This window comes from Streptomyces sp. NPDC091209, from assembly GCF_044757755.1.
Lineage (GTDB): Bacteria > Actinomycetota > Actinomycetes > Streptomycetales > Streptomycetaceae > Streptomyces.
In genome coordinates, this window is sequence record NZ_JBIVVR010000009.1 from 174,432 (window position 1) to 231,304 (window position 56,873).

General features: G+C 71.6%; 50 protein-coding genes (2 of these 50 cut by a window edge). 19 read left to right on the top strand and 31 right to left on the bottom strand.

Annotation, left to right across the window (positions count from 1 at the left end; all coding sequences use genetic code 11):
• The 3 genes from ACIQRL_RS26300 to ACIQRL_RS26310 all read left to right on the top strand — a co-directional run.
• Nucleotides 1–264, top strand: the 3' end of a protein-coding gene (locus tag ACIQRL_RS26300; protein WP_401335883.1) for a TetR/AcrR family transcriptional regulator. The gene continues 480 nt to the left of window position 1, outside the view; only the last 264 of its 744 coding nucleotides appear in the window; the start codon falls outside the window, past its left edge; it ends in the stop codon at nt 262–264.
• A 110-nt stretch (nt 265–374) separates the two neighbouring features.
• Nucleotides 375–1,526, top strand: a complete 1,152-nt coding sequence (locus tag ACIQRL_RS26305; protein WP_401335886.1) for an FAD-dependent oxidoreductase — start codon at nt 375–377, stop codon at nt 1,524–1,526.
• Between the two features lie 242 nt (nt 1,527–1,768).
• Nucleotides 1,769–4,198, top strand: coding sequence for a GH92 family glycosyl hydrolase (locus ACIQRL_RS26310; RefSeq protein ID WP_401335889.1), 2,430 nt, complete (start codon nt 1,769–1,771; stop codon nt 4,196–4,198).
• A gap of 49 nt (nt 4,199–4,247) precedes the next feature.
• On the opposite strand, the gene ACIQRL_RS26315 is transcribed toward ACIQRL_RS26310, so the two are convergent.
• On the bottom strand, nt 4,248–5,276 hold the full coding sequence (locus ACIQRL_RS26315) for a hypothetical protein (RefSeq protein WP_401335892.1): 1,029 nt from the start codon (nt 5,274–5,276) through the stop codon (nt 4,248–4,250).
• A 252-nt stretch (nt 5,277–5,528) separates the two neighbouring features.
• On the opposite strand from ACIQRL_RS26315, the gene tgmA reads away from it, so the two are divergent.
• Together tgmA and tgmB are read left to right on the top strand one after the other, a co-directional pair.
• Nucleotides 5,529–5,720: a putative ATP-grasp-modified RiPP gene (gene tgmA / locus ACIQRL_RS26320; RefSeq protein WP_382779907.1), complete on the top strand. Its 192-nt coding sequence runs from the start codon at nt 5,529–5,531 to the stop codon at nt 5,718–5,720.
• Nucleotides 5,721–5,734: 14 nt separating this feature from the next.
• A complete protein-coding gene (gene tgmB / locus ACIQRL_RS26325; RefSeq protein WP_401335895.1) occupies nt 5,735–6,688 on the top strand; it encodes an ATP-grasp ribosomal peptide maturase in 954 nt (317 codons plus the stop codon).
• Between the two features lie 23 nt (nt 6,689–6,711).
• On the opposite strand, the gene ACIQRL_RS26330 is transcribed toward tgmB, so the two are convergent.
• On the bottom strand, nt 6,712–8,355 hold the full coding sequence (locus ACIQRL_RS26330) for a serine/threonine protein kinase (RefSeq protein WP_401335896.1): 1,644 nt from the start codon (nt 8,353–8,355) through the stop codon (nt 6,712–6,714).
• Nucleotides 8,356–8,744: 389 nt separating this feature from the next.
• Between ACIQRL_RS26330 and ACIQRL_RS26335 the strand changes: the two genes are divergently transcribed.
• A complete protein-coding gene (locus ACIQRL_RS26335; protein WP_401335899.1) occupies nt 8,745–10,238 on the top strand; it encodes a serine hydrolase domain-containing protein in 1,494 nt (497 codons plus the stop codon).
• Between the two features lie 122 nt (nt 10,239–10,360).
• Nucleotides 10,361–10,816 carry a hypothetical protein gene (locus ACIQRL_RS26340; RefSeq protein WP_401336466.1) on the top strand — a complete coding sequence of 152 codons (456 nt, stop codon included), beginning with the start codon at nt 10,361–10,363 and terminating at the stop codon, nt 10,814–10,816.
• A gap of 3 nt (nt 10,817–10,819) precedes the next feature.
• Here ACIQRL_RS26340 and ACIQRL_RS26345 read toward each other — a convergent pair whose 3' ends face one another.
• Both ACIQRL_RS26345 and ACIQRL_RS26350 read right to left on the bottom strand, forming a co-directional pair.
• A complete protein-coding gene (locus ACIQRL_RS26345) occupies nt 10,820–11,059 on the bottom strand; it encodes a hypothetical protein (protein WP_401335901.1) in 240 nt (79 codons plus the stop codon).
• Between the two features lie 228 nt (nt 11,060–11,287).
• Complete coding sequence (locus tag ACIQRL_RS26350; protein ID WP_401335904.1) at nt 11,288–11,503, bottom strand: hypothetical protein; 216 nt, start codon at nt 11,501–11,503, stop codon at nt 11,288–11,290.
• Nucleotides 11,504–11,658: 155 nt separating this feature from the next.
• Between ACIQRL_RS26350 and ACIQRL_RS26355 the strand changes: the two genes are divergently transcribed.
• Complete coding sequence (locus tag ACIQRL_RS26355) at nt 11,659–12,150, top strand: VOC family protein (RefSeq protein WP_401335907.1); 492 nt, start codon at nt 11,659–11,661, stop codon at nt 12,148–12,150.
• A gap of 28 nt (nt 12,151–12,178) precedes the next feature.
• On the opposite strand, the gene ACIQRL_RS26360 is transcribed toward ACIQRL_RS26355, so the two are convergent.
• From ACIQRL_RS26360 to ACIQRL_RS26400, 9 genes are all read right to left on the bottom strand, one after another.
• Nucleotides 12,179–12,529 (bottom strand): UBP-type zinc finger domain-containing protein, encoded by a 351-nt coding sequence (locus ACIQRL_RS26360; protein WP_401335910.1) that lies wholly within the window; start codon nt 12,527–12,529, stop codon nt 12,179–12,181.
• On the bottom strand, nt 12,526–13,968 hold the full coding sequence (locus ACIQRL_RS26365) for an ATP-binding protein (protein ID WP_401335913.1): 1,443 nt from the start codon (nt 13,966–13,968) through the stop codon (nt 12,526–12,528). The genes ACIQRL_RS26360 and ACIQRL_RS26365 overlap by 4 nt, the downstream gene beginning before the upstream one ends.
• The gene (locus ACIQRL_RS26370; RefSeq protein ID WP_401335915.1) at nt 13,965–15,641 is read right to left on the bottom strand and encodes an FAD-dependent oxidoreductase; all 1,677 of its coding nucleotides are present in this window, start codon (nt 15,639–15,641) and stop codon (nt 13,965–13,967) included. The genes ACIQRL_RS26365 and ACIQRL_RS26370 overlap by 4 nt, the downstream gene beginning before the upstream one ends.
• A 96-nt stretch (nt 15,642–15,737) precedes the next feature.
• Nucleotides 15,738–17,051: a DUF4032 domain-containing protein gene (locus ACIQRL_RS26375; protein WP_401335917.1), complete on the bottom strand. Its 1,314-nt coding sequence runs from the start codon at nt 17,049–17,051 to the stop codon at nt 15,738–15,740.
• 52 nt (nt 17,052–17,103) lie between these two features.
• The gene (locus ACIQRL_RS26380; protein WP_401335920.1) at nt 17,104–17,928 is read right to left on the bottom strand and encodes an amidohydrolase family protein; all 825 of its coding nucleotides are present in this window, start codon (nt 17,926–17,928) and stop codon (nt 17,104–17,106) included.
• Nucleotides 17,929–18,002: 74 nt separating this feature from the next.
• Nucleotides 18,003–18,848, bottom strand: coding sequence for an N-formylglutamate amidohydrolase (locus tag ACIQRL_RS26385; RefSeq protein ID WP_401335923.1), 846 nt, complete (start codon nt 18,846–18,848; stop codon nt 18,003–18,005).
• A gap of 67 nt (nt 18,849–18,915) precedes the next feature.
• Nucleotides 18,916–19,368 (bottom strand): Crp/Fnr family transcriptional regulator, encoded by a 453-nt coding sequence (locus ACIQRL_RS26390; RefSeq protein WP_401335926.1) that lies wholly within the window; start codon nt 19,366–19,368, stop codon nt 18,916–18,918.
• Nucleotides 19,369–19,529: 161 nt separating this feature from the next.
• Nucleotides 19,530–20,333 (bottom strand): VOC family protein, encoded by an 804-nt coding sequence (locus ACIQRL_RS26395; protein WP_401335929.1) that lies wholly within the window; start codon nt 20,331–20,333, stop codon nt 19,530–19,532.
• Between the two features lie 219 nt (nt 20,334–20,552).
• Nucleotides 20,553–20,768, bottom strand: coding sequence for a DUF4177 domain-containing protein (locus tag ACIQRL_RS26400; RefSeq protein ID WP_151467464.1), 216 nt, complete (start codon nt 20,766–20,768; stop codon nt 20,553–20,555).
• 217 nt (nt 20,769–20,985) lie between these two features.
• Between ACIQRL_RS26400 and ACIQRL_RS26405 the strand changes: the two genes are divergently transcribed.
• From ACIQRL_RS26405 to ACIQRL_RS26420, 4 genes are all read left to right on the top strand, one after another.
• Nucleotides 20,986–21,627, top strand: a complete 642-nt coding sequence (locus ACIQRL_RS26405; protein ID WP_401335932.1) for a DUF6629 family protein — start codon at nt 20,986–20,988, stop codon at nt 21,625–21,627.
• Nucleotides 21,628–21,720: 93 nt separating this feature from the next.
• Nucleotides 21,721–22,473 (top strand): L,D-transpeptidase family protein, encoded by a 753-nt coding sequence (locus ACIQRL_RS26410; protein WP_401335934.1) that lies wholly within the window; start codon nt 21,721–21,723, stop codon nt 22,471–22,473.
• A gap of 162 nt (nt 22,474–22,635) precedes the next feature.
• Nucleotides 22,636–23,334: a response regulator transcription factor gene (locus tag ACIQRL_RS26415; protein WP_401335936.1), complete on the top strand. Its 699-nt coding sequence runs from the start codon at nt 22,636–22,638 to the stop codon at nt 23,332–23,334.
• The gene (locus tag ACIQRL_RS26420) at nt 23,331–25,199 is read left to right on the top strand and encodes a sensor histidine kinase (protein ID WP_401335938.1); all 1,869 of its coding nucleotides are present in this window, start codon (nt 23,331–23,333) and stop codon (nt 25,197–25,199) included. The genes ACIQRL_RS26415 and ACIQRL_RS26420 overlap by 4 nt, the downstream gene beginning before the upstream one ends.
• A 192-nt stretch (nt 25,200–25,391) precedes the next feature.
• Here the strand turns inward: ACIQRL_RS26420 and ACIQRL_RS26425 are convergent, their stop codons facing one another.
• Entirely contained in the window at nt 25,392–27,293 is a 1,902-nt protein-coding gene (locus tag ACIQRL_RS26425; protein ID WP_401335941.1) for an AMP-dependent synthetase/ligase, read from the bottom strand.
• Between the two features lie 401 nt (nt 27,294–27,694).
• Here ACIQRL_RS26425 and sthA point away from each other — a divergent pair, with 401 nt between their 5' ends.
• Nucleotides 27,695–29,098, top strand: coding sequence for a Si-specific NAD(P)(+) transhydrogenase (gene sthA / locus ACIQRL_RS26430; protein ID WP_401335943.1), 1,404 nt, complete (start codon nt 27,695–27,697; stop codon nt 29,096–29,098).
• Between the two features lie 190 nt (nt 29,099–29,288).
• Here the strand turns inward: sthA and ACIQRL_RS26435 are convergent, their stop codons facing one another.
• Nucleotides 29,289–30,308: an LLM class flavin-dependent oxidoreductase gene (locus tag ACIQRL_RS26435; protein ID WP_401335946.1), complete on the bottom strand. Its 1,020-nt coding sequence runs from the start codon at nt 30,306–30,308 to the stop codon at nt 29,289–29,291.
• Nucleotides 30,309–30,761: 453 nt separating this feature from the next.
• On the opposite strand from ACIQRL_RS26435, the gene ACIQRL_RS26440 reads away from it, so the two are divergent.
• From ACIQRL_RS26440 to ACIQRL_RS26450, 3 genes are all read left to right on the top strand, one after another.
• On the top strand, nt 30,762–31,706 hold the full coding sequence (locus ACIQRL_RS26440; protein WP_401335948.1) for an NADP-dependent oxidoreductase: 945 nt from the start codon (nt 30,762–30,764) through the stop codon (nt 31,704–31,706).
• A gap of 140 nt (nt 31,707–31,846) precedes the next feature.
• Nucleotides 31,847–32,704, top strand: coding sequence for an AAA family ATPase (locus ACIQRL_RS26445; RefSeq protein WP_401336469.1), 858 nt, complete (start codon nt 31,847–31,849; stop codon nt 32,702–32,704).
• Nucleotides 32,701–34,071 (top strand): VWA domain-containing protein, encoded by a 1,371-nt coding sequence (locus ACIQRL_RS26450; protein ID WP_401335951.1) that lies wholly within the window; start codon nt 32,701–32,703, stop codon nt 34,069–34,071. The genes ACIQRL_RS26445 and ACIQRL_RS26450 overlap by 4 nt, the downstream gene beginning before the upstream one ends.
• 30 nt (nt 34,072–34,101) lie before the next feature.
• Here ACIQRL_RS26450 and ACIQRL_RS26455 read toward each other — a convergent pair whose 3' ends face one another.
• The 10 genes from ACIQRL_RS26455 to ACIQRL_RS26500 form a co-directional block, all read right to left on the bottom strand.
• A complete protein-coding gene (locus ACIQRL_RS26455; protein ID WP_401335954.1) occupies nt 34,102–35,073 on the bottom strand; it encodes an alpha/beta hydrolase in 972 nt (323 codons plus the stop codon).
• A gap of 182 nt (nt 35,074–35,255) precedes the next feature.
• The gene (locus ACIQRL_RS26460; protein ID WP_401335957.1) at nt 35,256–37,118 is read right to left on the bottom strand and encodes a M1 family aminopeptidase; all 1,863 of its coding nucleotides are present in this window, start codon (nt 37,116–37,118) and stop codon (nt 35,256–35,258) included.
• Between the two features lie 285 nt (nt 37,119–37,403).
• A complete protein-coding gene (locus ACIQRL_RS26465) occupies nt 37,404–38,066 on the bottom strand; it encodes a spherulation-specific family 4 protein (RefSeq protein ID WP_401335959.1) in 663 nt (220 codons plus the stop codon).
• A complete protein-coding gene (locus ACIQRL_RS26470; protein WP_401335960.1) occupies nt 38,063–38,992 on the bottom strand; it encodes an NAD-dependent epimerase/dehydratase family protein in 930 nt (309 codons plus the stop codon). The genes ACIQRL_RS26465 and ACIQRL_RS26470 overlap by 4 nt, the downstream gene beginning before the upstream one ends.
• A 7-nt stretch (nt 38,993–38,999) precedes the next feature.
• Nucleotides 39,000–39,713, bottom strand: coding sequence for a sugar phosphate nucleotidyltransferase (locus ACIQRL_RS26475; protein ID WP_401335963.1), 714 nt, complete (start codon nt 39,711–39,713; stop codon nt 39,000–39,002).
• 34 nt (nt 39,714–39,747) lie between these two features.
• Complete coding sequence (locus ACIQRL_RS26480; protein WP_401335966.1) at nt 39,748–40,749, bottom strand: SDR family NAD(P)-dependent oxidoreductase; 1,002 nt, start codon at nt 40,747–40,749, stop codon at nt 39,748–39,750.
• Between the two features lie 98 nt (nt 40,750–40,847).
• Nucleotides 40,848–42,224, bottom strand: coding sequence for a hypothetical protein (locus ACIQRL_RS26485; protein WP_401335968.1), 1,377 nt, complete (start codon nt 42,222–42,224; stop codon nt 40,848–40,850).
• A complete protein-coding gene (pelF, locus tag ACIQRL_RS26490) occupies nt 42,221–43,759 on the bottom strand; it encodes a GT4 family glycosyltransferase PelF (protein ID WP_401335970.1) in 1,539 nt (512 codons plus the stop codon). Before pelF ends, ACIQRL_RS26485 begins: the two co-directional genes overlap by 4 nt.
• 85 nt (nt 43,760–43,844) lie before the next feature.
• Nucleotides 43,845–45,977 carry a hypothetical protein gene (locus tag ACIQRL_RS26495; RefSeq protein WP_401335973.1) on the bottom strand — a complete coding sequence of 711 codons (2,133 nt, stop codon included), beginning with the start codon at nt 45,975–45,977 and terminating at the stop codon, nt 43,845–43,847.
• Nucleotides 45,978–46,473: 496 nt separating this feature from the next.
• Nucleotides 46,474–47,001, bottom strand: a complete 528-nt coding sequence (locus ACIQRL_RS26500; protein WP_401335976.1) for a hypothetical protein — start codon at nt 46,999–47,001, stop codon at nt 46,474–46,476.
• Between the two features lie 771 nt (nt 47,002–47,772).
• Here ACIQRL_RS26500 and ACIQRL_RS26505 point away from each other — a divergent pair.
• Together ACIQRL_RS26505 and ACIQRL_RS26510 are read left to right on the top strand one after the other, a co-directional pair.
• Nucleotides 47,773–48,120 (top strand): PRC-barrel domain containing protein, encoded by a 348-nt coding sequence (locus ACIQRL_RS26505; RefSeq protein WP_401335977.1) that lies wholly within the window; start codon nt 47,773–47,775, stop codon nt 48,118–48,120.
• Between the two features lie 513 nt (nt 48,121–48,633).
• Nucleotides 48,634–49,875: an NAD(P)/FAD-dependent oxidoreductase gene (locus ACIQRL_RS26510; protein ID WP_401335980.1), complete on the top strand. Its 1,242-nt coding sequence runs from the start codon at nt 48,634–48,636 to the stop codon at nt 49,873–49,875.
• Nucleotides 49,876–49,993: 118 nt separating this feature from the next.
• Here the strand turns inward: ACIQRL_RS26510 and ACIQRL_RS26515 are convergent, their stop codons facing one another.
• Both ACIQRL_RS26515 and ACIQRL_RS26520 read right to left on the bottom strand, forming a co-directional pair.
• Complete coding sequence (locus ACIQRL_RS26515; RefSeq protein WP_401335983.1) at nt 49,994–52,372, bottom strand: SpoIIE family protein phosphatase; 2,379 nt, start codon at nt 52,370–52,372, stop codon at nt 49,994–49,996.
• Between the two features lie 252 nt (nt 52,373–52,624).
• Nucleotides 52,625–53,311, bottom strand: coding sequence for a TetR/AcrR family transcriptional regulator (locus tag ACIQRL_RS26520; protein ID WP_401335986.1), 687 nt, complete (start codon nt 53,309–53,311; stop codon nt 52,625–52,627).
• A 91-nt stretch (nt 53,312–53,402) separates the two neighbouring features.
• Between ACIQRL_RS26520 and ACIQRL_RS26525 the strand changes: the two genes are divergently transcribed.
• Nucleotides 53,403–54,092 (top strand): class I SAM-dependent methyltransferase, encoded by a 690-nt coding sequence (locus ACIQRL_RS26525; protein ID WP_401335988.1) that lies wholly within the window; start codon nt 53,403–53,405, stop codon nt 54,090–54,092.
• 88 nt (nt 54,093–54,180) lie between these two features.
• Here ACIQRL_RS26525 and ACIQRL_RS26530 read toward each other — a convergent pair whose 3' ends face one another.
• The 4 genes in view from ACIQRL_RS26530 to ACIQRL_RS26545 are tightly spaced (at most 48 nt apart) and all read right to left on the bottom strand, a layout consistent with a single transcriptional unit that may run on beyond the window.
• Nucleotides 54,181–54,375, bottom strand: a complete 195-nt coding sequence (locus ACIQRL_RS26530) for a hypothetical protein (RefSeq protein ID WP_401335991.1) — start codon at nt 54,373–54,375, stop codon at nt 54,181–54,183.
• Nucleotides 54,375–54,806 carry a hypothetical protein gene (locus ACIQRL_RS26535; RefSeq protein WP_401335993.1) on the bottom strand — a complete coding sequence of 144 codons (432 nt, stop codon included), beginning with the start codon at nt 54,804–54,806 and terminating at the stop codon, nt 54,375–54,377. The genes ACIQRL_RS26530 and ACIQRL_RS26535 overlap by 1 nt, the downstream gene beginning before the upstream one ends.
• 48 nt (nt 54,807–54,854) lie before the next feature.
• The gene (locus tag ACIQRL_RS26540) at nt 54,855–56,345 is read right to left on the bottom strand and encodes a sensor histidine kinase (RefSeq protein WP_401335996.1); all 1,491 of its coding nucleotides are present in this window, start codon (nt 56,343–56,345) and stop codon (nt 54,855–54,857) included.
• Nucleotides 56,342–56,873: the 3' portion of a response regulator transcription factor gene (locus tag ACIQRL_RS26545; protein WP_401335998.1), read on the bottom strand. It continues 173 nt past the right edge of the window; only the last 532 of its 705 coding nucleotides appear in the window; its start codon lies beyond the right edge, outside the window — the gene reads right to left on this strand; the stop codon is at nt 56,342–56,344. The genes ACIQRL_RS26540 and ACIQRL_RS26545 overlap by 4 nt, the downstream gene beginning before the upstream one ends.

Genomic DNA, 56,873 nt, shown 5'->3' on the forward strand with positions numbered 1-56,873 from the left:
GCGGCGGAGCACGCCGCGGGGGAGAAGGGTCCGGCCGATACCGAGGGTGAGTGGGCGGCCCTCGCCGCGGCCGTGCGCGGTGCCTCTCACGAGCGGCACCCGCACATCGCCGCGCTGGGCGCCGACCTGCTCTCCGGGCCGGGCGTGGCCCGTCTGAACTGGGGCTTCCACGTCCTCATCAACGGCGTCCTGCTCACGCCACGGCCGGACACGCCCGAGGGGCCCACGGCGCCCGACGCGCCGACCCCGCCCGACACGCCGTGAATCTCAACGGCGCCCAGCCATCACCACCACCACCACCACGAGCCGCCACCGAGAGCCGACGCCGCTTACCCCCCGTACAAGCCGTACGCCCTGAACAAGGAGAACCAGCCATGACCAACACCCACCACTCCATCGCGGTGATCGGCGCCGGTCTCGGCGGCCTCACGCTCGCCCGCGTCCTGCACCTGAACGGCATCGAGGCCGCCGTGTACGACCTCGACGCCTCGCCCACCGCCCGCCCCCAGGGCGGCATGCTCGACATGCACGAGGAGTCGGGCCAGGCCGCGCTGCGCGCCGCCGGGCTGTACGACGAGTTCCGCGCGGCCATCCACGCCGGCGGCGAGGCCATGCGTGTCCTCGACCAGCACGCCACCGTCCGGATGGAGGACGCGGGCGAGAACGCGGCACGCCCGGAGGTCTCCAGGGCCGCCCTGCGCGACATCCTGCTCGGCTCGCTGCCCGAGGGCACCGTCCGCTGGGGCGCCAAGGTCACCGGGACACGGACGGCCCGGGACGGACGCCACGAGGTGACCCTCGCCGACGGGAGCGTCTTCACCGCCGACGTGCTGATCGGCGCCGACGGCGCCTGGTCGAAGGTACGGCCACTGGTCACGGACGCCACCCCGGCCTACGCCGGCATCTCCTTCGTCGAGATGCATCTCCTCGACGCCGACACCCGTCACCCGAAGGGCGCGGCCGTCGTCGGAGGCGGCATCCTGTTCGCGCTCGCCGAGGAGAAGGGCCTGCTCGGCCACCGTGACCCGGACGGCTCCCTGCATGTCTACGCGGCCCTGCGCACGCCCGCCGACTGGGCGGTCTCCGGCGCCGTCGACTTCACCGACACCGAGGCGGCCCGGCGGAGCCTCCTGGAGCACTTCGAGGGCTGGGACGAGAGCCTGCGCTCCCTCATCGCGGAGGCGGACGGCGAACTCGTGGCCCGGCCGATCCACGCCCTGCCGCCCGGCCTGCGCTGGGAGCGCGTCCCCGGCGTCACGCTGCTCGGTGACGCCGCGCATGTGATGTCCCCGTTCGCCGGCGAGGGCGCCAACCTCGCGATGCTCGACGGCGCCGAACTCGCCGCCGCCCTCGTCGCCCACCCCGGCGACACCGAGAAGGCCCTCACCGTCTACGAGGAGGCGCTCTTCCCGCGCTCCGAGGCCGCGGCGACCGAGTCCGCCGCGAACCTCTCGATCTGCTTCAGCCCGGACGCACCGCAGACCCTCGTCGACCTGATGAACCAGTACCGGGACGACACCAACTGACGTACAGAACGGCAGGTATGACGACTGATCAGTGAATTCCGGTTCGCGTCGGCGGGCATCTCGCCGCCCTCGCGGCCGGACGGGCCCACCCTTCACCACGCCGTCACCCTCCGGACGCGCACGTCACTTCCGGCACTCCCGGGCGCCCTCTATTCTCGCGCCCGGGCCGGGGTCCGGGGCAGTCGCCGGACATCCGGTCCGACCTGTCCTCGCACCCTGTCCGTCGGAAGGTGACACCTCCCATGCGCCCCTCATGGCCGCGCACAGCAAGACGGTTCGGCAGCAGGTCCGCCGCCGTGCTCGTGACCACCGCCCTCGCCCTGGCGACCCCGTTCCCCGCCGACGCGGGCGTCCCCGCCGTGGAGCGGCCGGCGTCCCTGGTGGACCCGCTGATCGGATCGGCGAACAGCGGCACGACCTACCCCGGAGCCACGCTCCCGCAGGGGATGATCGGCTGGTCCCCGACCAGCACGACCGGCGACCAGACCAGCACCGGGGCCGCCAACGGCTACCAGTACAACGTCACCCGCATCCGCGGTCTGAGCCTCACCCATGTCAACGGGGCCGGATGCAACCCCGGTGCCGCGGGCGACGTCCCGATCATGCCGTACGTCGGTGACGTCACGTCCTCGCCCTCGGCCGACACCAAGGACGCGGTGTACGCGTCCAACTTCTCGCACACCGCCGAGAAGGCCGTACCCGGGCGTTACTCGCTCGGCCTCGCGTCGGGCGCGTCGGCCGACCTCGCGGTGAGCAGGCGGGCGGGCGTCGCCGACTTCACCTTCCCGGCGGACCGACCCGCCAACCTGCTCTTCCGGGTCTCCAACTCCCTCAACGGCAGCGAGGACGCGCAGGTCGACATCGACACCGCGCACCGCAAGGTGACCGGCTCTGTGCTGACCGGCGCGTTCTGCGGACGCCGCGCCAACGGCGGCACGAACAACCGCAAGAGCTACTACCGGCTGTACTTCAGCGCGTCCTTCGACCGGGACTTCTCCTCCGTCGGCACCTGGAAGGACGGCACGCTGTCCGCGGGGTCCACCACCGCCTCGGGCGGGGAGGGCTACGCCACCGGCGCGGACCGTGCGGGCCGCGGCTCCGGCGGCTATGTCGGCTTCGACACCAGTGCTGACAACGATGTCCACATGCGGATCGGCATCTCGTACGTCAGTCTCGGCGGCGCCGAGGCCAACCTGCGCCGCGAGATCGCACCGGACGCGAGCGTCAAGGACGTGGCCGACGCGGGCACCCGCGCCTGGAACCGCGAGCTGAGCACCGTCCGGGTCGACGGCGGCACCACCGACCGGCGCACCACCTTCTACACCGCGCTCTACCACGCGCTCATGCAGCCCAACCTGATCAGCGACGCCGACGGCCGCTACTACGGCATGGACGGCGCCGTGCACCGTCTCGCCCGCGGCCAGCGCGCGCAGTACAGCAACTTCTCGGGCTGGGACCAGTACCGGGCCCAGATACAGCTCCTCGCCCTGCTGAAGCCACGGGTCGCGGGAGACTTCGCCCAGTCCCTCTACAACTTCGCGCAGCAGAACGACGGGGTCTGGGACCGCTGGGTGCACATCAGCGGGGCCACCCACGTCATGACGGGCGACCCCTCGGCGGCGACCGTCGCCACCTTCTACGCGATGGGCGTGCGCAACTTCGACTACGAGGGAGCGTTCGACTCGCTCGTACGGCAGGCCACCGTGCCGCGCCCCGAAGGACTCCTGGACGCCGGCTGCCCCGGTCAGTGCGTGGGCCAACGGCCCAACCTGGCGCAGTATCTGACGTCGCACTACGCGGCGCAGGACGTGTGCCACTGCTGGGGCGGGGCCGCCGAGACGCTGGAGGACGCGGTCGCCGACTCGGCGCTCGCCAAGTGGGCGCGGCTGCTCGGCCGCGACCAGGAAGCGGCCGTCTTCGCCGAGCGGGGCGCCTACTGGCGCAATGTGTTCAACCCCGCCGCCACGGCCGACGCCGGATACATCCAGGCCCGCAAGCTGGACGGGTCCTGGGTGACGCCGTTCGGCCCCGGCAGCGACCTCGGCTTCGCGCAGGGCACCAGCGCCACGTACACCTGGATGGTCCCGCAGGACGTCCAGGGGCTGGCCGCCGCCATGGGCGGCCGGGAGACGGCGGCGGCACGGCTGGACGGCTTCTTCCACAAGGCCGACGGCTCCTGGTCCGTGCGCGGCGGGGACGCCCTGCGCTACGACCCCACCAACGAGCCCGGCATCCACGCGCCCTGGCTCTACAACGGGCTCGGTCAGCCCTGGAAGACCCAGGCGACCGTCCGGCAGATCCTCGACACCGACTACGGCACCGGCCCCTCGGGCCTGCCGGGCAACGACGACCTCGGGACCATGTCCGCCTGGTACGTCTTCTCCGCGCTCGGTCTGTACCCGCAGACCCCGGGCAGCGCGACGATGCTCCTGGGCGCCCCGGTCTTCCCGCGCGCGCTGGTCCTGCGGCCGGGCGGCAAGAGCATCGTCATCAGCGCGCCCGACGCGGATGCCACCCACCTCTACATCGACTCCGTACGGGTCGACGGACGCCCCACGCAGCGCTCCTGGACCGGCGCCGGTCTCACGACCGGGGGCGGCACGGTGAGATTCCGGCTCGGCGAGCAGCCCGACACCACATGGGCCACCGCCCCCGAAGACCTGCCGCAGTGACCGCCGGGCCGCGCGGGAACACCCGTTCCCGCGCGGCCCAGCGGCCCGCTCACTCCCGTCCTGCCGCCCCGCGCAGTGCCGCGATGGCGGTGCCGATGGCCTGCTGGAGCTCCTCCAGACGCTGCACCATGTCGTCCTCGTAGATGTCGTCGGCGTCGTCGAACGTCAGCTCCTCGAAAACCTTGGTGGCCTTCTGCAGGCTGCTGTAGAACTTCGTCCGGCGTTCCTGGACGCGCAGTTCGGGGTCGGCCTCCACCGTCTCGACGACGAGGTTCTTCATCGTGTCGTACGCCTCCGTGGCCCACTCTCCCGCGTCCTCGCCCTCGTCGAGCTCGTCGAGGAGGGACAGATGCCGCTCGGCCTCGGAGCGCAGCTCGGCCGGTGCGTCCAGGGTCTGCCCGGCCGGTGTCCTGATCTGGCCCTTCTCCGCGATCTGGCGCACATAGCCGATGCGGTCGGCCGCCCGGTTCTCGGTGGCGACCGCCTTCTTCAGTTCGTCCGTGCGGGAGATGTCGCGGGCCAGCTCGGTCTGGAGCGCCGGGTCCTCCTTCACCCGGTCGAGCAGCGCGGCCCGCGCGGCCTTCGCCGTGGAGGGGTCGGCGAGGATCGCCGCCCGCAGCGCCGTCGGGTTCTCGGCCACCTCCAGGGCCTTGGTGGGACGGATGCCCTCGGCCTCCGCGGCCTCGGCGATGGCCGTGCCGCGCTCGGAGGCGGCGCTCGAACGGGAGGCGTAGTACGTGGACCAGGCGTCCGCGTCCGGCAGTTCGGCGTCCGCGCCGGGCAGCAGGGTCTCGAAGTGGGGGACCAGGCCGTCGTCGGCGGCCCGGTCCCAGGCCTTGTAGTAGCGCATGACGCGCTCGGGCGAGCAGCCGGCCAGTGCCGCGAACTCCTTCGCGGACACCTTCCGTGTCTCGTCGGCGGACTGCCCGCCGGGACGGACGCTGCGCGCCACCTTCAGCGCGAAGGCCCAGCCACCGTTGCGCGCGTAGGCGCCGAAGTCATGCGCGTCGCGCTCGATGGGGTCCGGAACGTCGTTCTGCTCGGCGGCGTCTTTGGACGTGGTGATGGCTGCGGTCACCGGGAACTCTCCTGGGGTGGTGGGGCGTTGATGTCACACAGGATGAAGCTATGGCCTAAGGTCTGCGTGGAATCAAGGTGACACTCGGAGACCGCGGCCAAGCGGACACCCCAGTAAATCCGAAATGTGCAAGCTCAGAAACGACGCGATGTGATGACCTTCACCCCGATGTGGCAGAAAGTGATGAATTCCTTACGGCTGTGTCACGTACGGGTGTGTATTGGCCATCGCGCGACCGCGGGAGGATCTTTCGTGCGACCGTTCACTCTCAACTACGCCCGGCCCTCAGGGCAGTCGGCCGCAATACCCCCGTACCACTTCGACGTGTCCCTGCAACTGAACGTGCTGCCCGACGGCAGACCGGCCGTCAGCGATCACGCGTTGCTGATGGCGACCGGCACCACGACGTCGACGGCCGGTTCCCAGACGCACTTCGACGACTGACGGATGCCGCGCGCATGACGGTTCTCATACTCACGGCCGAACAGGACGTCACCGCCGACATGGTGGTGGCGAAACTGCACGATCGGGGCGTGCCCATGGTGCGCCTCGATCCCGCCGACCTGCCCGGCAAGGCGGTGCTGTCAGCCGACTACGCCCACGGTGACTTCGACGGCTATCTGTCGGTCAACGGCCATGTGCTCAGCATGGGTGGCCTGCGCTCCGTGTGGGTGCGCAGGCCCGGCGAGCCGGCGGCCCATGCCGCCGAACCCTCGGCATGGCTCACCGCCGAGACCAGGCAGGCCCTCTTCGGCATGCTCTACTCGGCTTCGACCCGCTGGATGAACCACCCGCGCCGCGCCGAGCAGGCCCGGCACAAGCCCTGGCAGCTCAGGGTGGCCCACAGCAGCGGATTCGCGGTGCCGCCCACCGTCATCACGACGGCTCCCCGGGTGGCCCAGGAGTTCGTCCAGGAGTACGGGGACGTGGTGGTGAAATCGGCCTCGGGGCCGCCGCCCGGCGAGACTCCGGCGGCCCTGCCCACCACACTGGTCGGACCCGGCACGGACTTCTCCGGTGTGGCGGCCGGCCCCGCCCTGCTCCAGCGCTACATTCCCAAACGCGCCGACATCCGGCTCACGGGGATCGGCACGCGGCTGTTCGCCGCCCGCAAGGCCGCCGAGCCCGGCCAGGTCGACGGCCGGTTCGGCGAGACGGGGAACGGCTGGGAACCCACACCCGTGCCCCATCGCATCGCCCGCTCGGTCCACGACTACCTCGCCTTCACCGGACTCGCCTACGCGGCCTTCGACTTCGCCGAGGACGCGGAGGGCATCTGGTGGTTCCTCGAGTGCAATCAGGGAGGCCAGTTCGGCTTCGTGGAACTGGAGACCGGGCAGCCCATCGCCGACGAGGTCGCCGTGTGGCTGGCGCAGCGACGGTCCGGTCTCCGTATCCCGGAAGGACATTGACATGAGCGATCGGTGACGGTCGATCACTTCGAGGTCGGGCGGAAGGAGTTGAGGAACGTCTTCAGCGCCTTCCGGTTCGCGGTGGTGTCCCAGTCGGCCGCCGGAGTCGTCCAGCGGAGCGAGAATCCCCGGTGGTCGCCGATGAGGAAGCCCCGGCCGAAGGTGCGCACCCGCACTCCCGCGGACACGGAGTACCACTCCATGTCCGCGCCCTTCAGGCCGCGATAGGTCACCGGCTGGATGTCGCCCACCCGTTGGTAGTCGGTGGAGACCGCGCGCAGGGACGGCTCCAGGGCACTCCAGACGGCCACGGGGTCCGGACCGAGCTGGGTGCTGTACGTGACGGCCAGGGTGCGCGGATCACCGCTCGCGCCGAAGGTCACCCGGTAGGCGAGGTCGTCGGAGGACTGTGTCTCCACGGGTTTCCAGCCCTGTGGGAGCGCGACGGCGAACCCCTGGGGTGCCCGGTAGAGGGAGAAGCCGGCCGGTACCGTCGCGCTCCCGGACGGGGAGGGGGAGGGGGAGGGGGAGGAGGACGGCTTGGAGGACGCCGTCGGTGTCGGGCCGGGCTGGGCTCCGGCGGCGGTGGGGTCCGCCGACGGCGTGCTGGCGGCCGCCCGTGACGGTGCGGAGCCGGACGCGGAGGCATTGCCCCCGCCCGGCAGTCCGCCCATCGAGGCGAACACTCCTACGGCGACGACGGTGACCGCGAGCGCCCCGCCCAGCAGAACAGGCCGGCTGACCGGCCGGCCTTCCCGGGTGCGCCCCGGGCGTCCCTCGTCCACGCCCGCGTCGCGGACGTCCCCGGCGGGGTCGAGGAGATCGGGCAGCGGTTCCAGGGGCGTGGTCTCTTCGAGGTTCTGCCGGAGGATGCGCGTCAGCGCCTCGCGCACGACGGCTTCGGGCACCCGCTCCACGGGGTCCCAGCGCAGCAGGCCCAGAATGGCGGGCGCGAGGGGGCCCGCGTTCCGCGGTGCCCTGACCGGCAGCCGGTCCACCGCCTTGAGCGTGGCCTCCGGCTCCCCGCGGTCCCGTACGGCCGGTCGGCCCTCGACCAGCGCGTACATCATCGCGCCCAGCGCCCAGAGGTCCGCCGCGGGTGCGCCGCCCTCACGACGGGCCTGTTCCGGGGAGGCGTACGAGGGAGCGGTGACGCGCGTAGCGTCGCCGGCCGCCGCCAGTCCGAACCCGGTCACCGTGACGGTGCCCTGCTCGTCGGCCCACACCTGGCTCGGGCCGAGTTCGCCGTGGGGTAGTCCCTCGCGGTGGGCGGCCGTGAGGACGTCGAGGACACCGAGCCCGAGGCCGGCCGCCCGCACCGGGTCGACGGGACCGAGCAGGAGGAGTTCGGTCAGCGGGACGCCCGGCGGCCGCTCCGTGACGGTCCACACGAAGTCGCTCCCCTCGACCACGTCGAGGACCGCGGCCACCTGGCCGGGACAGGCCGGACCCAGGATCTCGGCCGCGCGCAGGATCCGGTCGGCGGCGGGCTCCCGAGGCTTCTCGCCCCGGTGCTCGGCGACGCGCGACCGGGTCAGTACGACGGGCCGTCCGAAGGCCGTGTCCTCGCCGTGCCAGACGGTCCGGCCCTCTTCGCGCAGGGCGACCTCGAGCAGCCGGTATCTCTCGGCGATCAACTCGCCCGCGGAGTCTTGCGCCTTGGCCATCGTCATCCTTCGTCGCGTACCGGTCACTCACCTTTCCCAGAAGTACGCGGGACGTGACGAAGAGTGTTCAACGGAAGACGGATGGAGATACCTGTTTTTACTCGGCGGCCACGCCGTCGCGCACCCGTACGAACACTTCAGGCCCGCGTTCCCCGTCGATTCACCGTCCGGTCCCCTGGCCGCCATAGCAGTCCGCGAAGTCCCGTGACCCGACAACTCGACGTCTGGAGAGGGAAGTTGACGCCATATCAGGAGGGGACGCGGGCTGCGTCGCCGCCGGGAGATGGACACGGGTGGGTCTCCCGGGAAAGATGCCAGATGCACACAATGCCCGCTGCCGATCGTGTCCCGTCGCCGCGTACCGCCCGAGCCACCCGGAGGCCGCCCGTATGAGTGCCCGACCGCTGCCCGTCAGCCCGCCCGCCGAGCAGGGGGTCGACGCCTCGGGCATCGCCGCCTTCCTCGACGCCGTCGAGGCCGACCCGGACATCGAACCGCACAGCCTGATGATCCTGCGCCACGGGCACCTCGTCGCCTCCGGCTGGTGGGCGCCGTACACACCCGAGCGCCTCCAGCTCCTCTACTCGCTCAGCAAGAGCTTCACCTCCACGGCGGCCGGATTCGCCGTGGCCGAGGGCCTGTTGGACCTGGACCGCCCGGTGATCTCGTACTTCCCCGAGTTCGAGGCCGACATCACCGACCCGCGCAGCCGCACCATGCTCGTCCGGCATGTCGCGGCCATGGCCAGCGGCCACCTCGCCGAGACCTACCCCGACGCGCTCCGGCTCGACCCCGAGGAGGCGGTACGCGGCTTCCTGCTGATCCCGCCGGACCGCGAACCCGGCACCGTGTTCGCGTACAACCAGTCCGCCACGTACACACTCGCCACGATCATCCAGCGGGTCACCGGTCTGTCGCTCACGGCGTATCTGCGGCCCCGGCTGTTCGACCCCCTGGGCATCGGGGAGACCGCCTGGACGCGGAACCGGACCGGCCGGGAGATCGGCTTCAGCGGCCTGCACGCCGCGACCGACGCGATCGCGCGGCTCGGCCAGCTGTATCTGCGCGAAGGCGTCTGGGAGGGGCGGCGGCTGCTGCCGGCCGCCTGGATCGCGGAGGCGACCCGCGCGCACGTCGCGAACGCGGACGGCACCCCCGAAGGAGCCCGGTCGGACTGGCAGCAGGGCTACGGGTTCCAGTTCTGGCGAGGACGGCACGGATACCGCGGCGACGGGGCGTTCGGACAGTTCTGCGTCGTGCTGCCCGAACACGACGCGGTGATCGCGACGACCGCGGCGACCGACCGGATGCAGGAACTGCTGGACCTGATGTGGCGGCACCTGCTGCCCGCGTTCGGCACCGCACCGCTCCCGCCCGGAGGCGACGGCGACGACGCGCTGCGCCGACGGCTCGCCCGGCTCGCGCTGCCGCCGGTGGCGGCCGGGTCCGAGCCCCTGGAGTCCGCGGACGCGTGGTCGGACGCGGAGTTCGTCCCCGCCGGAGGCGTCTGCGCGGACCAGCGGACGCTGACCGGGGTCGTCGTCACCGAGGGCGACAAAGGACCGTGCGTCACGCTGGTCGAGGGCGACCGGCGGATCGAGCTGCGGCTCGACGGAACCGGCTGGACCGTCGCCCCCGGCCGGACGCCCACGGCGGTGAGCGGTGGCTGGACCGGCCCGGGAACCCTGCGCGTCGACGTGCTCTTCCTGGAGACCCCGCACCGGCTGACCGTGACCTGCTCCCTGCCCGACCGCACCTTCACGGCCCGCTGGCACACCACCCCGCTCCACGCCCGCTCCCTCGAATCCCTTCACGCACCGTCACAGCCGTCGCAAACCGGCCATCGGAAAACGCCACACCGCGCCACCCCTTCCGCCACGTAGAGATATCTACCAACATGCGTATGTCGAGGTCCTGACGGGCAACCGAGGGCTTTCGGCCGGTGCCGCCTTCCGCGCCTGCCGAGCGGAGGGGACTATCTCCGGGGTGATCCGTGACGAACGTGATGTGGACGCAGAGCGTGGAGTGGCTCGCGGCGGCCGCCATGAATCCGAGAGCGTGCAAACGGGAGTGGGACCAGGGGAGCGGGAGTGTCCTGCTGGAAGCCGGGCGGTACTGGGACGTGCTGAGCGTGCCCGAACAACTCGGCCTGCTCGCCCTGGACATCCTGTGGTCCGACCCGGTCCAGGTACCGGGCCCCACGCTGGTGGACTGCGCGGCCCGCCGCGTCGGCTTCTTCCTGCCGCCCGACCCCGCCAGCCGCTGGGAGGGATCGGGGCTCCGCCACCTCGGCAAGGGCTCGTGGATCGCCGTACCACCGCCGTACCGCTCCGCGGGACCGCTGGAGTGGATCATCCCGCCGGACGGGACCGGTGCCCTGCACCCCGCCCTCTCCCTGGAAGTCGCGCTGCGCCAGGCCAACGGCACGCTCGCCGTCCTGGCACCGCTCGCCGAGGAATAGACGTCACAGGCCGGACACGCCCCGCGGCACGGGAACCGCGGGAACGGATCCGTCGGCGCCCTTCTCCGGAACGGGTGCCGCGAAGGTGGCCCACAGCACCTCGCGGGGTTCCGGGACCAGCCGGCCCTCAGCCCGCCACTCCGCGACGAGCTGGGCGTAGATCGGCGGGTGGCCGCCCTGATGACCGGGAGGGCCAGGACGGCCGGACGGCCCGGCGGAGGCCCGGCCCGTGCCCGTACCCATGACCGTCCCGGCGCTCGCACGGCTACCCGCACCCGCGCGAGCGGGAACGTGTCGCAACGCTTCGTGAGTGCTGTCCATGCCCGAGCAACGTGTGCGCACGCGCTCGTGGAACGCGCCTCGCCGATGACCCACCGGGTCGGGTGAGCGCGCCCCCCGTTCGGAGCAACGCCAGGACCGGTGCCGCGGAGGAACCGCGCCGCGCTGTCCGCCGCGGAGGAACCCCGCCCGCTATCCGGCCCCGTAGAAGTGCGCCTGGCCTCCGCGCCACTTCACCCATGCCGGATCGTCCAGGAGATCCTCCGCGTCCGGCAGACCGGCCCGGCCGAGGAACTCCATCAGATCCTCGTCCGAGAACGCCACGCCGAGGTTCTCACCCCGCGCGGTCACCTCGCGGCCACTGGTATCCAGGGCCGGATGCACAACCAAAGGAGCCCGTCCGGACATGTCTCCAGGATCGTCCTTCGCGCCGCGCCGCGCATCCGGACAGGCGGACGCGGGCGGTCGCGAAGCCGTCGTACGGCCTGAAGTGGTTGTATTCGGTGAAGTGGTCGTCTTGAGTACCAACGGCGTTTGCCGCATCTCTGGGTGAGGAGCTTTCGATGGGTGCGTTGGACCTGACAGCGATCGAAGCGGAGCGTCAGCGGATCCGGGACGCCCATCTGATGCCGGAGAGGCCGGCGAGCACGGCCCGCGGCGTGCACCACGTGGCGCTGCTCTCCTCGGACGTGGAGCGGACCGTACGGTTCTACCAGGGCGTCCTCGGTTTCCCCCTCACCGAGATGATCGAGAACCGGGACTACAAGGGCTCGACCCACTTCTTCTTCGACCTCGGCAACGGCAATCTGCTCGCCTTCTTCGACTTCCCCGGCCTCGACCTCGGCCCCTACGCGGAGGTCCTCGGCGGACTGCACCACCTCGCCATCTCCGTCGACCCCGTCACCTGGCGCGGCCTGCGCGAGCGACTGGACACCGCCGAGGTCACGTACATGGAGGAGAGCGGCACCTCGCTCTACCTCCGCGACCCCGACGGCGCCCGGATCGAACTGCTCGCCGATCCGCTCGGCGAGATGTACGGCAACACGGTCCTCTGAGCCCGGGCCCCGGGCCGGAGTCCGGGCCTCAGCGCAGCGTCTCGGCCCAGTTCGCCGGAACGCGCCCGGCGGGACCGGGTGTGGGCTGGTCGAGCGGATGGCTCACCGGGGGAGCGAGCTCGGGACCGGACTCGTACAGCTCCGAGGTGTCGTAGTCCCAGAACCAGTTCTCGCCCGGTTCGAAGCTCTGGATGATCGGGTGCCCCGTGCCCCGCGCGTGGGCGGTGGCGTGCTTGGCCGGGGAGTCGTCGCAGCAGCCGACGTGCCCGCACTGGGCGCAGCGCCGCAGATGGAACCACCATCCGCCGGCCGCGTCGCACTCCGTGCAGCCGGTGCCGCTCGGCGGGACGGAGGGGTCGATTCCGTTCGGTGTGGTCATGACGACTCCTCGGAGGTGTCCGCGACGGTCAGGGGCAGGCGCACCTGGAAGCGGGTGTCGCCGGGAACGGACTGCACCAGCAGACTTCCGTGGTGCTTGTTGACGACGATCCGCCAGGAGATGTCCAGGCCGAGCCCGGTGCCCTCGCCCACCGGTTTCGTGGTGAAGAACGGGTCGAAGATGCGGTCGCGGATCTCGGCGGGCACCCCGGAACCGGTGTCGTGGAACTCGACGAGCACCTGGTCGCCGTCGAGCGCGGTCCGCACCGTCAGCTTCCCCTCGCCGTCCATCGCCGAGACGGCGTTGTCGATGAGGTTCGTCCATACCTGGTTCAACTCGCCCGGATAGGCCGGGATCCGCGGCACCGACCGGTCGTACTCCTTGACGACCTTGATGCCGGAGCCCATCTTGCCGGCGAGCATCATCAGGGTGCTGTCGAGCAGTTCGTGCACGTCGGCGACCTGGTAGGGCGCGCGGTCCATCTGTGAGTACTGCTTGGCCGCGTCCACCAGGTGCGAGATCCGGGTGGTGGAGTCCTCGATCTCGTTCATGAGCAGTTCGGTCTCGACCGTGTAGTTCAGCCAGCGGACCGCGCCTTCGAGGGTCGGTCCGTCCACGGCCGCCGCGACCCGGTCCAGCCAGTCGGTGTCGAGCCCCGCCTGGACGAACGTGGGCGCGAGCTGCCAGCCGCCCGAGATGTCGTGGTCGTCGAGCCAGTCGGCGAGCGCGTCCTCCCGGTCGGAGGCCTCCAGCGGGCTCAGCGGGGTGGCCTTGGCGACCTGCTCGGCGGTCCGCTCCTGGATCTCGACCAAGGTCTCCAGAGTGTCGCGCGCGTACGGTCCCGACGCGATCACCCCCAGTTTCTGCCGCATGTGGGCCACCCGGTCGCGCAGCGCGGAGGTCGCCCGCACGGCCGCCGCGGCCGGGTTGTTGAGCTCGTGGGTGAGACCGGCGGACAGCGAGCCGAGTGCCAGGAGCCGTTCGCGCTGCCCGATGGTCCGCTGGGTGTTCTGGCTGCCGAAGAACATGCCCTCCAGCAGATGGACGGCCATCGGGAACCAGTCCCGCAGGATGGCGGAGAACGTCGCCGCGGGCAGGACGAAGAACCGTGAGGGCTCGGTGACCCGCATGGAACCCTTGTACTGGACGTCCTCCGGGCCGCTGAGATACGCCTGCATCGCACCCGCGTACACCCCGCGCTTCGAGGTGCGGCTGATCTCGACGTCGTCCGCGCCGACCCGGCGCGACATCACCACCGTGCCTTCGAGGAGTACGTAGAAGCAGGTGGCCGGATCACCCTCGGTGTACACGGGTCCGGGGTCGAACTGCTCGGTCCGGCCCTCCCGGCACAGCCGGTCGAGCTGGTCGTCGTCGAGCTTCTCGAACAGGAAGAGCGTGCTGAGTTCCGCCGCGTCGCACGGCACCGGCCGCCCGCTCACGACTGCTCCAGATAACGGTGGACGAGCATGACGGCCATGGCTCCCTCTCCGACCGCGGACGCGACCCGCTTCGCCGACTCGGCGCGCGCGTCCCCGGCCACGAACACACCGGGCACATTGGTTTCCAGGTGGTACGGGGGCCGGTCCAGCTCCCAGCCGCGGGGCGGCTGCCCGTCGACTGTCATGTCCGGGCCCGCGACGATGAATCCGCGGCCGTCCCGCAGCACCGTGCCCTCCAGCCAGTCGGTGAGCGGGGCCGCGCCGATGAACAGGAACATCCACTGCGCGTCGACGAGTTCGGTGTGGCCGCTCTCCACGTCGCGCAGGGTGAGCTGCTCCAGATGGCCGTCGCCGTGCGCGGACTCGACGACCGTGCCGGTGCGCACCGAGATGTTGGACGCCTCGCCGATCTGCTCGATCAGATAGTGGGACATCGAGGCGGACAGCGAGGGGCCGCGCACCAGGAGGGTGACGGACTTGGCGCCCCGGGCCAGATACATCGCCGCCTGGCCGGCCGAGTTCGCCCCGCCCACGATGTACACGTCGTGGCCCTGGCAGGCGGCCGCCTCGGTCAGCGCCGAGCCGTAGAAGACGCCGCAGCCCGTCAGCTCGGCCAGGCCGGGCGCCTGGAGCTGCCGGTACGACACCCCGGTCGCGAGGATCACCGCGTGCGCGGAGATCGCGGAGCCGTCGGAGAAGCGGATCGTGCGCGAGGCCCCGGTGACCTCCAGTCCGGTCACCTCACGCGCGGTGAGGATCTCGGCGCCGAACTTGGCCGCCTGCCGTCGCGCCCGGTCGGTGAGCTGCCCGCCGGAGACGCCGTCGGGGAAGCCGAGGTAGTTCTCGATCCGTGAGCTCTGGCCCGCCTGGCCGCCGGTCGCGGACCGTTCGACGAGCACCGTGCGCAGTCCCTCGGACGCGCCGTACACGGCGGCACCGAGCCCGGCGGGCCCGCCGCCGATCACGACGAGGTCGTAGAACTCCGAGGTGGGTGTCGTGGCGAGCCCGACGTGTGCCGCGATCTCGTGGTCGTCGGGCTCGACGAGCGGTGTGCCGTCCGGGGTGACCACCAGCGGCAGCCGCTCCCCGTCCTGCCCCGCGGCGCTCAGCAGCCGCTGTCCCTCGGGGGTGTCGGACGAGTACCACCGGTAGGGCACCTGGTTGCGGGCCAGGAACTCCCGGACGCCCGACGAACGCGCCGACCACCGGTGGCCGACCACCTTGCAGGCGCCCACGGGCCGGTAGTCGCTGGCCCGCCACGCGGCCAGGAGATCGTCGACGACCGGATAGAGCTTCTCCTCCGGCGGGTCCCAGGGCTTGAGCAGGTAGTGGTCGAGGTCGATGACGTTGATCGCGTCGATCGCGGCGTTGGTGTCCGCGTACGCGGTCAGCAGCACCCTGCGGGCACCCGGATACACATCGAGGGCCTGTTCCAGGAACTCGATGCCGTTCATCTGCGGCATCCGGTAGTCGGCGAGGATCACGGCCACCTGGTCACCGCGCAGTTTCAGCTCGCGCAGGGCGTCCAGGGCGGCGTCCCCGGATTCGGCGCGCACGATCCGGTGCGCCTCGCCGTAGCGGCGCCTGAGGTCCCGCGCGACGGCGCGCGACACCCCGGGGTCGTCGTCGACGGTCAGAATGACGGTCCGCGCCGGACTGGCGGCCTGGGTCATACCTCTCCCACCCCGAGACGGTCAGTTGCGTTCCGGCCGAGCGGCCACCACGAGGCACCGCAGGGCAGGTACAGAGCCAATCGTATGTACGATCGGTCACCTTTGCTCGGGAACGGGGTACGCGCGGGGCGGCTCCGGCGCGTCAGCCGGGACCGGCAGGGGGCCGCGCACCTCGGGCAGGATGTTCGTGACGTAGTCCTCGACCGCCGCGTCCATGCCGATGTCGTGCTGGGCGCGCTCGGACAGGAACCAGCGGTGTTCGAGGAGCTCGTGGTACAGCTCGGCCGGATCCATGGAGCCGCGCAGATCCTGCGGCACCGCACGGACCGTCGGCCGGAACACGTCCCGCACCCAGCGGTGGGCGAGCACCTCCGGACGGGCGGCACGCGGGTGCCCGCCGCCCGGACCGGGCCGGGAGCCCGGCCGGGGGCCGCTGGGCGCGTAGTCCTCCTGGGTGGCCATCCAGCTCTCCAGGTCGTTCAGGAGCCGGCGGGCCTGGTTCTCCTCGGTGTCGAGGCCGGTGAGCCGCAGCAACTGGCGCTGGTGATGGCCCGCGTCGACGACCTTGGGCACGAAGGTGACGGTGTCGCCGTTGGAGGAGCTCGCGATCTGCATCTCGGCGACGTCGAAACCGAGGTCGTTGAGGCGGCGTATGCGGCGGTCGATGTAGTGGTACTTGCCGGCCGGGTAGACGGAGGTGCGGGTCAGCTCCTCCCACAGGCTCCGGTAGCGTGCGCAGATCTCCTGGCCGAACTCGATCGGGTCCACCGAGGGGTGCAGGGCGCCGGCCGCCTCCAGGTCCAGCAGTTCCCCGCTGATGTTCACCCGGGCGAGATCGAGGTCGTAGTCCCGCTGGCCGGTGCTGAGCCGCGGGTGCAGATCACCGGTCTCGGCGTCCACCAGATACGCGGCGTACGCTCCCGCGTCGCGCCGGAACAGCGTGTTGGACAGCGAGCAGTCGCCCCAGGCGAAGCCGGCCAGGTGCAGCCGCACGAGCAGGACGGCCAGCGCGTCCATCAGCCGGTGCATGGTGGCCGGCCGCATGGTCGTCTCGAACATCGACCGGTACGGCAGTGAGCCGCCCAGATGCCGGGTGATCAGCACGGACTCCAGCGGCTCTCCCGCCGCGTCCGTGCGGCCGGTGACCACGGCGAGCGGGTCGACCGCGGGGATGCCGAGCCGGTCCAGGCCGAGCAGCAGCTCGTACTCGCGCACCGCGGGCCGCTCGGCGAGTTCCTTGACGGCCACCACCTCGTCACCGGCGCGCGCGTAACGCACCACGTGCCGGGAGATGCCGCGCGGAAGCGGCACCAGAAGGTGCTCCGGCCACTCCTCCAGGGGCTGCTGCCACGGCAGTTCGAGCAGGAGCGCGGGATGCTCCGGGTTGGTGGCGCTGATCCGCAAAGCCATGGCCGGGCCGCCCTCCTCACCTCAACGTACGACGCTGTTCCGGCTCCAGCATCTACGAATGATCGGGGAGACGGAAGACGCGCCGGGCGTTGCCCGAGAGGAACAGCTCGGTGGTCTCCTCGTCCAGGCCCAGTTCACCGAGGTGTTCCAGTGCCCGACTCGGCGTGATCATGGGGTAGTTGGAGCCGAAGAGGACCTTGTGCCGTCCCCGGCCGCGCAGATACTCGACCAGCTCCGGGGGGTAGCGGCGGGCGGTGTAGGCGCTGGTGTCGATGTACACGTTCGCGTGCTTGTCGGCGACGGCGATCATCTCGGTGGTCCACGGGTAGCCGATGTGCCCGCAGACGATGGTCAGTTCGGGGAAGTCGAGCGCGACCTGGTCGATGTACGGGATGGGCCGGCCGGTCTCGGAGGGGCGCAGCGGGCCGGTGTGACCGACCTGGGTGCAGAAGGGGACGCCGAGTTCGGCGCAGGCGGTGTACAGGGGGTAGTAGAGCCGGTCGGTGGGCGGCAGTTGCCACAGCCACGGAATGATCCTCAAGGCCACGAAGCCCAACTCCTCGACGGCCCGCCGCAGTTCCCGCACCGCGGCGACGGGGCGGGTGAGGTCGGCGCCCGCGACCCCGTGCAGCCGGCCGTCCGACCGCGCCACGAATCCGGCGACCTCGTCGTTGGTGATCAGGGCGCCCTCGGGCCCGTACCAGGCGGAGGACAGACCGGTGTCCACGTGGGCCGCCGCCAGCGCGGCCACCGTGACCTCGACCGGCATCTCCTCCTCCAGCACCTTCATGCCGGTCCAGCGGCGCAGTGACTCGAACATCTCGTGGTTGGAGTGACGGAGAGTGGGGTGCTGCATCCACGCGTCGACGACCGCCATGGTCCTGTGCCCTTCCCGAAACGGTGGCTGAGCGCTTGCTTACCATCGACCCTAGGAGGTCCCGCGCTCCCTGGCTAGCCGCCCACGGTGTCGGCGCTCCGGGTCCACCCGCCCACGGCGTCCACCAGCGTCGTCAGGGCCGCGACCAGACGCGGGAAACCGGGGCCCACCGGCCCTCCCGGCTCCTTCATGTACGTGTCCCGCCGCACCTCCACCATCAGCGCGGCGACCCGCGGTTCCCGCTCGTAGTGCCGCAACGGGACGTACGCGCCCGAGAACGGGCTGTCGATCCCCACACCGCCGAGCCCCGCGAACGCCTTCTCCGCGAGCGCGACCAGTTCCGGCGGTGTGTGGAAGGAGTCGGTCCCCAGGCAGACCGGCGGCCGCGGCCCGTCACCGTGCAGCTCGTAGGGCAGCCGGGCCGCCGGATACGAGTGGACGTCGATGATCACGGCCCGCCCGGTGGCGGCCAGCCGGTCGGCGACCGCGTCCGTCATGGCCCGCGCGTAGGAGTGGAAGTAGGCGTCGAGCAGCGGCCGCGGATCGACGCCCGCGGGCCGGAGCGGCGCCCGGTGCGTCGTCCGCGTGTAGACCGCGCCCATCCCGACCGAGAGCATCTCCTCCCGCTCGTCCGGGAAGCGCTCGGGATCGACGACGAGCCGGGACAGCCGGTTGACGAACCGCCACGGCGTCAGCCCGGCCGCCTCGGCCGCCTCGGCCGCCAGTTCGGCGGTGTGCGCGTCGGTGATGTGGTCCAACTCGCTCTCCAGAGCCTCGTCGCCGAGGACGATGCCGGCCCGGACGGGCGCCGGAATCTCCCGGGAGGAGTGCGGCACGTGCAGGATCACGGGGGAGTGGACCGCGCCGGGCAGGAGCGCGAAGGAGCCCGGGGCGTCCCGGGGATCGAGGATGTCGTTCATGGAGATCACTGTCGCAGCCGGGTCCGACACCGGGCCGGACCTGATGCCCGACGCCGGCCGCGTGCCCTCAGCCGGCGCCCCCGCGCCGTGCGTAGTGCTCGATGAGCGCCGCCCGGGTCGTTTCGAGACGGTGGGCCAGGATCGCGCCGATCGTCCGGGTCAGCGACAGCTCCAGCGTCGGATCCCGGTCGAACAGCGTCCGTACCTCGGCGGCGTCGAACTCGTAGGCGCGCACCGGGCTGAAGGCCTCGGCGCCGAAGTCCCAGGTATGCGGGCGGAACAGCCACGACCAGCCCAGCAGGTCGCCGGGCCCGAGCTGCGCGACGGTGATCCTTCGTTCGGCGATGACCCGCTGGTACAGGGAGACCGTTCCGGAGCGGACCACCCAGAAGCGGTCGGCGGTGCCCCCCTCCTCGAAGATCGGCCCGTCCGCGGGAAAGGAGACCTCGCGGGCCACGCTCATCAGCCGTTCGCGGTGTTCCGGGGAGAGAGCGTGCAGGAGCCGGAGAGCAGTGGGCATCGCGGACCTCCATCGGGTCGCCGCACGGCCACGGGGGCGGCGGCGCCTGTCGTGCCGGTGGTATCCCGTCATCCTCCATTGGAGCCCGAACGGAGTAATCCGTCGCGTCGTGGGCCGCGCGACTTCACCTCGGGGCGGTCGTGAGCGACTCGTCCGCGGTGTCATCCGGCGGCCCGGGAGGTCACCGTGAAGCGAGCCCCTTCGGGGTCGGTGAGGACGGCTTCCATCGAGCCGACACCCTGCTGATGGGCGGTGCCGCCGTTGACGCGCGCCGCGCGGACGCAGGCCTCCACGTCGTCGACCGCGAAGTGGATCTGCCAGTGCGGTCTGAGGGTGGGGTCGGGGGCGGACCCCACCGCGCCGGAGTAGATCCGGGCCACCACGTCGCCGAGGCTGCGCAGGACGACCTCGTTCTCCTCGTAGCCCACCTCGCAGGCGCCGGGGACCCCGGACGCCCAGCCCAGCACCTCCCCGTAGAAGATGGCGGCGTCGAAGGCGTCGCGGGTGTGCAGGCGGATGAAGGCCGGGGCCGCGCTGCGCCAGCGTTCCCACCCGGACACCAGGGCGCCCTCCCAGATGCCGAAGACCGCGCCGTCCCGGTCGGCCAGCAGCGCGCCCCGTCCCGGTGGCAGTGAGATCGGCCCGACCGCGGTCGTACCGCCGCGTTCCTGGCTCCGGGAGACCGTCTCGTCCGCGGAGGCCACGGCGAAGAACGGGGTCCAGGCGACCGCCATCCTCGCCACGAAGTCGACCTTGGAGATTCCGGCGACCGGAATCCCGGCGACCCGGGCGATCCGGTACTGGTCGCCCATCCGGGTGCCCGAGGCCCATTTCCAGCCGAGCACCGCCGTGTAGAAGCGCTCGGCGGCCGGCAGATCGCGGGTGGTGAGGCTGACCCAGCACGGCGCGCCGAACACCGACTGGGTGGTGACGACACCGGTGGGGAGTGTTCCGTCGCTCTTCATCGCCGTCCGTCCTGACCTCACTGGGCCGTCCGTCCCGACCGCACTGGCCGGCAGCGGTCGCGCGGGGTGCGGGGCCCTCGTGGGGTCCCCGGACGTGAGTTCAGCAGTGGGAGGCCTTCCGTGCCGGAAGGCCTCCGACGGCTTCAGTAGCACCTGCGGATCCGCTGTCCCATCAGCAACAGCATCTCCCGCCTCGGCGCCGCTCGCACGACACGAGCGTCAGGCGCGCGGACGCTCCAGGGTGAGCAGCAGCCCCTCCACGGCGCCGGGGCCTATGCGGCCCTTGACGTCCGCGGCCGTGATCGCCTTGAGCGCCCAGCCGTCCTCGGCATGCTTGTTCAGGACCTTTTCCAGCTTGTCGCTGTCCAGCGCGTCGCCGATCAGCGACTCTCGGAACGTGACGACCTTGTATTCGAAGGTGTACGGGGTGCTCATGGTTGCGGAGCTCTCCTGCGTGTTGGATGGCATGACAGGGGCCCACCCAATCACTCTTCGCGGGCGCGGCACAGGGGCGAACCGGACCGTACGGATACCTTTGTTGAAACTTCATGAAGTGCCTGGCCGTAGAAGGGCACCGACCGGCCGGCCGTACGGCGTCGTAGCGTGTACTCCGGACGACGGGATCTTGTGACGGCGGATTCGGGGTGGCGCGATGTGCTGGAGTGCGACGGCCGATCTGGTGGCCGGTGCCGGTGTCGCCGCGGTCGGGGTGGCCTGTGTCGTTCGGACGCGGCGGACGCGTGATCTCCCGCTGGCCGCGCTGCCGTTGCTGCTCGGCGCCCACCAGATCGTCGAATCCCGGGTATGGGACGCCGGTGGCGGTACGGGTCCCGCCACCGTGGCCTGGGCCGTGATCGCCCTTCCGCTGCTGGCGGTGTGGGTGCCGGCGGGTGTGCTGTGCGCGGCACCGCGCCCTGCCCGGCGCCGGCTTCTGGTTCCGCTCGCCGCCGGAGTCGCGACCGCGACGGCGCTCGCCCACGCCATGGCCGTCCATCCCGTGCGGGCCGAGATCCGCGGCCACACCATGGGCTACGCCGTCGACCTGCCCCAGGACGAACTGGTCATCGCCGGCTATCTCTTCGCCACCGTCGGCGCGCTGCTGATGTCCGGCGACCGGGGGTTGCTGCTGCTCGGGGTGCTGGTCGGGGCGGGCGCGGCGATCTGCTGGTCGCTGTGGGAGCTGGAGTTCGTCTCGACGTGGTGCGCGTTCGCGGCGGTCGTGTCGGTGTGCCTGCTGGGCTGGGTCAACTCGCGGGAGGCGGTGGCCTCGCGGGAACGGGTCGATCACGTGTGATGTGACGGCACCGGTGATCCGGCGCGACCCGGGTAGTCGGCGAAGCATGGACGACCTGACGAGTTCCTCAAATGTGTCGGTCAGGGTCGACGCATGATCAACCCAGCACACCGTGTTCCGGTGGCGATCGTCGCCGCCTCGTTCCTGCTCGCCGGCTGCGGAGGCGGCCCGGCCGAGAGGCTCGGTCCCGGCGGCTCACCGGCGCGTCCCGGCGCGGCGAGACCTGTTCCCGCCCCGACCTCCTCGCGCGCGGTGACGCCGAGGCGACTGCCGGGCATCGGGCCCGGCACCTTGGCCTCCATCCCGTCGCGGACCCGTCAGGCCGTCGTGGTGACCGGCCGGGGAAGGAACTCCCCGCTGTCCACCGTGGTGCTCTACGAGCGTACGGAGGCGGGCTGGCGGGCGGGCCCGAGCAGGCCCGCGCACAACGCCCTCAAGGGCTGGACCGACCACCACCACGCCGGTGATCTGCGTTCCCCCATAGGCGTGTTCACGCTGACGGACGCCGGCGGGCTGCGGCCCGACCCCGGCACCCGTCTCCCGTACGACCGCTCGGGCGCCTTCACCTCACCCGGCACGGGCTTCGAGGGCGAGCCGCTGGCCGGCTCCTTCGACTACGTGGTCGCCATCAACTACAACCGCAGCCCCGGCACCACACCCCTGGACTGGACCCGGCCGCTGGGCGCGGCCCGCGGCGGAGGCATCTGGCTGCACGTGGACCACGGCGGTCCCACGCACGGCTGCGTCGGGCTGCGCGAGAACGACCTCAAAGAGCTGATGCGCGCTCTGGACCCCGCCCTCCATCCCGTGGTGGTCATGGGCGACGCGGCCTCCCTGGCACGCTGACACCCCTTCCGGGAGGCTCGCCGGCACGGTGCACCTTCCGGAAGGCCGCACCGGTATCCGGACCCACCCGCAGTGTCCCCGGAAGATGTGAGGAAGGTGTCAGGGTGTGGGAAGCCCCTCTCACCGGCCGATTCGTGCCCCGCACCCCCTACCATCGGCCGCGTGTGCGCATATGTGCTGGTCGCGGAGGACGATGAGAAGCAGGCGGAGCTGATACGCCGCTCACTGCTGGGCGAGGGTCATACGGCGACCGTCGTCCACGACGGCCGGGCCGCCCTCGACGAGGTCCGGCGGCACCCGCCCGACCTCGTCGTCCTGGATCTCATGCTCCCGGTGGTCGACGGCTTCGGGGTGTGCCGGGCGCTGCGCGAGAACGACGACATTCCCGTCCTGATGCTGACCGCCCGCTCCACCGAGGACGACGTACTGCTCGGCCTGGAACTCGGCGCGGACGACTACATGACCAAGCCGTACAGTCCACGCGAGCTGATGGCCCGTATCCGTACGGTGCTCCGACGCGGCGGACGGTCCGCCGGAGAGCTCCGCGGCGATCCCGTCGTCAGGGCCGCCGGGATCGCGGTCGACCCGGAACGGCACACGGTCCTGTGCGACGGCTCGCCGGTGGACTGCACTCCGGGCGAGTACGAGATCCTGCTCGCCATGGCGGGCGAGCCCGAACGGGTCTTCTCCCGGCGGCAGTTGCTGCACCGCACCCGCGGCATCGACCGGGCCTCCACCGAACGGGCCATCGATGTGCACATCATGAACCTGCGCAAGAAGATCGAGGCCGATCCGCGCCACCCGACGCGCCTGCTGACCGTGTTCGGCGTCGGGTACAAACTCGCGGGCGACCGGGCGTGAGCCGCGCCGTGCCGCTGCGCAGGAGCCTGCTGGTGCGGCTGTTGGTGACCTCCGTGCTCATCGCGCTGTGCTCCGTGGCCGCGACCGCCTGGCTCGCGGTGCAGACCACCACCCGGGCCATCCAGGAGGAGCAGGGCCAGGTGCTCGCCGAGGACATGGACATCCTCAGCCGGCTCAGCGGATACGCGGCCACCCATTCCGACTGGTCCGGTGTCGCCGGGACGCTGCGCACGATCTCGCGGAGGACGGGCCGTCGCATCGCCCTGACCACCGGCGACCGCACCCCCTTCGCCGACTCCGCGGCACGCGGCACCTCCCTGCCGCCCCGGGCCGCCGCCACCATCGACCCGCTGCGCACCGACACCTACACGGAGCCCGGGGCGCAGAGGTCCGGCGTCGACCCCCGCGCGGTGGGGCCGTACCGGCTGCCGGCGACCGAGCGCCTGCTGGTGGCCAAGCTGGCCACGGTGCGCCAACTGTGCTTCGCGCGCAACGGTGTTCGGACCCGCACGGACCGGATGCCGAGCGGTCGTACCGTCCTGACGGACGAGGACGGGAGCGCCGACTCCGGCTATGTGCCGACCGAGTGCGCCGACGGGCTGCTCAACACCCCCACCCCGACCGAGCGGAAGGCCCTGGACGCTCTGTCCGCGCTCACCCGGACGTGTCTGGACCGGCACCAGGTGCTCCTCGGCCGGCCCGTGGCACTGTCGCTGGCGGCCACCGGCGGAGCCACCCCCGCCCCCTACCTGTTCGAGAAGAGGGGGGTCGACCGGAACGGTGCCCTCGCCCGGACGGCGAACGCCTGCGTCGACGAGGCCCGGCGTCGTCAACTCGCGCCCTACGTGGCCCCGGTGGCCCAGCTCTTCCTCGGCACGGGGGACAGGCCCGTCCCCCGCTTCGACATGTCCACGGCCAACAAGGCCAAGGTGTTCGGTGTCGCCGGACTCGTCCTCGCCCTCACCGTGGCCGTGACCGCGCTGGTCGCCACCCGGCTCGTACGCCCCCTGCGCGCGCTGACCCAGGCCGCGAGGCAACCGCCGGAACGGCATGTACGGGTGCCCGTCACCACCCAGGACGAGACCGGCATCCTGGCGCTCGCCTTCAACGAACTGACCGAGCGCCGCGAGCGGATGGAGGCGCAGCGCAAGGCGATGGTCAGCGACATCGCGCACGAACTGCGCACCCCACTCACCAATATCCGCGGATGGCTGGAGGTGGCCCGCGACGGCCTCGTCGAACCCGACCCGGAACTGCTGTCCTCCTTGCACGAGGAGGCCGTGGTCCTGCAGCGCGTCATCGACGACCTCCAGGACCTCGCGGCCGCCGACGCGGGCACCCTGCGACTGCACCGCGAGGAGGTGCGCGCCGACGAACTCCTCGAACAGGTCGCCGCGGCCCACCGGGTCGGAGCGGAGGCCGCCGGTGTCCGCCTGGTGACCGAGGTGGCCGGCACCCCCTGGCTGGACGCGGATCCCGTACGGATGCGGCAGGCGCTCGGCAACCTGGTGTCCAACGCGACCCGCCACACCCCGGCCGGCGGCACGGTCACCCTCCGCGCGCACGATGACGACCTTCACGTCGTGTTCCAGGTGGCCGACACCGGCGGCGGCATCGCTCCCGGAGATCTGGCGAGCGTCTTCGACCGGTTCTGGCGTGCGGAGAAGTCCCGCAGCCGGCGCACCGGCGGCAGCGGCCTGGGCCTCGCCATCGTCCGCCAACTCGTCGCCGCCCACGACGGAACCGTCTCCGTCACCAGCGAAGTCGGCACCGGCACCGTCTTCACCCTGCGGCTGCCCCGCGCCCGGACGCCCGCTTCGCCCGCCTCCGGGTCCGGAGAGCGAGAAGCCCCTTGTTCCCGGTGATCGTGGTGGTGTCGGTACCAGGACCCGTGGTCATGCTCCTGGGAGGGGGCTGGTCCATCCGGTCGGTTCGGCGCAGGGTGGGCGCATGAACAGCATCGAGCACCCGGAGACCAGGAGCCGCGTCACACCGCTGAGGTCACTCCTGGGAGGCACCTACGTTCCGCGACGCACGGTCGGCCGCCCGGATTCCGGTCACCGGAACACGTTGTCCGAGTCGTCCAGGATCGACGGCTCGCCGATCGCCGCCTCCCGCGGAACCCTCGACGTGGTCTGATACATCGCCTCGATCTCGGCCGCGTACCGCTGGGCGATCGCGTCCCGGCGCAGTTTCAGCGAGGGCGTCAGCAGCCCGTTGGACAGGTCGAACGGCTCCGGGAGGACACGGAAGACCCGGATGGACTCGGAGCGGGAGACGGTGGTGTTGGCCGCCGCGACCGCGCGCCTGACCTCCTCGCGCAGCTCGTTCTCCTCGCGCGCGTCCCGGGCGGGTGTCTCCCCCTTGGCCCGGGAGGCACGCCAGTGCGTCACGAACTCGGGGTCCAGGGTGATGAGGGCGCCCACGCAGGGCCGGTTGTCGCCCACGACGGCCGCCTGGTGGATGAGCGGGTGGACCCGCAGCCGTTCCTCCAGAGCGGCGGGGGCCACGCTCTTGCCCCCGCTGGTGATGATGATGTCCTTCTTGCGCCCGGTGATGGTCAGATACCCGTCGGCGTCGACCTGACCGATGTCCCCCGTCGCCAGCCAGCCGTTCCGGAACGAGGCCCGCGTCGCCGCCGCGTCGTTGATGTAGCCCTGGAACACGGAGGGCCCCCACACGTGGATCTCCCCGTCGCCGGACAGCTGGATCTCCGTGCCGGGCAGCGGCCGTCCGACGGTGCCGAACTTCTCCCGCCCGACCGGCTGGGCGGTGATGCCTCCGCCGGTCTCGGTGAGCCCGTATCCGTCGTGGATGGAGATGCCGATTCCCGCGAAGAACAGGGCGAGTTCACGGTTCAGCGGGGAGCCGCCCGAGACCGCGCCGCACACCCGCCCGCCCAGCGCGCCGCGCAGCCGCTTGTACACCGTCTTCTCGTAGAGGGAGTGCTGGAGCCGCAGATCGAAACCCGGTCCCGTTCCCGTGCCCAGCCGCTGCTGCTCCTCGGCCAGGGCGAAGTCCCGCGCCGTGCGCACCGCGCGTTCGAACAGCACGCTGCGGCCGGCCCGTTGCGAGGCCTTCACGAAGTTCTTGTAGATCCTCTCGAACACGGACGGGACGGCGTACAGATAGGTCGGCCGGAACGAGAGCATCGCCTCGGAGAGCGTCTCCTCCCTCAGATCGGGCTCGTGCCCCATCAGGATGCCGCCGCGCAGACAGAGCCCCTGGACCATCAGGCCGTAGACGTGGGAGAAGGGCAGGAAGGCCAGGACGGCAGGCTGCACACCCGGCGGAGCCGCCGTCTGTCTCCAGCCTTCGAGCAGCGTGTCGCAGGGGCTCGCCAGGCTGCGGTGCGTCAGGGCGCAGCCTTTGGGCTGCCCCGTCGTGCCGGAGGTGTACGCGACGACCGCGGTGGAGTCGGCCAGCACGATGCGGCGCAGCGAGTCGACCGCGGTCACCGGTATCGCCCGGCCCCGCTCCACCAACTGCGCGATCGCCCCGTTGTCCAACTGCCAGACATGGCGCAGGTACGGGAGCGCGGCGCACGCCGAGCCCACCGTCATGACGCCCTGCTCGTCCTCGACCACCACGCCCACGCAGTGCGCGTCCGCCAGGATCCACGCGACCTGTTCGTGCGACGACGTCGGGTAGATCGGCACGATCTCCACGCCGACCGACCACAGGGCGTAGCTGAGCACCGTCCACTCGTAGCGGGTGCGCGCCATGATGGCCACACGGTCGCCCGGCCGGACGCCGGATCTGACGAGTCCCCGCGCCACGTCGACCACCTGGCCCCACAGCTCGGCCGCCGTCACCTGCGTCCAGGAACCCGAGCGACCCTCGGCGCGGCGCGCGAGCTGCGGCAGATCAGGGGTGCTGAGCGCCGTTTCGCGGAGGCTGTCGGCGAGTCCCCCCTGGGTGAGTGCGGTTGGCGGTGGAGGAAGGTGGGACTGGTGCATTCGCCGCTCCGGAATTCTCCTCGACGTGACCTCACCCCCGGAGGCGCCGATGTCAAGGATTCCCGAATGTAGCCCACACGGGCGACACCTGCGCCCCCATTCCGGCATGCGTTCGCCCGACGCTGAGTTTCCGTTCCCCGGACCTTCCCTTTTGACCCTTCGGAACGTCAACAGCACTCCGCCCGGCCGCCGTTGACGGCCGACGGTGCCTCCCGGACGCCGCCGCACGGAGGGGGACGGGGCGGCGGGGGCGCACGGCACGGGACAGAAGGGCAGCCGTACGGACGTGGGTGCCCGGGGTTGACGGCGGGGAGCACCGGCCCTCGCTTCATCCGTCACTCCGGTGACTGATCACCCGTTCACCCTTTCGGGAAGCGGTCCCGGGCTGACAGACTCCGCAGGTGCGCGACTTCGACATGCTCGTCATAGGATCCGGCCCGGGTGGACAGAAGGCCGCCATCGCGGCCGCCAAGCTCGGCCGTCGGGTCGCCGTCATCGACCGCCCCGACATGGTCGGCGGGGTCTCCATCCACACGGGAACCATCCCCTCCAAGACGCTGCGTGAGGCGGTGCTGTATCTCAGCGGCCTCAGTCAGCGGGATCTGTACGGCCAGAGCTACCGGCTGAAGGAGGACATCACCGTCGCCGATCTGATCGCTCGCACCGAGCACGTGGTCAGTCGCGAGGTCGACGTCATCCGCAACCAGCTCTCGCGCAACCAGGTGTCCCTGTTCGCCGGCACCGGCCGCTTCGTGGACGACCACACCGTCGCCCTGGTCGAGGTGAACGGCAACGAGAAGCTGTTGAGCGCCGACCACATCGTCATCGCCACGGGCACGCGTCCGGCGCGGCCCGAAACCGTCGAGTTCGACGGGCGGACGATCATGGACTCGGACAACGTCCTGAACCTGGAGCAGGTGCCGCGCTCCATGGTCATCGTCGGCGCCGGTGTGATCGGCATGGAGTACGCCTCCATGTTCGCCGCCCTCGGCTCCAAGATCACGGTGGTCGAGAAGCGCTCCGCGATGCTCGACTTCTGCGACGTCGAGGTGATCGAGGCGCTGAAGTACCACCTGCGGGACCTCGCCGTCACCTTCCGGTTCGGCGAGACCGTCGCCGCCGTCGAGCGCCACGCCCGGGGCACGCTCACGGTCCTGGAGAGCGGCAAGAAGATCCCCGCCGACGCCGTCATGTACTCGGCGGGCCGACAGGGTCTCACCGATGAACTCGACCTGGACAAGGCGGGGTTGTCCGCCGACCCGCGCGGCCGGATCACCGTCGACGAGCACTTCCGCACCGAGGTGCCGCACATCTACGCCGTCGGTGACGTCATCGGCTTCCCGGCGCTCGCGGCCACCTCGATGGAACAGGGCCGGACGGCGGCGTACCACGCCTGCGGAGAGCCGGTGAACCGGATGCTCGACCTGCAGCCGATCGGCATCTACACCATCCCGGAGATCAGCTTCATCGGCCGGACGGAGGACCAACTCACCGAGGACTGCGTGCCGTTCGAGGTGGGCATATCCCGCTACCGGGAACTGGCCCGGGGGCAGATCATCGGCGACTCGCACGGCATGCTGAAACTGCTGGTCTCGCCCGACGACCGTAAACTCCTCGGCGTCCACTGCTTCGGCACCGGCGCGACCGAGCTCATCCACATCGGCCAGGCCGTCATGGGCTGCGGCGGAACGGTCGACTATCTCGTCGACGCCGTCTTCAACTACCCGACGCTCGCCGAGTCCTACAAGGTCGCCGCCCTGGACGCGACCAACAAGATCCGGCAGATCGACCGCCTCAGGGACTGACCGCCGCGAGACGCTCCCGGGGGGCGGGGGCGGGGGCGACGCGTCGGGCGTCGACCCGACCCCGCCGTCGACCCGACCCCGCCGTCGACCCGACCCCGCCGTCGACCCGACCCCGCCGTCGACCCGACCCCGCCGTCGACCCGACCCCGCCGGGGGCGATCACACCACCCGGCGGGCTCTCCGGCTCCGTTCAGAGGGCCGGCCGCCAACCCAGCGCCGGGCCGAGCCCGGTGGCGATGTCGGTGAGGATCTGGACGTAGTCCTCGTTGCCGAAGGTGAACGGAAGGGCGAACGCCACCTCGTCGATCTCCCTGAACGCGGCCTGGGCGTAGAGCTGTTCGGCGATGTGCTCGGAGCTGCCGACGAGGTCGGGCGCGAACATCAGACGCGCGGGCCCCTGCGGCGTCCTCGTGCGCGGCAGCCTCCCCTGGGCGTACTCCTCGTATTTCGCGCGCTGTGCGGGTGAGGCGCTGTCGGTGGGGATCACGACGAGCCCCTGCGAGACGCGGGCGCGTTCGCCGTCCGGGTGGTGGGCGCGGAAGGCCCGTACGTGGGAGAGCTGGATCTCGGCGAAGTCCTCGGACTCCTCCGCCTTCACGACGCTGCTGGTCAGGAAGTTCATGCCGTGCTCGCCCGCCCATCGGGCCGACCGCAGGCTGCCGCCGCCGTACCACATGCGGCGGCCCAGGCCGGGGGAGTGCGGCTGTACGCGGTCCGAGAAGACCTCGAAGCCCTCCGTGCCGCTGAAATCGGTGGCCGGCCTGCCGCGCACGAAGTCCAACAGCCGCTCCACGCGCGCGTATCCGAAGTCCTCGCTCTCGGCCGTGTCGGGATACAGAGCGTCCCTCACCCGCTCGTAGTGCTGGGGCGGGCCGACGCTGACTCCCGGGTTGAGGCGGCCGTCGGCCAGCACGTCGACGGTCGCCAGGTCCTCGGCAAGCCGCAGCGGGTTCTCCCAGCCCACGGGTATGACGGCCGTCCCGAGTTCGATACGGCGGGTGCGCTGCGAGGCGGCGGCCAGCACGGCTACGGGCGAGGAGATGCCGTACTGGAGATGGCGGTGGCGCAGCCACGCGCTGTCGAAGCCCAGCCGTTCGCCCAGTTCGATGATGCCGAGCGTGGACTCGTGGCCGCGCCCGGGGTCGTCCCCGTCGAAAAGGCCGATGGTCAGGAAACCGAGTTTTCGCAGCGGGTGTGACGGCAGTGGCACAGGCTCCTCCATCGTTCGCGGCACGCCGCGTCGGACGTCGGCGCCACCACAGATTGTCGCAGCGGCTCACACTTGGCCTTCGGGAGGACCGGGCAGGTCAGGGAGCCGCGGCGCGGGGTGTCCACGCAGCGTGCCCTGCGGGACTTCGCGAAGGTACTGCGCGACACGGTCCGGGCATGGCACCGTGGACGCAGGGTCTGGCCCGTCACTCCCCCCGTGGTGACGGGTCAGACCTCTCCGCCGCCCGATGCCTTCCCGTGGTCGGGCGGGGGCCCGTTCCCGGCGGGAAAGCCGCCCGTCCCGCTCTCGCGACTGCGGGGGCGCACGAGCCCGGCAGGAAAGCCGCCGGTCCGGGATCTATCGTGAAGAACGGCCGGTCCGTGCCGGAGCCGCAGGACCCGATGGCGATCGACTCGACGGCGGCCCTGTGCCGTCCCGATGAGGAGGAACCGGATGAACGGCACGATGCACGCGGTGCGCGGTCATCGGCGGGGCGGGCCGGAGGAACTGGTCTACGAGGTCGCACCGAAGCCGGCGCCCGGCCTCGGCGACGTGCTGGTCGAGGTCCGGGCGGCGTCGGTCACCTCGGGGGAGCTGGGCTGGGACGCGACCTGGACCGACAGCTTCGACGGCAGCGGCAGCCCGCGATTGCCGATCGTGCCGTCGAAGGAGGTCTCCGGCGTGGTGGCGGAGCTCGGTCACGGTGTCGCGGAGTTCAGGCCCGGTGAGGCGGTCTACGGTCTGATTCCCTTCACCCGGGACGGGGCCGCGGCCGAGTACGTGACCGTTCCCGCGGCGGATCTCGCCGCGAAGCCGGGGTCGCTCGACCACGAGCGGACGGCCGCGCTGCCGCTCGCGGGTCTCACGGCATGGCAGGGGCTTGTCACCCATGCCGCTGTCGCGCCGGGACAGCGGGTGCTGGTGCACGGCGCGGCGGGTGGCGTGGGCTCGTTCGCGGTGCAGGTCGCGGCCGCGCTCGGGGCCGAGGTGACGGCCACGGCGGCGGCCCGGGACGCGGACTTCGTGCGGGGCCTGGGCGCGCAGACCGTGATCGACTACGTCGGTCAGCGCTTCGAGGCCGAGGTCAAGGACGCCGACGTCGTGTTCGACACCGTCGGAGGGGACACCCAGGACCGTTCCTGGCAGGTGCTGCGTCCGGGCGGAGTCCTGGTCAGCGTCGTCGCGCCGCCGACACCGCGGGACGGGGCGGACGCCCGGGCGGTGTTCTTCGTGGTCGAGCCGGACCGCGCCGGTCTGGAGGAGCTGACGGCACTCGTCGAGGCGGGCCGGCTGGTCCCGCAGGTCGACCGGATCGTTCCGCTGGAGAGTGCCCCGGGGGCGTACGCGGCCCTCGAACGGGAACACCGGCGGGGCAAGATCGTACTGCGGGTCTCCTAGGTTTCCTGGGCCTCGGGGGAGGGACGCCTTCCCGGAGCCTTCCACCAGGTGCCGTGGGGGCCGTCACACGTGACAGCGAGGGTGAACAAGCGCTTAGATAGTGAGCCCGACCTCGTCCGCGCGTGCTGGAGGCCCCGTTGCTGTTCACATCCGTCGACGACGTCTCCGCACGCCTCGCCGACACGGGCTACCTGGCGTCGCCCGCCGTCGCCACCACGGTCTTCCTGGCCGACCGCCTCGGCAAGCCCCTGCTGGTGGAGGGCCCCGCCGGCGTGGGCAAGACCGAACTCGCCAAGGCCGTCGCACAGGTCGCCGGGGCCCGGCTGATCCGCCTCCAGTGCTACGAAGGCGTCGACGAGTCACGGGCGTTGTACGAGTGGAACCACGCCAAGCAGCTGCTGCGCATCACCGCCGGCCGGGACGAGACGTGGGACGAGACGCGCACGGACATCTTCAGCGAGGAGTTCCTGCTGCCGCGCCCGCTGCTGACCGCCATCCGCGGCGACGACCCCAAGGTCCTGCTCATCGACGAGACCGACAAGGCCGACGTCGAGGTGGAGGGCCTGCTGCTCGAAGTGCTCAGCGACTTCCAGGTCACCGTCCCCGAGCTGGGCACGATCGCGGCGACCAGCCGCCCCTTCGTCGTGCTCACCTCGAACGCCAGCCGTGAACTGTCCGAGGCGCTGCGCCGCCGCTGCCTCTTCCTCCACATCGGCTTCCCCGACGAGGAGTTGGAGCGCCGGATCGTACGGCTGAAGGTGCCCGGACTCGACGAGGCGCTCACCGAGTCCGTGGTGCGGGTCGTCGGGGCGCTGCGGGAGATGGACCTGCGCAAGGTCCCCTCCGTCGCCGAGACCATCGACTGGGCCCGCACGCTGCTCGCCCTGGGCGCCGACACCCTCGACGAGAACGTCGTACGCGACAGCCTCGGCGTGATCCTCAAGCATCAGGACGACGTACTGAAGGCGACGGCCAAGCTCGACCTGGGCGCCGTGTGACCGGCGCCGTGCCGGCCGCCGGAGTCGCGGACCGGCTGACGGGACTGGTCGGTGCGCTGCGCTCGCACGGCGTGCGGATCGGCACCGGCGAGACCGTGGACGCCGCCCGGGCGGTGGCGGCGCTGGGCTTCGCGGACCGTGACCGGCTCCGTGAGGGGCTGGCCGCCACCCTGCTCCACAACCCGGGACAGCGGCGGGTGTTCGACCCCGTCTTCGACGTGTACTTCCCGCGGGGCGTCGGGGCACCGGACGGCGTGCCGCCCGCCGACCGGGACGACCTGCGGGACCGCCTCGCGGCCGCGCTGGCCGCCGACGACCAAGCTCTCATGGGTCAGTTGGCCATCGAGGCGGTGGACGGGTTCGGCGGCTACGGGGGTACGACGGCCACGGACGGCTGGTCCTCGTACCAGACGCTCGACCGGCTGCGGCCGCAGACGCTGATGGCCCGCGCGCGGGACGCGGTCCGCGCGCAGGGCGGCGGGGAGGGGTTCACCGACCGGCTCCTCGAGGACGAGATCCGGCGGCGCATCGAGGTGTTCCGCGGGCAGGTCGCGACGGAGGCGCGGCGCCGGATCGCCGAGCGGCGGGACCGTGACGAGATCGCCCGGCGCGCGGTGGCCCCGACCGCCGACCGCGTCGACTTCCTGTTCGCCGGCCGGGACCGCCTCGCCGAACTCCGCAAGGTCGTACAGCCGCTCGCGCGCAAACTCGCCACCCGCCTCGCCGCGCGTCGCCGCCGGGCCAGTCGCGGCACCATCGACCTGCGCCGCACCCTGCGCGGATCGCTGTCCACGGGCGGGGTGCCGATGCGCCCGGTGCTGCGCAGGCGCCGTCCCGTGCGGCCCGAACTGGTGCTGCTGTGCGATGTGTCGGGGTCGGTGTCGGGCTTCTCGGACTTCACGATGCTGCTGGTGCAGGCGCTGCACGACCAGTTCAGCAAGGTGCGGGTGTTCGCCTTCGTCAACCGGGTCGACGAGGTGACCGGGCTGATCGGGCCCGGCGCCGCCGATCCCGAGGGACTCAGCGCCCGGATCCGCGCGGAGGCGACGATCACGGGCTGGCACGGCAGCAGTGACTACGGCCTCGCGTTCGGCGAGTTCGCCGAGCGGTACGCCGGATCCGTCGGCTCCCGAGCGACCGTCTTCGTGCTCGGTGACGCCCGTACGAACATGAGCGATCCCAATCTGCCCGTCGTCCGCCGGCTCGTGAGGCAGGCCCGACGCGCCTACTGGCTGAACCCGGAAGCGCGCTCGCAATGGGGCACGGGCGACTCCGCGGCCCTCGCCTACGCCGAACTCGTGGAGATGCACGAGTGCCGCAACGCCCAGCAGCTCAGCACGCTGATCGGCCGCCTCCTGCCCGTCTGAACGACCGTCGGCGCGACGGATGCCGAGCCGTCACGGCGTGAGGAGCCGGCGCAACCAGGTCATGCGGGCGGCGCGGGCGGTCCGCGCGAGCGCGGTGTGCGGGGCGAAGGCGTCGAAGCCGTGGAAACCGCCGGGCCACACGTGCAGTTCGGCGACTCCGCCGGCCTGCCAGATCCGCGACGCGTAGTCGACGACCTCGTCCCGGAAGGTCTCCGCCGAGCCCACGTCGAGGAAGGCCGGGGGCAGTCCTGACAGGTCGGCGGCCCGCGCCGGGGCGGCGTAGGCGGACACGTCCGGGCCGCCGCGGGCATCGCCCAACACTGCTGTCCAGGCTGTCCAGTTGGCCGTACGGTCCCAGGCGCCGACACCCGCCATCTGGTGTGCGGACGGAGTGTCGTTGCGGTCGTCGAGCATCGGGTACATCAGGACCTGCCCGAGCGGCCGCGGCCCCTCGCGGTCCCGGGCGAGCAGGGCGAGCGCCGCGGTCAGGCCGCCGCCCGCGCTGGCGCCCGCGACGACGATCCGCTCCGGGTCGCCGCCGAGGTCCCCGGCGTGCCGCGCCGTCCACAGCAGACCGGCGTAGACGTCCTCCACCCCGGCCGGGTACGGGTGTTCGGGCGCCAGCCGGTACTCGACGGACACCACGACCGCGTCCAGTTCCTTCGCCCACTCCAGGACGACCTCCACCCCGGCCCGGTTGGTGCCGAGGACCATGCCCCCGCCGTGGGAGTGGTAGATCACCGGGCGCGGCCCGTCCTTCGGGGGAGCGACGGGCCTGACGACGAACAGCGAGATGTCAGGGGCGCCGTCCGGCCCCGGAACCGTCAGGTCCGAGGTCGCGAACGCGCCGCCGTCGGTGAGGTCGTACGCGGGTACCGCGAGCTCCGGTTCCGCGCGCAGGGCGGCGATGTCCGCGAGGCTCGGCCCGGACGGCGCGGACCGGCCGGCCGCCGCGAGGGCGACATCGAGTTCGGGGTCGAACGGGGGCGGTACCAACAGCATGGAGTCTCCTCGCGCCGAGCCCGGCGGTTCACCCGACCATGATCGGGCGCCGTGCTCCCGGACCGGGAGCCGCCGTACCGCGGAACCTGCCCCCGACCTGGCGGACCATGCGCACCGCGGTGACGCCCGAAGGCGCCACCGCGGGTGAAGCGGGTTCAGTCAGCCGTCGGTACGGTGACCGGTCAGCCGTCGATGCGGTGGGTCGTCCAGAACGACGTCAGGTCCGTGGTCGTGGCGGCCTGGGCTGCCGCCTTGAACTCGGCCGTGGTCGAGACGCCGTACCAGTGCGACGTGGCGTAGTCCTTGAGGAGCTTGGCCATGACGGTGTCGCCGAGGACGCGCCGCAGGTCGTGCAGGGCGCACTTGCCGTAGCCGTAGACGACGGTGGAGTAGCGGGACGAGTGCGCGTCCCAGTAGGCCATCGAGTTGGTGATCTTCTCGGCGGTCGAGGCCCAGGAGGTGCTGTTCCAGCAGTTGGTGCCGGTGAGGCCCTGCGCCAGGTCGGTGGCGTAGTCGGTGAACGCCTCGTCGAGCCACGGGCTGTTGTACTCGTCGTCGCCGACGATCCCGTAGAACCACTGGTGACCGATCTCGTGGGTGAGCGCCGTGGTGCTGACCAGGTCGAGGACGAACCCGGGGTACTCCATGCCGCCGAACCAGTAGTTGTTGTCGATCACCGCGTCCAGCTCGCCGTACGGATAGGCGCCGAAGCGCGCCGCGTGGGCGTCCACGGCGGACTTGGCGGTGCTCAGCATGGACTGGGCGTTGGCGGAGCTGATGCCGGTGACGGTGTAGATGTTGATCGCGGTACCGGCGGTCGAGGTGCCGGAGATCTTGGTGAAAGGACCGGCGGCCCAGGCGAAGTCACGGACCTTGGACGCGGTGGCCGTGGTGATCGTGCGGCCGCTGGAGCCGGCGGTGTCGACCGAGGTGCCGGTGGCCGGGACCAGCAGGCTCGTCGGATGGTCGAGGGTCACCTTGAAGTCGGCGGCCAGGGAGTAGAAGGACTCGCCGTTGTTGGTGTACGGGTCCAGGTGCCAGCCGGAGCCGTCCTTGACCGCGAGCACGGGCAGCGCGTTGCCGATGTTGTTGAAGGCGCCGTCGTAACCGAACCGGTCGGCGCCGCTGGGAACGGTGATACCCAGGTCGAAGCCGATCGTCCCGGTCTGGCCCTGCGCCACCGGCGAGGCCAGGCTGATCTGGAGGGCCGTGCAGCCGACCGAGAGGGCGCCCGCGGTGCCGCCGCTGACGTTGCTGACGGCGATGGGCATCGCGGAGCAGGTGCCGTGGTAGTTGTCCCACAGCCTCAGGTACACCTCGCTGAGCGCGGTGGAGGAGGCGTTGGTGAAGGTCACGCTCTCGTGACCGGTCCAGCCGGTGCCGCTCGTGTTGCTGGTCAGACTGACCGTGTACGCGGGGGCGGCCGGGGTTCGGGTGGAGTCGGCCGGCGGGGTCGTGTCACCGGAGGTGTTCAGGGCGAGGTCGTCGAGGACGAAGCTCGTCTGGAGGCTGGAGTCCTCGGTGCCGGTGAAGGCGACGGTCACCGTCTGGCCCGCGAACGCCGACACGTCGAACGTCTTCTGGGCGTACCCGGACGCCTTGTTGAGGTTCGAGTACGTCGCCAGCGTCGTGCTGCCGATCTTCGCGGTGAGTTTGTCGTAGGCCGTCGACGAGGTCGTCTCCGCCGTGTCGATGTGCAGCCAGAACGTGAGGCTGGCGCTGCTGCAACCGGACGGGATCGTGACGCTCTGCGAGAGCGTGTCGGTGTGGGTGCTGCCGACGCCGTCCAGCCAGGCGAAGCTGGTGCCGCCGTGGGCGCTCTGGCCCGTGCGGCTGGTGATCACGGTGGTCGAGGACTGGGTCCAGGGCGAAGTGCCGCTCTCGAAGCCGCCGTTGGTCACCACCTGGGCCGGGGTGCAGGCGGCCGCTGCCGCCGGTGCCGCTTGCGGCGAGGCCGCCGCGGGGGTGCTGGGGAGCGAGACTGCGGCCAGGGCGGCGACGACGAGAACGCGTGCCGCCAGGGCCTTGAGGGGGGTCGGTCTCACACGAAACTCCTTTGAGGCGGCCGGGATTCCGGCCTGCTCGGTGGCCGCCCGGGACGACTGGGGTGCGCCGCTGGGTGGCCGCGGGCCGCGCGCGGGTGCGCGCGGTCGCTTGGTGAGATTTCCGCGCCGTCACCCTGGGGTCAGGGCGACGGCACCTGGAAGCCTCGCAGATTTGACCGAGACATGCCATCGAACTGCTGGAAAGGAGATCGGGGTCGCCGGAAAGGAGCCGGGGTACGGCAAGGAGGTCCGGGCGCGGGAACGGCGCTCGGTGATGTGTACCGCTCAGGCCTCCGGCTCTCTCAGGGCGGGCGTCAACCGCGCCCAGGGATTGGGGAGTTCACCCGTCACCGGTCCGGCCACCGCCGCACCGCGATCACGCGCGGTGCGAACGGCGAGCGGAACGAGCGCCTCGGGGACGCCGTAGACCAGATGACAGAACCGCTCGGGCGGGTGTCGCGCGGTCCAGGGCGGTCTGCTGAACGCCGAGACGTACGTGGACCAGTGGCCCTCGAACGTGACGAGCAGATCGGCGAAGCGGGCGTACCCGGGCGCCGGGTGGACGCCCATGTTCAGCACGACCGGAGCCGCCCCGAGCCGGCGCAGGCTCTGCACCAGCCGCTTGCAGCCGGGCATCGCCTCCGCGGTGGGCGCCACCTGGTCGAGGAAGCACCCCTCGGTCCCGTACCAGTCCCGGTGGCGCAGCACCTCGTCCGCGACGAGGTCCGGATCGCGTGCGCCGTAGTCGGTGTCGACATAGCCGAGCAGCCGGGCGCCCGCCGACCGCAGCGCGCCCGTGGCCGCGGTGAACGCCGGGTCCGGGCCCTCGCCCGGCCCGTCGGCCGGGTTGATGACGACCCCGTACGTACGGTCGGCCGACCTGATCAGCCGGTGCCAGGCGCCCGGGTCCTCGCCCGGGTGCACGTACAGCGGAATCAGCAGGCTCATGACGTCCGGTCGTCTTCGGGACGCGGAACGGGAGCGGTCCCGGCGACCGCCGTCCAGAGCGCCGCCAAGGAGTCGTCGAGGGTCAGGGCGGGCCGCCAGCCGAGCGCCTTCCCGGCAGCGGTGATGTCGGAGCACTGCCACGACACCTCGCCCGAGCGGGCGGAACCGCCGCCGTTCTCCTCGATGCGCCCCCGGAACCCGGCGGCGCGCGCCAGGCCGTTCACCAGGTCGCGCACCGGAACGGCCTTCCCGCCCCCGATGTTGAGGACGCGTGGCAGCGGTCCGGGGGCCGTCGCCGCGGACACCGCAGCCCGCGCCACATCACGTACGTCGACGAAGTCGCGGTACGCCGACAGGTCGCCGAGGCGGATGACCGCGTCCGGGTCCGTGCCGGCCTCGGTGAGCAGTCCCGCGATCCGGCCCGGCAGCCCGGTGGCCGGCGCCCCGGGCCCGACGGGGTTGCCCACCCGGAGCACCACCGCGTCGAGGCCGGAGGTGGTGACGGTGACCGTGCCGGCGAGCTTGGTGGCACCGTACGGGGTGAGCGGACAGGTGGCGGCGGACTCGGTCACGCTGGTGTCGCGGATGCCGGGACCGTATTCCGCGGCCGAGCCCAGATGGACCAGTCGGGCGGCCGGTGCCGCCTCGCGCAGCGCCGCGCAAAGAACCGCGGGACCGCGGGAGTTGACCTCGGCGAGGGTCACGGCGTCGCCGCCGGTCGCTCCCGCGCAGTTGATCACGGCGTCGGGCGCGGCCGCCGCCAGGGTGGGAACCAGCAGCTCTCTGCGAACGCCGGCCAGGTCGATGCCGAACTCCGCGGCCGGCGAGCGGCCACCGCCGAGCACCCGCACGCCCGGAAGGGTGTGCAGGTGCTCGACGACATGGCCGCCCAGATAGCCGGTGAAGCCCAGGACGAGAATGCGCATGCGGTGGTCAGGCTCCCTTGAGCAAAAGCGACTTGCGGGTGGTGAACTCGGCGTTGGCCCGGTCGTAGTCGTCCGGGCGGCCGATGTCGAGCCAGTACCCGTCGAAGTCGTAGGCGTGCGGCTCGTTCCGGCTGCGCAGCAGGTCGAGGACCAGCTCGTCGAAGCCCAGCGGCAGCCCCGGTGTATAGCCTTCGAGCGTGGACCGCGACAGACCGTACACGCCCATCGAGACGCGGTAGTCGATGCTCGGCTTCTCGGTGAAGGCGACCACCTTGCTGTCGTCGGTGGTCAGCACACCGAAGTCGATCTGCACCTTGCGCGCGTACGTCGCGATGGTCAGCGGCGCCCCCGAACCCCGGTGCCGTACCAGGACGTCGCCGAAGTCGAGATCGGTGAGCACATCCCCGTTCATCACGAGGAACGAATCGGGCAGCCGGTCGCGCATGGTCAGTAACGGGCCCATGGTGCCGAGCGGGCTCTCCTCGGTGGAGTAGTCGACGGCCATGCCCCATTGGGACCCGTCGCCGACATAGGCGCGGATGATCTCGCCCAGGTGGCCTATGGCGATGGTGCAGCTGGTGAACCCGGCCGTGGCGAGCTGACGGAGAACGATCTCCAGGATGGCGTGCTGGTCACCGATGGGGACAAGCGGCTTGGGCAGCGCGGTGGTGTAGGGCCGCAGCCGGACGCCCTTGCCTCCCGCGAGAATCACTGCGTGCATGGGACTCCTCCTTCGTGGGACGTGCCGGACGGGGTCAGATGTTGTAGATGCCGGTTTTGTACCGGGCCAGGTTCGCCGGTTCGCGGAAGAACTCCACGGTGTGCGCGAGTCCTTGGGCCAGGTCGTGGGCCGGGCTCCAGCCGGTTGCCTCGGTGAGCCGGGTCGCGTCGGCGACCAGTCGCATCACCTCGGAGTTGGCCGGCCGGATGCGTCCCGCGTCCTCGCGCACGTCGAGGGCGGTGTCCATCACCTTGCCGATCAGCGCCACCAGGTCGCCGACCGAGATCTCGCCGCCCGTACCGGCGTTGAAGGTCCGGCCCACGACCTTCTCCGCGGGCGCCGTGCCCACGGCGAGGAACGCCTGCGCGGTGTCCTTGACGAAGGTGAAGTCGCGGGTGGGCCGCAGATCGCCGAGCGTGATGGTGCGTTCGCCCGCGGCCACCTGGCCGATGACGGTGGGGATCACCGCGCGCATCGACTGGCGCGGACCGAAGGTGTTGAACGGCCGCAGCGTCACCACCGGCGTGTCGAAACTCGCGTGGTAGCTGTCGGCCAGCCGGTCCCCGCCCGCCTTCGAAGCGGCGTACGGGGACTGGGTGTTGATGGGGTGGTCCTCGGTGATCGGCACGGTCTGCGCGGTGCCGTACGTCTCGCTCGTGGAGGTGTGCACGAGCCGGGGAGTGCCGAGCGCGCGCACCGCCTCCAGCACGTTCAGCGTGCCGGTGACGTTGGTGTCCACATAGCTGTGCGGCGCCTGATAGGAGTACGGGATCGCGATGAGCGCGGCCAAGTGGTAGACGCAGTCGGCGTCTTCGACCAGACCGCGGACCGAGCCCGGGTCCCGGACATCGCCGAGGACGATGTCCACCTGGTCCAGGACATCGGGGTGCAGGGTCTCCAGCCAGCCGTACGAGGAGAAGGAGTTGTACTGCGCCATGGCCCTCACCCGATATCCGGAGGCGACCAGCGCCTCGGTGAGGTGGGAGCCGATGAAACCCTCGGCTCCGGTGACGGCGGCGAGCGGTTCGGTGGTCAACTCGTGGGTCCTTCCGGTTGGTTGCTCGTGTGACGTGCGATTTCGGATGAGTGCACGGCGGCCGTACGGGATGGTCCGGGCGGCCCGTGTGCGGTGGTTCAGGCGTGTGGAGCCGGTCGCCCCAGCAGCCGCACGGCACAGACCGTGAGACACAGCGCGGCCGTGCCGCAGAACAGGGTCAGTACGACGGCGCTCGGCGGGGGACGCAGCACGGTGACCCAGGCGGCCCCGCAGGCCGCCGCCAGGCAGACCGCGGCCGGCGGCCAGGCCACCCCGAAGGCCTGGAGCAGCAACGCGGTCCACAACGTGGCCGCGAGCAGCAGCAGCGGGGCCGGCTCCGCGCCGGTGAGCAGGGCGGCCGGCAGCAGAGGGAGGACGTAGACGAGCAGACAGAGGGCGAGGATGCCGGTCGAACGGAGCAGGAAGGCGGCCGGAGTCGCCGTCGCCCGCAGCGCCGCCACCGACATCCCGCGATACCGGTACAGCAGCCACTCCGCCGGTCCCATGCTCACCGTCAGCACGATCACGGCGTACGGGTGCTGCCGTCCCTCCAGCAGCACCAGCACCCCGGCGGACAGCCCGAACACGCCGTACGGCAGCGACCGCAGCAGCGACGGACGGGTGCCGCCCTGAACCGGCGAGGCGGTGAACGTGGCCCGCAGTGCCCAGCCGGCCGCGGCGACCGCGCCGAGCACGGACAGCAGCGGCAGGCCGATGCGCGCCGCGGTACCCGGGTCCCACCAGGGCAGCGCCACCGCCCCGGCGATCAGCGGGGTGAGCGCGGCCAGCAGCAGCCGTTCCGCGCCCAGGACCAGCAGCACCCCGGCCGCCGCGAGATACACCGACTGCGCGGCGGCGATCCCGATCGCCGTGCCGGACCCGGCGACCAGCGCCCCGGACGCCGTCGCGGCGAGCGCGCCGAGCGGGGCCCCCTTGAGCAGGGTCCGGCCCGCCTCGCGGCGGCCCGTGGTCATGCGCAGGTAGGCGCGGTGCCCGAGTGCCTGGCCCCACGCCCAGGAGACGAGTCCGGCCACCACCAGGACATCGAGATCCCGGCCCGCGTGCCACAGCCGCCCGGTCAGCAGATAGGCGAGGCCCGGCAGGGCGAACAGTGCCCCGCGCAGCCCGCAGCGGACATGGTCCGGACGCCACGGGTTGGGCGGTCGCGGCGGCTCCGGAAAGGTGCGCGGCACGCGTTCGTACAGCGCGGAGGCGAGCGAGAAGAGGTTCGGGTGCCCGTACCGCTCCTGGATGACCTCGGCGGTCAGCCCCTCCGACTCCAGCAGCGCGGCCACCTCGTACGGGTGGACGGCCGGCCCGATGCCGTCCGCGAGCTCGGCGGCGAGCCGGTCGACCGCGTCCCGGTCCGGGCCCTGGCGGGGTCTGGACAGCGCGAGCGTACGGTCGTCGGCGAGCCGCAGGGACAGGGTGTCGCCCCCCGTGCCGCCGGGCTGCAGGGCCATCGGTCCGCTCATCCGGCCAGGCTCCTCGGCTCGGACGGAGCCGCCGGACCGGCCGGTGCCGCGAGCACGGCGTCGGCCGTCTCGGGAACGTCCGGGACGATCCGGCCGAGCGCCGACAGTTCCAGGTAGATGGTCCGGAAGGTGTCGACGGTCTGCCGCAGGGTGAACTGCTCGATGACCCGCAGCCGGGCCGCCTCGCCCATCGAACGCCGCCGCCCGGGATCCCCCAGCAGCTTCAGCGCGGCGGCGGCCATGGCACCCGGATCGCGCGGCGGGACGACGAGACCGCTGTCGCCGACGGCCTCGCGCACCCCGCCCACGTCCGTGGACACGGTCGCCCGCCCGCACGACATGGCCTCGATCAGCGTGAACGGGAAACCCTCGCTGATGCTGGAGAGCATCACGACGTTGCCCGCCGCGTAGGCGTCCTTGATGTCGTCCACGCGGCCCTCGAAGCTGACCGCGTCCGCGTGCCCCAGCTCGGCGGCCAGGGCCTCGCAGCGTTCGCGGTAGGCCTCGCCGCCACGCGGTGTGCCGCCGAACAACCTGAGCCGCGCTTCAGGGAGTTCGGCCCGTACGAGGGCGAACGCCCGGATCAGGGTCTCCAGATCCTTGATCGGGTCGACGCGTCCGGCCCAGCTCAGCGTCGGCTGCTCCGGCTCCGGACCGGCCGGCGGGAACGCGGCCGGGTCCACGCCGTTGTAGACGGTGCGGATCGACTCGGGTGCGGCGCCGCCCTGTTCCTCCCACAGCCGGTTGTAGCGGTTGCCCGGGGTGATCAGCGCGGCCCGCCGGTACGTCTCCTCCGCGAGCAGCCGGAAGAAGCCCAGCACGACGGCCTTCACCGGCCAGCGGTACGGGCCGGTGCGGTAACCGAGATAGCGCTCGCGAAGATACACGCCGTGCTCGGTCAACAGCAGGGGTACGCCGTGCCGTTCGAGCGCGGCCAGGCCCGGCAGCACGGCGACACCGCCGCTCACCGCGTGCGCCACCCCGTGCTCGGGCAGCGGCGCGGTCAACGGACGCAGCGCGTGTTCAAGGAGAGCGGTCGCCGTGATGGCGTCGTGCAGGGTCGGCCGGGCCTCACGGACGGCGAGACCCGGACGGTTCCACACCCCGGTCAGGATGCTGATCGCGCGGTCGCCGCGCAGGAACGGACCCAGCATCCCGTCGGCCGCGGCCTGAGCCATCGCGTACAGCGCGCCGGCGAACCGGTCCTCGGCGCACGGGTCGAGCAGAGCGGTCAGGAACTGTTCGTAGGCGGCGGTGAGTTGATTGCGGCGCCGCCCGCGGGGCGGGCGGCCGTCGGGCGCCGGCCCCCACATGGGGACCGCGACGATGTCCAGGACCTGTGCGGGGATGTCCCACACGATCGGTTCGCGTCCGGTGCCGGTGACGGCGATGACGTCGAAGTCGATGTCGGGCATGCCGTCGACGAGTTGGTCGCACCAGACACTGACGCCGCCGTGACTGTGCGGGTAGGTGCCTTCGGTGAGCAGGGTGACGCGCGTTGAGCTGAGGCTGCGCGCGCCGCGGGGAACGTGCATTGATGTGCTCCACGGCCGAGGTTGGGGTGGTCGAGCCCGTCCCGGCCGCTGATGGCGCGGCCGGGACCTTCGGTCGGTGCGCGGCTCAGTCGGCCGGGCTGTAGGGGACCTGCTCGGTGACGCCCGCCGGTACGCGGGTGTCCGGCGCGCCGCTGGTCGCGGGCTGCCGTGAGGCGTCGACGGTCGAGGTCAGGGCGGCGGTCGAGGACGGCAGGCCGAGCGTGAGCGCCGTGCCGGCCGGTGTCGTCCATCCGGAGACCTCGCCGGCGTAGGCGTCGCCGAAGCCCGCCGTGCCGTTCGTGGTGCCCGTGGGCATCGTGGCGGTGACCGCGACCCCGCTCGGCGCCTGGACGGTGACGGTGTCACCGACGCGGTAGGCGGTGACCTGGCCGGCGTCGACAGCGGCCTTCCAGGCGGCCCGGCGCCGCAGTTCGACGCCGATGTCCTTCATCCGCAGGTTCACCACCGGGGTGTCGTCCGAGAACAGGCTGTTGTAGCCGTCGAGGACGCCGTCGAGCACCGGATAGGCGATGCGCTCCTCGGCGAGGTTCGACTGGTGGATGAAGTGCGGCTTGGGGTCGTTGGCGAGCACATGCCCGAGGTCGATCCGGGTCTCCAGCGGCACGATGTGGTCGGTGTAGCCCGTGCTGGTGCTCAGCGGCGCCGGCAGACAGGTCGAGGTGTCCGGGTGGTCCTCGCAGATACCGCTGCCGCCCTGGGCGCGGCCGGTGTAGATCCAGTTGTACTCGTCGACCTCTTCGGCCGCCTTCCCCGCGTTGTAGAAGACGTTCATGGGGTAACGCGGCACGGTGACGGCGGGACCGACCTGACGCTGGTCGGACTCGCGGGAGTTGTCGGAGCCGAGCCAGGCGACGCCGGTGTCGGAGAGCGCGAGCGCCAGGTTGGGGTTGTCGACGGGCTGCTGCGGCGAGATCTTCAGACCGGAGTGCTCACCGGTGATCAACTCCTGGTTGTCCAGCGGGAGTCCGGCGGTCTGGCCCCAGACGCGGTTGTTCGCGATCTCGTCGGCGATCGTGGTGCGGCTGACCCACGTGGTGCTGCCGTCGGCGTTCGTCGCGCACTTCCACGGCACCACGGTGGTGTCCTGCTGGCAGCCGAGGAACGCGTGGGTGTAGGTGTGGTTGATCCAGCGGAAGCTGTTCCGGTCGGCGATCAGTTTGTCGGCGAGCGGGTCGGCACCGTTGTTGTCCTCGCGCTGGTCGACGCTGCCGGCGCCGTTGTAGGCCAGGTCGAGGGTGAAGTTCCGTCTCGTCTCCCAGTCGGTCGCGTAGTCGACATCGGCCGGGGTCATCCGGATCGGGTTCGCGACCCCCTCGCCCTGCGGGCAGTCGATGTCGCCCGGCGTGCAGTTGAGCGTGGTGTCCCAGCGGTCGTCGGCGGCGAAGACGTCGTCGACGTGCACGGCGAAGTAGTTGCGCGAGGCGCCGAGATGCACGCCCTGGGTCATCCACTCCACGATTCCGCGGGCAAGCAGCCGGAACTGCTGCTGGTACTGGTTGTAGACGAACGTGACGACCAGCTCGCGCCGTCCGTCGTGCCGGTACTCGCCCACGAGGGACCCCCGTGTCGACTGCCCCGGGATCGGCGCGTCGACGTACGGAGTGAAGTCCGCTCCCGCGGCGGGCGTCGACAGGTAGGCGTAACTCTCCCCCACGTCCGGGGAGTTGTCCTCGAACGGCACCGCCCCGTCCAGATAGCCGAAGGGCCCGGACTTTCCGGCCGTCGTGACCTGCGCCTGCACGCCGTCGAGGCTGCCGGAGTAGCCACCGAAGACGGGGTACTGGAGTCCTGCCTCGGGACGCGCGTAGGTGTAGGCGTCGACCTGTGGGATCGCGTACGTCTGTTCGTAGGCCGCGAGGGCCGCCATCTCGGCCGAGTTCGCCGCGAACGGGTTGTCGTTGGGCAGCACGACGGCCTGGAACTTGGCGCGCGGTACGCCGTCCACGGTGTCCGCGAGGAAGTCCGCGTCGATCACCGGCCGTCCGGACTGCTGAAGGTCTACCTCGGTGTACGGCGTGCCGGCGGCAGCCAGTTCGGCCGCGATGGCATCGGTCGCCGGACCGCCGTCACTCACGATCAGGACCCGCAGATCGATGCGGGGTGTGGCGGTGTCCGCGTGCGCCGTGCCGGCCGGTAAGCCGAACGAGGCGATGAGCGCGCCGACGGTGAGCGCGGTCGTGCGAATGGTCCGCTTCATGCGGTGAAGTCCCCTCCCCGGGCAGGGGTGAGTGCTGCTCGCATGGAGCCGACCACCCCCTGACGCGACGCCACTGCCCCCCTCAGACGTGGTCGTCACGCGTTCGTCGCGTCACATAGTGGTGTCTCTGTGTAGCTTTCGTGTGCCTGTTGCGAAACATGACGGAAAAGAGCGGGTATCGAACGGGTGGTCATCGCACGGTGCGGCGAGGATGCCGCCGTCACTGTGGGGTAGCGGATGGTTACCAAGCGAAACGTTCCTGTGCTGGCCACGGCTGGGTTCGGGGTGGATCTGGAACGCCGGGATCCGGCCCGATGCAGTGCCAATGGTCCAGACCGCGGCGGGTTTTGGCTGAATGATCGGTTTTAGGTCAGCCTGACCCGTCCCTGTGAAGTTGCTGTGAGCAAAGGGCGGCCGGTCCACGCGATGCGCGTGGACCGGCCGCCCTGTCGGTGACCCGTCGGATCTCCGCTGTGTCGCCTGTCGCTCCTGCCGGTCAGGCGCAGAGCACGCGGGTCTCGGGTGTGTACACCGGACCACCGTTGGTGTTCGTGCTGTCGCTGAACTCGGCGTAGTAGTACGAGTAGAAGCCGATGTTGCCGTTGCAGCCGGAGTCGGCGGCGACCTGGAGGGTGAGCGTGACGGTTCGGCTCTGGCCGGGCGGAATGGTGGACCCGTAGTTCGGGCCGAGGTTGGCGGGTCCCGTTCCCGAACACGGAACGCTGCCGGCGGCCGAGGCCAGGGAACAGCCGGTGAAGCTGTATTTCAGATCGGGACGTTGGGTGGTCAGCCAGGTCGGCTCGATCGTCTGGTACACGAACCAGACGTCGTACGTCCTGTGGTTGGTGATCGTCATCGACAGGCTCACCGTGCCGCCCGGGACGGTCGTGGCGCTGTCCGTGGTGAACGTCAGATCGGCCGGGGCCGGATCGGCCGCGCTCGCGGTGGGGACCAGGCCGAACAGCGCGAGGGCGAAGGCGAGGGCGGAGGCGAGACCGAGTCGTCTCAACTGTGTTGATCGCATGGCCCGGGAGGCTAGGCAGCCCGCGAACGCACCGTCTGCCCCCGTACGGACACGGAGTGTGATGTCCGGCCGGAAGTGGATGTCCCGTGGGGAGTCGGTGGAGGCACCGTGGGGAACGCCTGCCGCCCCGATTTCCGCACGGCGATGCGGAGTCGGAGAACCGGCGTGCCGGAGTGCGGGCGCCGCCGCCCGGCCGCGCCGCCCCGCCACCGCTATTGGCGGATATCGAACGTATCGTGCCCGGCGCACCGCTCGCCGGTCCACCGGGTTCGGCCCCGAAATCGGCCAAGCTGGCCCTTTCCGGCCGGAGCCGCGCCCTTCCCGGCGCATCTCCCGTCCCGGCGGCGCCTTCGGCCCCGTCGGAAACACGTGTGCATGAACCGGGGGAGTGCGGGCACAAGCAAGACCGGACCGCTCGTGGATGCCTCCCCCCCCCCGGCAGCCACGAGCTCTCGGCCCCGCCCGTGACCCCATCCCCCCGGGATCGCGAGGCGGGGCCGCCGCTGTCCCGCCTGCGCGGACCCGTAGGGCGCGCCGCGGTGAACTCGACGGTTCCCCCGCGCTCGGGTGAACTCGATGCGCCCCGCGCCCGCTACGGGAATGCGGGCAATTCCCGGGAAGCGGGTGTCAGCGGCCGGGAAAAGGACACCCGTGACCTTCAGCGGAGAACACGCTGAGGAAATCGCGACTGGCATCCGGTCATCGAAATGCGTATCCGCGTGTCCCTGCGCGACGGCGGCGCGCATCCGCGGACGAGTGGAGGACTTCTTCGTGAACGAGAACCTTTGGGGTTACGGTCCGACCAGCGGTCACACGGCCGACGACGATCTCACCGGCTATCGGGTGGAGGCGACCGACGGTCACATCGGGAAGGTCGACAAGCACTCCGACGAGGTCGGTTCTCAGTACATCGTCGTCGACACCGGCGTCTGGATCTTCGGCAAGGAGGTCCTGCTGCCCGCCGGGACGATCACGTCGATCAGCCACGAGGACAAGACCGTCCAGGTCGCCCGGACCAAGCACGAGATCAAGTCGGCACCGGAATTCGACGAGGAAAAGCATCTCGGAGATCCGCGTTACCGCGACCAGCTCGGCGGCCATTACGGCTCCGGCCACTGACACGACGCGAACCGCCGGTTCCGCCCGTATTCGGAGTGGGACCGGCGGTTTTCGCTGTCGCCGTGCGCCGTGGGAAAACGCGCGGAACGGTGCGGAACAGTAAGGGACCCCGGCTGGACGGGGGAGACCAGCCGGGGCCGTTCACACGGTGTGCGGAGAGCGGTCGCCGCCCTGCGAGGGGCTCCACGCGGCCTCGCCGCACGAACACCCTTGCGGGCTGCGGGTCAGGCCCGGGGACGCGTCCCCTCCACATCACACTCCACTCAACGGCCGACCGCGCCGAATTGTTCCGCCCGGAGCCCCCGGAGCCCCGGAGTCCCCGGCGCCCCCCGACCCCGCGCCGTACGACGCGCGGCCGGTCTCCCGGCGTGGCCCCGCATCCGCCCGGCGCGCCCGGCGGGAAGATCGGTTCAGGAGGGCACGTGCGACGGCCCGCGCCGTCGGCCCGTGCCCGGACCCACCCCGCGCGCTCACGGGCGCGCGGCCGGACCGGCTGCTCGGAGGATGATGCCCATGACCGCCCAGCGCGGAGTGTCCGATGTCCTGGTCGTCGGCGGCGGGCTCGCCGGTCTGGCGTGCGCCCACGATCTCGCCGGGCACGGCTTCGCCGTCCGCGTCCTCGAGGCCTCGGACGGGGTGGGCGGCCGGATGCGCTCCGACCGGCACGAAGGGTTCGTCGTCGACCGGGGCTTCCAGGTCTTCAACACGTCCTATCCGCAGGTCCGGCGCCGGCTCGCGCTGCGCGACCTGCGGCTGCGGCCCTTCACCCCCGGCGTCCTCGTGCACACGGAGGACGGGCCGCTGCGCTTCAGCGATCCGACCCGCGGTGCACGGCGGCTCGGCGACCTGCGTCCGGGGCGGCTCGCCGGAACCCGGGACCTGATCGCGCTGGCCGCGCTGTCCGGCCGGGACATGCTCGCTCCCGCACGAACGCTCAAGCGCGGAGAGGACCGTACGACTCGTACCGCGCTGGCCGCGGCCGGATTCTCCGAGGAGTTCGTCGAGCGGTTCTTCCGGCCCTTCCTGTCCGGAGTCTTCCTGGAGGACCAGCTCGAGACCTCCGGCCGGGTCTTCCATCTCGTCTGGCGCAGCATGCTGCGCGGCACCCTGTGCCTGCCCGGCGCCGGGATCGGCGAGGTGCCGCGCCTGCTGGCCGAGGCGCTGCCCCCGGACGCCGTACGCCTCGGCACCCCGGTCGCTCGGCTCACGGACGACGGGGTCGGCATGGACGCCGGAGGCGAACTCGCCGCGCGGGCCGTGGTGGTGGCCACGGGGCCGGGCCCCGCAGCCCGTCTGCTGCCCGGACTCGAACTCCCGGCCTACCGCGTCGTGACGACGTACTACCACGCCGCGCCCCGTTCCCCGTTGGCCGAACCCATCCTGCTGACGGACACCAGAAGGCGGTTCCTCAACACCTGCGTCCTGAGCGAGGTGGTACGCGGGTACGCCCCGCCCGGGATGTCGCTGATCGCCACCTCGGTGCTCGGGCACGACCAGGAGGGCCGGGAGACATGGCTGCGCGACGCGCTCGCCGAGGTGTACGGCACCGACACCGCGGGCTGGGACCTGCTGACCGTCCGGACCGTTCCCGACGCCCTGCCGGCGATGCCGCCCCCGCATCCGCTCGGCCGGACCGCCCGCGTCGCCCCGGGCCGCTATGTGTGCGGCGACCACCGGGCCACGGGCTCGGTGCAGGGCGCGCTGGCGTCGGGCGCCCGCGCGGCACGCGAGGTCGCGAGCGACCTGGCCCGGTAGACCCGTCACGGCGGACCCCGCGTCCGGGGACGCGATCCGAACAGCGCGATCCGAACAGGGCGATGCGAACAGCGTGATCCGCTCCGCGTGATCCGGTCCGCGTGATCCGGACGACGCCCTAGGGAAGCGTCTGTTCCGTCCAGATCGTCTTGCCCTGCCCGGAGTAGCGGATGCCCCAGTTGTGGCTCATCTGCGAGCAGATGAACAGCCCGCGTCCGCCTTCGTCGACCGTGCGGGCGTGGCGCAGGCGCGGAGCCGCTCCGCCGGCGTCGCTGACCTCGCAGGTGAGCGTGGCGTCCTTGATGAGGCGCAGGCGGATCGGTGGCGCTCCGTGCCGAAGAGCGTTGGTCACCAGCTCGCTGACGATCAACTCGGTGGCGAAGGCGGTCTCCTCGCTCACCCGCCACATCCCGAGCCGCTCCCGGGCGTGGTGCCGCGCCAGCGCGGCCACCGTCGGCACGGAGTCCAGTGCCCAGGTGGCCACCTGGTCCGGCGGAAAGGCGCGGGTGCGGGCCAGCAGCAGAAGGACATCGTGAAGGCCCGACGTGTCGCGCAACCTGTAGAGAATGTCGTCCCGCACGTCCCGCAGCGGGCGGTCCAGCCGGGCCAGCGCCTCCCGCAGCGGGTCCGACCGGTCCCCCGCCGGGCCTTCCGAGGCCGGGAACGACGCGGTGCGCAGCGCGAGGACACTGCCGTCCCGCATGGGGACGGACGCGGTGGCGAAGGGAGGTCCGTCCCCGCTGCCCAGGCGAGGACCCGTCGGGATCTCCGGGACGTGCACCAGACCGCCGGGGTGAGCGACGACGGGCGTGGGATGACCGGCGGAGGCCATCACGCAGAACCCGTGCAGCGGGTCGTGGACGGCGTAGACGCAACTGGCGCTGAGCGGCTGCTGGTGCAATGGATCGCTCGGCGGCAGGGCCGCCCGTTCGTGGGCGAGCCGTACGACCGCGTCGTTGAGGCGGGCGAGCAGCTCGTCCGGTTCCAGGTCGAGCGCGGCGAGCGAGTGGATCACCGTCCGGAGCTGGCCCATGGTGGTCGCGGCGTCGATACCGCTTCCGCCGACTTCCCCGATCGCCAGGGCCGTGCGCGCGCCGGGCAGACCGAAGGCGTCGTACCAGGTGCCCGCCCCCGCGTCGGCCGGGACGTGCAGCTGCGCGAATTCGATGGCCGTCTGCGAGGGCGGCTCCGGCGGCAGCAGATGGTGCTGCAGGGCTGCCGCGATCGTGTGCTCGCGGGTGTAGCGGCGGGCGTTGTCGAGGCTGAGCGCGGTGTGCGTGGCCAGTTCGTGGGCGACGGCCAGGTCGTTCTCGTCGAAGGCGTCGTTCGGCCGTACGCGATAGAGGCTCAGCAGTCCGAGCACGGCGCCCCGCAGCGCCAGCGGGGCGGTGAGCAGCAGACGGGCGCCCGAGGCGCGGATGGCGCGGGCCCGCTGCGGATCGGCGTCGAGCCAGGGGGTGGTGCTGTCCAGGGCGACGGCTCGCGGCCTGAGATCGCTGAGTACCTGTGAATACGGCGTCGGCGCCGGCAGGGCGCGTACGTCGCCGACCGGATAGGCCTGCGCCATGAGGTCGGGACTCCCGCTGCGGAAGGCCGCGCGGCGCAGTGGGATGTCACGCCCGAGGGGGCTGAGCGGCGGATCCTCGCCCCGTACCACCGCGTCGACCACGTCGACCACCGCCAGGTCGGCGAAGCCGGGCACCAGCGCGTCCACCAGTTCCTGACAGGTCATGACGACGTCCAGGCTCCGCCCCACCCGCTCCCGCACCGAACTGAGGGCCTTCAGGCGCCTCTTGGTCCGCAGGGACTCCGTGACCTCGGTCATGGAGACGACCACGCCGCGCGCGCTCTCCAGGGGGAACGCCGAGACCTTCGCGAAGCGCTCCGGCGACGAATCCTCCAGCGGGTCGAGCCGTACGACGTAGTCGGTGACGGACGTGTCCTCGACGAGCGCGCCCCGCAGGACGTTTTCGAACTCCTCCGGACGCGAGGGACGGCACACTTCGGTGACCGGGCGGTCGAGCGCCTTGTCCGTCTCGACGTCGCACAACGCGCAGGCCGCCTCATTGAGGCTGAGAACCCGCAGCTCGGCGTCCAGGACGAAGAAGGCCTCGTGCGTGTGGGCGCGCAGGATGTCGAACACCGCGGTCGGCGTGCCGCCGGGGGCGGCGCCGTCGTCGGCTTCGAAGACGCCCCACGCGACCGCGCCGCCGGAGAGCGGTACCACCTGGACCCGGAGATCGACCGGGTTCCCGTCGACGTCATGGATGACCAGGGGGCCGGATCCGGGACCCGTACCGCTTCCCGGGCCGCCGGTGCCGGTGCCGGTGTCGGAGTCGCCGGTGTCGGAGTCCCCGGTCTCGGGCGCGACCATGGTCAGAGCCGCCCGTCCCACGGCCTCGGAGTCCGAGCGCAGCCAGATCTCGCGTGCTCTGCGGCTCCACCGGACGACGACGCCCGCGCCGTCGACGACCATCAGCGGCGTCGCACCAGTCACCGGAATCACCTCTGCTGTGCGTCCGGCTGGACACCCCCGCCTCATGGGACGACTTCGACGGCTGAATCACCGGAGGAGGTCATGTCGCGAACCATGTCCTTTTGGTCCACAAAGCACCAATTCTACGGTGCCGTGGAGTCGGAGGGCGATGCGACTGGGCGCTGCGGAGTCCCGGGGCGAGCGACCGGGGCGTCGCGGCGAGCCTTGCCCGTACGTTCTCCGGGAGCCCCGTGCGCGCCGGGACTCCTCGTGTCACCCGTCGGACGGCTCGCCGCCGTCCGGGGACCGCGGAGCGGCCTCGCCGCTCCGGGGCAGCAGCGACCGCAGCGCCATGTCCGTCAAGCGAGCCTCCAGTGCGGCCCGGTCCGGCATCACCGCGCTGCGCAGCGGGCGCCCGGCGAGCAGCGAGATCAGCCACCAGGCGGCGGTGTCCGCGCTGATGTCGTCCCGGATGTCGCCCGCGCTCTGGCCGCGGCGCAGCAGGGCCGCGAGGGCCTCGGCGAAGTTCTGGTGGATGTGCCGGGCGGCATCGCCGAGCGCCGGGTCGTGGGCGAGGGCCGCCGCGTCGGCGAACAGGAAACCGTGGGCTCCGCGCTGGTGGAAGCGGTCCATGTGGGCGGGGTCCAGGAAGGCCGTCAGCACCTCGGGAACCGGGCGTCCGGTGTCCGCGGCCTCGGTCAGGAGTGCGGTGACCGCGGTGGTCACATGGTCCAGGGTCGCCTGGTAGAGGGCGGACTTGGAGCCGAAGTTCTGGAAGACCACCGGCTCCGTGACCCCGACGCGCCGAGCGATGTCGGAGACCTTGCCCCGCTCGTAGCCGGTCTCGGAGAAGACCTCGGTGGCCGCGGCCAGGATCGAGGCGCGCCGCTCGGCGGCGGGCATCCGCGTGCGGGTTCGGGCCTTGCCCTGGTGGGCGGGGGTCTTCTCGGTGTCGGTCACACACGCCATCGTAGGCCCCTTGCGGGTTTTCTTAGTCGGGACTAAGTTAGAGCTGTACTTAGTCGTAGCTAAGTTAAGGAGTGTGGCCGGTATGTCCATCGGGCGTCTCATGCAAGGAAAACCGCACGCGGACACCCCAGGGGTGACGATCGGGGCCCCGCGGGCCTACGAACTGTGCGGCGCGTTCTGCTTCGCGGGCCGACGGAACCGCGCCTTCTCCCGGCTCGCCGCGCTGAGCGGGGCCGAGACCGGGGACCGCGTGCTGGACGTGGGCTGCGGCACCGGGTATCTGACCCGGCGCATGGCCGCCGCCGTCGGACCGGAGGGAACGGTGACGGGCGTGGACCCGTCGCCCTCGGTGCTCGCCTACGCGCGGGGCAGGAACACAGCCGGACGGGGCGCCGTGTGCACCTACCGGGAAGGAGTCGCGGAGAACCTCGCCCTCCCGGACGCGTCGTTCGACACCGTCGTCACCAGCCTGATGCTGCACCATCTGCCGGAGGAACTCCGGCCGGCGGCCCTCAAGGAGATGTGCCGCGTCCTGCGGCCGGGCGGACGTCTGCTGGTCGTCGAGTTCCGGCCGCCGAAGACCACGGTCGGGCGCCACCTGGTGCACGGCGGCCTGGGTCACGCCATGTCCCACAACCGGACCGACCTGCTGGGCGAGTTCGTCACCGGCGCGGGCTTCGAGATCAGGGGGAGCGGCGACGTCCGTCCGTGGCTGACGTACGTCCAGGGCGTCCGTCCGCTGTCCGGGAAGCCGACGGAACAGCCGGGCTAGGACCGCGGAGGCCGCGTCGCCGACCGCCGCCCCGAACGCCCCGGCCGCGTGTACCTCCGCACACCGCCGGGGCGGACGACGACGGCCACTACTCCTTGGCCATGTCCGACTCGGCGGAACTCGCCGCGGACTCGGCGCCGTCGACCAGCTTCTGCAGATGGGCGACATCCGTCGAGGCCGGGCCGGGCGAGGCGGGGGCGTTCGTGGTGTCGGTGGGGCCGCCGCACGCGGTCAGGAGCAGCGCGGCCGCGGCGAGGGCCAGGGCCAAGTGCCGTGCGCGCATCAGGAGTCGGCTCCGTTGTTGTGGCTCGTGCACCACTTCTCGACGTCCGCCAGATCCTTCTGGCGGCCCTCCAGGGTCGGGACGAGCGAACGCCGGAAGGTGAGCCGGTTGTTGAGGTAGGTCTCGATCTGCGTGTGCCCGGCGGACTTGGCGTTGGCCACCCGCTGTTCCAGACGGGCGATGGAACCGCGCTCCGAGGCATCCCCGTTCAGCCGTTCGAGGATGCGGTCGATCCGCTGGTCGATCTTCGGCGCCCGCTTGCAGAGCGCCTTCGCGCCGTCACCCGTCGGGGCCCCCGACGGCTGCGTCGCGGTCCCGTCGGCCGACGCGGCACCCGCGGCTCCGAGCAGCGCGCCGACAGCCATCAGCGAGACGACGGTCGTCCTGGTCCTCGATGCCGCCGTCATCCGCGGCCTCGACGTAGTCGACATGCTGAACTCCTCTTCGTTCCGGGGGCGGTTGCCCTCATGTCCGGCACGCTAGGAGTCGTCTTTGTGGAATTCTTGTGGCCGGACGCCGGCGGTCGTGATCACCCAGTTGCGCTGCGCGGGGAGCGTCGCCCGCGTCCCGGCCCCGCCGTTCAGCAGCGGGAGAACGACCTCGATCCGGGTCCCGGCGCCGGCCGGCGGCACGAGGACGCGGATACGGCCCCGATGCAGGTCGATCTGCTGGGCGACCAGGGTGAGTCCGAGCCCCGAACCCGGACTGTCCGGGCGGCGCTCGAACCGCTCGAAGACCTCGGCGCGACGCTCGGGCGCGATACCCGGCCCTTGGTCGTCGACGAACAGGACGGCGTGGTCGCCGCTCGCGCGCAGGGTGACGCCGATGCGCGCGGGGCGGCCGTCGGCACAACCGCCGTGCACCAGCGCGTTGATGAGGAGATTGTCCAGGACCGTGCGCAGTCCGGGCTCCCAGCCGTACACCCGAAGCCCCGGTGGACAGTCGCCGACGATGTGCGCGAGCGGATGGCGCCGCCGCTGCTCCCGCACGCTCGCCTCGACGACGTCCGCGAGGTCCACCGGGCCGAACGCGTCGGCCTCGACCAGGTCGCCTCGACCGAGCTCACGCAACATGACCAACAGACCCAGAAGACGGGCGTGTTCGCGGCGCAGATCGTCGAGGACCTCGTCGCGGTCGGGCGCGGGAAGGCCCGGATGTTCGGTGAGGATCTCCAGATTCGTCTGCATGCTCATCAGCGGAGTGCGCAGTTCGTGCGCGGCGGCCGAGGCGAACGAACGGGCGGTGGCGAGCGCCTCCTCGGTCCTCGCGGCCTGTTCGTCGTAGCGGCTCAGGACCGTCTGCAGGGTGTGCGCCAGATCGTCGACCTCGGCGATCCGGGCCGGCGTGTGGTCGAGACGGGCGGCGCTGGTGCGCGGATCCAGCCCGCTTGCACTGTTCCGCAGCCGCCTGAGCGGACGGCTCGCGCGTCCGGCCACCGCTCCGGCCAGCAGCCCGGACAACGGCGCGGCGAGCAGCGCCACCGACACCACGCGCCTGCGCACCAGCCGCAGTTGGGTGTCCGCGGCGGTGTCCGGCGCGAACAGCCAGAGCGTGCCGCGCACTCCGGGCCGCCCACCGGACACCCGCGTCGACAGAACCCGCCAGGTGCCGTCGCCGGCCCGCAGGGTGACCGGCACCGGCGCGCTCACGGGAAGTGACGCTCCCTCCTCGGGCTGCGGGCCGCCCATGAACGTCCCCCCGGGACCGATCAGCCGTACGCCGACGTCCAGGGCGGAGGTGAACAGCCGCCGCTCACGGGCCTGTTCCACGGCCGCCGACCGGTCGGCGGCACTTGCGCGCAGCAGCCCGCGGGCGTCCTTCGCCACGGCCGCGGCGCTCTCCCGCAGGTGCGCGTCCTGCTCGTCGTGCAGATCCGTCGCGACCAGCCGCAGCAGCAGCCAGCCGGTGGCCAGCACCAGGAGCGGCACGGTCGCGCCGACGGTGAGCGCGATGCGGGTGGACAGCCTCATCGTCCGGCCTCCGGCCCGTCGTCGCGCAGCACGAAGCCAACTCCGCGTACGGTGTGGATGATCCGGGCACGCCCCGGCGCCTCCAGCTTGCGCCGCAGATAACTCACGAACGTGTCCACCGCGTCGGTGCGCACATCGAAGTCGTAACCCCAGACCCGGTCGAGGAGTTGGTCACGGCTGAGCACGATGCCCGCGTTGCGCGCCAGGACGTGAAGCAGCTCGAACTCGCGCCGGGTCAGCTCCAGTTGCCGCCCGTCCAGGCAGACCTGGCGGGTCGCGGGATCCAGCGACAGCCCGCCCACCCGTACGGCGTCGGTGTCCCTCGGCGGCCTGCGCCGCAGCAGCGCCTGGAGCCGGAGCACCAACTCCTGCAGGGCGAAGGGCTTCACCAGGTAGTCGTCGCCGCCGGCCTGCAGCCCCGCGATCCGGTCACCGGTCTCGTCGAGCGCGGAGAGCATCAGGACGGGGATGTCGTTGTCCTCCGCGCGCAGCGTCCGGCACACCTCGATGCCGCTGAGATCGGGCATG

Bases quoted from the DNA above. Each gene is read 5' to 3' on its own strand.
- ACIQRL_RS26305 (WP_401335886.1), top strand. From the start codon at position 375: ATGACCAACACCCACCACTCCATCGCGGTGATCGGCGCCGGTCTCGGC.
- ACIQRL_RS26310 (WP_401335889.1), top strand. From the start codon at position 1,769: ATGCGCCCCTCATGGCCGCGCACAGCAAGACGGTTCGGCAGCAGGTCC.
- tgmB (WP_401335895.1), top strand. From the start codon at position 5,735: ATGACGGTTCTCATACTCACGGCCGAACAGGACGTCACCGCCGACATG.
- ACIQRL_RS26330 (WP_401335896.1), bottom strand. From the start codon at position 8,355: ATGGCCAAGGCGCAAGACTCCGCGGGCGAGTTGATCGCCGAGAGATAC.
- ACIQRL_RS26335 (WP_401335899.1), top strand. From the start codon at position 8,745: ATGAGTGCCCGACCGCTGCCCGTCAGCCCGCCCGCCGAGCAGGGGGTC.
- ACIQRL_RS26340 (WP_401336466.1), top strand. From the start codon at position 10,361: ATGTGGACGCAGAGCGTGGAGTGGCTCGCGGCGGCCGCCATGAATCCG.
- ACIQRL_RS26345 (WP_401335901.1), bottom strand. From the start codon at position 11,059: ATGGGTACGGGCACGGGCCGGGCCTCCGCCGGGCCGTCCGGCCGTCCT.
- ACIQRL_RS26350 (WP_401335904.1), bottom strand. From the start codon at position 11,503: ATGTCCGGACGGGCTCCTTTGGTTGTGCATCCGGCCCTGGATACCAGT.
- ACIQRL_RS26355 (WP_401335907.1), top strand. From the start codon at position 11,659: ATGGGTGCGTTGGACCTGACAGCGATCGAAGCGGAGCGTCAGCGGATC.
- ACIQRL_RS26360 (WP_401335910.1), bottom strand. From the start codon at position 12,529: ATGACCACACCGAACGGAATCGACCCCTCCGTCCCGCCGAGCGGCACC.
- ACIQRL_RS26370 (WP_401335915.1), bottom strand. From the start codon at position 15,641: ATGACCCAGGCCGCCAGTCCGGCGCGGACCGTCATTCTGACCGTCGAC.
- ACIQRL_RS26375 (WP_401335917.1), bottom strand. From the start codon at position 17,051: ATGGCTTTGCGGATCAGCGCCACCAACCCGGAGCATCCCGCGCTCCTG.
- ACIQRL_RS26380 (WP_401335920.1), bottom strand. From the start codon at position 17,928: ATGGCGGTCGTCGACGCGTGGATGCAGCACCCCACTCTCCGTCACTCC.
- ACIQRL_RS26385 (WP_401335923.1), bottom strand. From the start codon at position 18,848: ATGAACGACATCCTCGATCCCCGGGACGCCCCGGGCTCCTTCGCGCTC.
- ACIQRL_RS26390 (WP_401335926.1), bottom strand. From the start codon at position 19,368: ATGCCCACTGCTCTCCGGCTCCTGCACGCTCTCTCCCCGGAACACCGC.
- ACIQRL_RS26395 (WP_401335929.1), bottom strand. From the start codon at position 20,333: ATGAAGAGCGACGGAACACTCCCCACCGGTGTCGTCACCACCCAGTCG.
- ACIQRL_RS26400 (WP_151467464.1), bottom strand. From the start codon at position 20,768: ATGAGCACCCCGTACACCTTCGAATACAAGGTCGTCACGTTCCGAGAG.
- ACIQRL_RS26405 (WP_401335932.1), top strand. From the start codon at position 20,986: ATGTGCTGGAGTGCGACGGCCGATCTGGTGGCCGGTGCCGGTGTCGCC.
- ACIQRL_RS26410 (WP_401335934.1), top strand. From the start codon at position 21,721: ATGATCAACCCAGCACACCGTGTTCCGGTGGCGATCGTCGCCGCCTCG.
- ACIQRL_RS26425 (WP_401335941.1), bottom strand. From the start codon at position 27,293: ATGCACCAGTCCCACCTTCCTCCACCGCCAACCGCACTCACCCAGGGG.
- ACIQRL_RS26440 (WP_401335948.1), top strand. From the start codon at position 30,762: ATGAACGGCACGATGCACGCGGTGCGCGGTCATCGGCGGGGCGGGCCG.
- ACIQRL_RS26455 (WP_401335954.1), bottom strand. From the start codon at position 35,073: ATGCTGTTGGTACCGCCCCCGTTCGACCCCGAACTCGATGTCGCCCTC.
- ACIQRL_RS26465 (WP_401335959.1), bottom strand. From the start codon at position 38,066: ATGAGCCTGCTGATTCCGCTGTACGTGCACCCGGGCGAGGACCCGGGC.
- ACIQRL_RS26470 (WP_401335960.1), bottom strand. From the start codon at position 38,992: ATGCGCATTCTCGTCCTGGGCTTCACCGGCTATCTGGGCGGCCATGTC.
- ACIQRL_RS26475 (WP_401335963.1), bottom strand. From the start codon at position 39,713: ATGCACGCAGTGATTCTCGCGGGAGGCAAGGGCGTCCGGCTGCGGCCC.
- ACIQRL_RS26485 (WP_401335968.1), bottom strand. From the start codon at position 42,224: ATGAGCGGACCGATGGCCCTGCAGCCCGGCGGCACGGGGGGCGACACC.
- pelF (WP_401335970.1), bottom strand. From the start codon at position 43,759: ATGCACGTTCCCCGCGGCGCGCGCAGCCTCAGCTCAACGCGCGTCACC.
- ACIQRL_RS26495 (WP_401335973.1), bottom strand. From the start codon at position 45,977: ATGAAGCGGACCATTCGCACGACCGCGCTCACCGTCGGCGCGCTCATC.
- ACIQRL_RS26500 (WP_401335976.1), bottom strand. From the start codon at position 47,001: ATGCGATCAACACAGTTGAGACGACTCGGTCTCGCCTCCGCCCTCGCC.
- ACIQRL_RS26510 (WP_401335980.1), top strand. From the start codon at position 48,634: ATGACCGCCCAGCGCGGAGTGTCCGATGTCCTGGTCGTCGGCGGCGGG.
- ACIQRL_RS26525 (WP_401335988.1), top strand. From the start codon at position 53,403: ATGTCCATCGGGCGTCTCATGCAAGGAAAACCGCACGCGGACACCCCA.
- ACIQRL_RS26530 (WP_401335991.1), bottom strand. From the start codon at position 54,375: ATGCGCGCACGGCACTTGGCCCTGGCCCTCGCCGCGGCCGCGCTGCTC.
- ACIQRL_RS26535 (WP_401335993.1), bottom strand. From the start codon at position 54,806: ATGTCGACTACGTCGAGGCCGCGGATGACGGCGGCATCGAGGACCAGG.
- ACIQRL_RS26540 (WP_401335996.1), bottom strand. From the start codon at position 56,345: ATGAGGCTGTCCACCCGCATCGCGCTCACCGTCGGCGCGACCGTGCCG.